We start from the raw sequence: 42,089 nt of genomic DNA on the forward strand, positions 1-42,089 counted from the left end.
TTTCATTAAACAATTTAATCAACAATCGATCGATAAATTCGGCTCGAGAGTTAATTAGATTTCTAACGGGTTGCTTGGCAAATTGATTGCTTAACCATTTGTAGAAAAAAGCAAGACAATCACGGTAATCGGTAAGTTCTTGTGCTTCGTCAAGAAGCGTCTTCACTTTGTTCGGTAATGCCACTTAGGATCCTGTGTCATGCGCGCAAAAACAGTAGAGTCCTGTTTTACACTAAATAAATAAGAATTGCGAGTGACGAGGAGGTGAAGGGTCAAGGATTGGACAACTATCATCGTGTGTAACTGATATCTAAACCAAGGGGGGCTGTAATCGCTGTTGTGTGAGTTTTGCAATAAAAAAGCCAGCAATCTGGCTGGCTTTGATAAATGCTTTTTGCAATTAAGCTGAATGCGTAATAACGCGGTCTATCGTTTCGTCATTGCGCAGCGTTAAGATCTCAACGCCATTATCTGTGACAAGCAGCGTGTGTTCCCACTGCGCCGAAAGACTACGGTCTTTGGTAACGACAGTCCAATCATCTTTTAGTAGCTTACATTGGCGCTTACCGGCGTTAACCATAGGCTCGATAGTCAAACACATGCCAGCTTTGAGCACTTCGCCAGTACCTGGTTTGCCGTAGTGCATTACTTGTGGCTCTTCATGGAATTCTTTACCAATACCGTGACCACAATATTCACGCACGATAGAGTAGTTAAAGCCTTCTGCATACTTTTGAATTGCAGCGCCAATATCACCCAAACGCACGCCCGGTTTTACCATTTTTATCGCAAGGTATAGGCTTTCTTGCGTGATCTCGCTTAAGCGCTTACCTTGGATCGTTGGTGTACCGACGTAAAACATTTTTGACGTATCACCATGATACCCATCTTTGATCACAGTGATGTCGATATTGATAATGTCGCCTTCTTTTAGCGGTTTATCGTTCGGGATTCCGTGACAGATAACGTGGTTAACTGAGGTACAAATAGACTTCGGAAAGCCGTGATAATTTAGCGGTGCAGGAATGGCACCTTGCTCATCAACAATGTAGTTGTGACAAATGGTGTTTAATTCGTCGGTGGTCACCCCTGGCTTAACATACGGCTCGATCATTTCCAGTACTTCCGCGGCTAAACGCCCGGCAACACGCATTTTTTCGATTTCTTCAGGGGTTTTGATCACAGCACTCATTTAGACTCCAAGTCAATTTAGATGAACATTTATTATGCACAAATTTTACGCATAAGATTGAGTTAATTCTTTATATATGGTATAAAGCGCGCCGTCTTTTTACAAATAATTCTTCCTCACACGATGAGAATGAATGTTTGTAGTTAAGACAACACACTTATTAATATTAACACACACACATATCGACACATACACTTGGGTGCATGCAGTTATAAAAACTTCGTGTTGGTGCTATGGGATATGTGGAGGCCTAACCCTAACTTTTAGAGGAAATATACAATGGCAAACGTTTCAATGCGCGATATGCTTCAAGCTGGTGTTCACTTCGGTCACCAAGCACGTTACTGGAACCCTAAGATGAAGCCGTTCATCTTCGGTGCACGTAACCGCGTTCATATCATCAACCTAGAAAAAACTGTTCCTATGTTCAACGATGCTCTTAAGTTCTTACAGAACGTAGCATCTAACAAAGGCAAAATCCTTTTCGTAGGTACTAAGCGCGCTGCAAGCGAAGCAGTTAAAGAAGCGGCTATCCAAAGTGAGCAGTTCTACGTAAATCACCGTTGGTTAGGTGGTATGTTGACTAACTGGAAAACAGTTCGTCAATCAATCAAGCGTCTTAAAGAGCTTGAGACTCAAAGCCAAGACGGTACTTTCGAGAAGCTTACTAAGAAAGAAGCGCTAATGCTTACTCGTGAAATGCAAAAGCTTGAAAAAGGCCTTGGCGGTATCAAAGATATGGGCGGTCTTCCTGACGCTATCTTCGTTATCGACGCTGACCACGAGCACATCGCTATCCGTGAAGCTAACAACCTAGGTATCCCAGTAGTATCTGTTGTTGATACTAACTCTAACCCAGATGGTGTTGATTTCATCATCCCTGGTAACGACGACGCTATCCGTGCAATCCAGCTATACACTGGTGCAGTAGCGACTGCTATCACTGAAGGTCGTGAAAGCAACATCGTTGCTCAAGCAGAAAACGACGACTTCGTTGAAGCTGAGTAATTACCTGATTAGGTATTAGCTGTCATCAAGTCTTCATCAAATTATTGATGAAGACTTGATATTCTTTATAAGCGATTAACTGCTTATCCCGTTGTTTGCCAAGCAGACCTTGAAAGATAACGGATTTTTATCAAATTGAGGCGAGCTGTACTTGATTTGATATTCAGCCAACCTAAGGTTGGTTTTATCAAGAACTGAATTCAGATTTGAGGATATTCTAATGGCTGTAACTGCTGCCCTAGTAAAAGAACTTCGTGACCGCACTGGCGCTGGTATGATGGATTGTAAAAAAGCACTGACAGAAACTGGCGGTGATATCGATCAAGCAATCGAAAACATGCGCAAAAGTGGTGCTGCTAAAGCTGCTAAAAAAGCAGGCAACATCGCTGCTGAAGGTACAATCATCATCAAGCAAGGCGAAGGTTTTGCTGCACTAGTAGAAGTTAACTGTCAAACTGACTTCGTAGCAAAAGATGCAAGCTTCCTTGCATTTGCTAACGAAATTGCTGACGCAGCTGTAGCTGAGCAACTAACTATCGAAGACTTACAAGCTAAGTTTGAAGAGACTCGTGTTGCACTAGTAGCTAAAATCGGTGAGAACATGAACATCCGTCGTGTTTCTTACATCCAAGGTGACAAGCTAGTTGCTTACCGTCACGGCGAGCGTATCGGTGTTGTTGTAGCTGGTGATGCTGACGAAGAAACACTTAAGCACGTTGCAATGCACGTTGCTGCTTCTAAGCCAGACTACCTAAACCCAGAAGACGTACCTGCTGAAGTAGTTGAAAAAGAAAAAGCGGTTCAAGTTGAAATCGCAATGAACGAAGGTAAGCCAGCTGAAATCGCTGAGAAAATGGTTGTTGGTCGTATGAAGAAGTTCACTGGTGAGATCTCTCTTACTGGTCAAGCTTTCATCATGGAACCTAAGAAATCAGTGGGTGACTACCTTAAAGAGAAGAATGCATCTGTTTCTTCATTCGTTCGCCTAGAGGTAGGTGAAGGTATCGAGAAGAAAGAAGAAGATTTCGCAGCAGAAGTTGCAGCACAAATCGCTGCAGCAAAAGGCCAGTAATCACTTATTGTGATGCCTAATGACGTAAAAGCTGACATTAGCTTTGCGTCATTGCTGAAAATTCTCTAAAATAACCGCGCATTTATGTCTAGCATAAGCGCGGTTATTTTTTACCTCACTTTTAATTGGCCCGGATATTATGACTATCAATAAAAAACCTGTTTTTAGACGCGTTCTTTTAAAGCTTAGTGGTGAAGCTTTAATGGGAGATGAAGGCTTTGGTATCGATCCAAAAGTATTGGATCGTATGGCACAAGAAATCAAAGAGTTAGTAGAGCTCGACGTAGAAGTGGGTTTGGTTATCGGTGGCGGTAACTTCTTACGTGGTGGTTCACTTGCAGAAGCGGGCATGAACCGAGTGGTGGGCGACCACATGGGCATGCTGGCGACCGTCATGAATGGCCTTGCGATGCGTGATGCGCTGCACCGTGCTTTTGTAAACGCACGTTTGATGTCTGCTATCCCGCTAAATGGTGTGTGTGATGCGTACAATTGGGCAGAAGCAATTAGCCTATTAAAATCTGGCCGTGTTGTTATTTTCTCAGCAGGTACGGGCAATCCTTTCTTTACTACAGACTCAGCAGCATGTTTGCGCGGTATAGAGATTGAAGCGGATACCGTGATTAAAGCCACTAAGGTTGAAGGGGTATTTAGTGACGATCCGGTGAAAAACCCAGATGCTACGCTATACCGCACGTTGACTTACAACGAAGTGATCGATAAAGAATTGAAAGTGATGGATTTAGCTGCATTTACATTGGCACGTGACCACAATATGCCAATCAGCGTATTCAACATGAATAAACCGGGTGCATTGAAAAATGTCATCATGGGTGAAGAGGAAGGTACCCTTATCTCTTCTCAAGCAGCAGAATAATCTGACGACTATTTCAGCAACTCGCAGTTAAGTAGCGAATCTCTAAATTGCGAGTATAATCTGGCATAACAAGAACAGACTAGGAAAGTATTGTGATCGAAGATATTAAAAAAGACGCTCAAGAGCGCATGAAAAAAAGTGTGGCGGCACTTGGAAGCCAGCTTTCTAAAATCCGCACAGGTCGTGCACACCCAGCACTACTAGATGGTATCTCTGTTTCATACTACGGTGCAGATACACCGCTAAACCAAGTAGCAAACGTAACGACGGAAGACTCTCGTACGCTGGCTATCAGCGTATTCGACAAGTCACTTGCACAAGCGGTAGAAAAAGCAATCATGTCTTCTGACTTAGGTCTAAACCCAATGTCAGCAGGTACCGTGATCCGTGTTCCACTTCCTCCACTAACTGAAGAGCGTCGTAAAGATCTCATCAAGATCGTACGTGGTGAGGTTGAAGGTGGTCGTGTTGCAGTACGTAACATTCGCCGTGATGCAAACGGTGATATTAAATCATTGCTAAAAGACAAAGAAATTTCTGAAGACGAAGCGCGTCAAGCTGAAGATGATATCCAAAAACTGACTGACAAGTTCATCAAAGAAATGGATACTCAACTAAGCGCGAAAGAAGCAGAGTTGATGGAAATCTAAATGTCTTTATCCTAGCGTTTATATTTACGCACTGTTTACGTATTGCAGAAAATTCTGCTTTGTTTCTGAGCAGTTAGGTTTTTTTGGGCTAGGTACACTGACAAATTTATTAGGTTTGAAGCGCCGCCTAAGGTATACTAGGCGGCGTTTTTTTTCACTTAAATTGGAATTATGGTTTTAAAAGCAGAGGTTATTTCGCAGCAATCATTGCCAAAACATGTTGCGATAATAATGGATGGCAACGGTCGTTGGGCTCAAGCTCGCAGGCGTCCACGCGCCTTCGGACACAAGAAGGGCGTAGATTCTGTTCGTAGTGCTGTACAATTCTGTTCCAAGTTAGGTATAGAGTCTCTGACGCTATTTGCCTTTAGTAGTGAAAACTGGCGTAGGCCAGAAGATGAAGTCAGCACGTTAATGGAATTATTTATTTATGTGCTGACTAAAGAAGTTAAAAAATTACATAAGAACAACGTAAAGCTAACCATTATTGGCGAACTTTCTCGTTTTCCTGACAGCCTCCAAAAGCGTGTTCATGAAGCTCAAACATTGACCCAGGACAATACAGGGCTTAACTTAAACATTGCAGCAAATTACGGTGGACGTTGGGATATCACACAGGCAGCACAACACCTCGCAAAACAAGTTGCAGCGGGTGAATTGCAACCAAGTGATATAACCGAAGATGCCTTGACAGAGCAGATGACGATGGCCGATCAAGCGAATCTCGACTTGCTGATCAGAACGGGAGGCGACTTCCGCATCAGTAACTTCTTGCTATGGCAAGCTGCGTATGCCGAACTCTATTTTACCGACACGCTTTGGCCTGATTTTGACGAGCAAGCATTCTCTGAAGCCATTGCTTGTTACGTGTCTAGAGAGCGACGCTTCGGATGCACAGGAGAGCAGATAAAGCAGCTCCTCGCAGAGAAAGACGCAACAAGTTAAGGGTTCAAATTTGTTAAAACAACGTATTCTAACGTCAGCGGTGCTTGCACCTCTGGCTCTACTTTTGGTGTTTTATACACCGCTGGCAATGTTTAGTACGATTGCCGCACTAATCGTTTTGCTTGGTGCATGGGAGTGGTCGGCGCTTGCGGGCCTATGTCAAAAGCGTCAGCGTTTTACTTTCGTTGGCGTCATGGCGGTGTTAATTCTATTGCTTAACACCCACTGGCCAATACAGGATTTATGGCAGCAAGGGCGCTTAGTCGCTGATGCTAATTATGTATTTACGCTCGCTTTTGCGTGGTGGCTGGTTGCTACTTTCTTGGTAGTTAAATATCCACGGGCAGCTCGTGCTTGGAATGAAGGGATCATGATGCGCTCCATCGCTGGTGTACTGACACTAGTACCGCTGTGGCTTGCGTTAAACGTGATGCGTAGTGCCGGATACGAAGATGGCGAACACATAGGTTCGGTTCTTATCATGGTGGTATTGGGTATAGTGTGGAGCGCAGACATTGGCGCCTACTTCGCTGGAAAGAATTTAGGTAAGCACAAGCTCATGCCTAAAGTGAGCCCTAATAAAACGATTGAAGGCCTAGTTGGTGGTGTGATCACCGCGGTTGTTTTTGTTTTGGTGTTTTGTCACTTCGCTGCGATTGATCTCAACATGTGGCCAATTTACGCTGCAATGACCATTATTATCGCGCTATTTTCCGCCGTTGGTGATTTGCTTGAAAGTATGTTTAAACGCGAAGTAGGCCTTAAAGATTCAGGCCGTTGTTTGCCAGGTCACGGCGGTATCCTAGATCGCATTGATAGCTTAACGGCTGCAGCACCCATTTTTGCTTTTTGCTACGCTTGGACGGTAGTGCTATGAGCGAGCAAAACTTGGTAGTACTGGGGGCGACAGGCTCAATTGGACTATCAACCTTAGACGTCGTCAGCCGCAATACAGAACAATATCGTGTATTTGCCTTAGTCGCAGGGCAAAACGCGGAAAAGATGGCTGAGCTTTGTTTACATCATCAACCCAAATACGCGGTTATGAGCTCTGAGCACGCAGCTCAGCAACTTTCTCAACGTTTGACGGACACTACCACCGAAGTACTCCATGGCGTTGAAGCAATGGCTGAGATGGCTCGCCACGTGGATGTGGATATCGTGATGTCTGCAATCGTTGGTGCAGCTGGGTTGTTACCGACTTTAGCGGCAGTCGAAGCGGGTAAAAAAGTGTTGCTGGCGAACAAAGAGTCGTTAGTAATGAGTGGCCAGCTGTTTATGGATAAAGTAAAAGCGCATGGTGCGACTTTACTCCCTATCGACAGTGAGCATAATGCCATTTATCAGTGCCTACCAACGACTATACAAACGGGACAATCTTCAAATCTAAGCCACAGCGGTGTTAGTAAGATTTTATTAACCGGTTCAGGTGGACCTTTCTTGCAGCGTTCATTGGCTACCTTAGCTTCAGTAACGGTAGAAGAAGCGGTTGCACATCCTAATTGGTCTATGGGCAGAAAAATCTCTGTCGACTCTGCGACCATGATGAATAAAGGGCTAGAGTTTATTGAAGCTAAGTGGTTATTTAACTGTTCAGCTGACGATATTGAAGTGGTGATACACCCACAAAGTATGATCCACTCTATGGTGCAGTATCGCGATGGCTCGGTGCTGGCACAAATGGGGCAACCAGACATGCGAACGCCGATTGCATATGGGCTTGCCTATCCTGACAGAATTGACGCGGGCGTCAAGCCATTAGATTTTTCTCAGATTGTCGATTTCACTTTTACCAAACCAGATTTTAACCGTTATCCCAACCTCAAATTAGCGATTGACGCATGTCGTAGTGGTCAGGCCGCAACAACAACAGTGAATGCTGCAAATGAAATTGCCGTTGCGGCATTTTTAGAGGGTAAGATAGGGTTTTGTGATATCTATCGAGTCAATGCCTTAACGCTTGAGCACAGTGAGCTAAGCGTATTAGAATCCGTTGAGTCTATTATGGAAACAGACCGAACGGCACGCCACCGAGCGCAGCAAATTATCGCCACATTGAGGTAACCATGTTTGAATTTTTCTGGCACTTAGGCTCATTTATTCTTGCTTTAGGGATTTTAGTTACCGTTCATGAATATGGCCATTTTTGGGTTGCCAGAAAAGCCGGCGTTAAGGTCTTACGTTTTTCTATCGGTTTTGGTAAGTCTTTAGTTAAGTGGTATGACAAACACCAAACCGAATACGTTATCGCCGCAATTCCACTTGGTGGTTATGTCAAAATGCTCGATGAACGTGTCGACGATGTGCCAGAGCAGGAGCGCCACCTTGCCTTCAATAATAAGCCAGTACTTTCTCGTATCGCTGTGGTAGCTGCAGGCCCCATTGCGAACTTTTTGTTTGCCATTGTCACGTTAGCGGCAATGTATATGGTAGGGGTTCAATCAGTAAAACCCGTCGTTGGAGCTGTGACACCAACCAGTATCGCGGCGGATGCAGGGTTTCAATCAGGCGACCACATCATTGCACTGAATGATGAGTTAGTGCACTCATGGCAAGACGTTACGTTTGAATTGATGGCGCATTTAGGTGAACCATCACTGGTTGCCAAAGTACAAGATGAAAAGGGTAGCTTAGCAATTCGCACGCTACGTTTGAGTGAATGGAAGCTGGAAAAGCAGGACGAAGCGCCGCTGACCTCAGTCGGCATTACGCCATATAGGCCGCCGCTGACGCTGCAGCTCGGTTATATTGAAGAAGGTGCGGCTGCCGACAAAGGTGGCTTACAAGTAGAAGACACGCTAGTTGCGATAAATGGTGACAAATTGGCGTCGTGGCAACAGCTGGTGAGCCGAGTTCAAAAATCTGCAAATCAAGCCATAAGCATTGATATTCTGCGCGATGGTAAGCCACAAACCCTAACGGTAACCCCTCGGGCAAAAACGTCATCAGAAGGTGTCGTACAAGGCTACTTGGGCGTTGTGCCTGTGATGGAAAAATGGCCAAATGGTTATATTGAAACTAGACAATATGGCATCCTAGATAGTATGGTGCTTGGCATTCGTAAAACTTACGACTTGATTGCCTTAAGTTTCGACATGATCGGCAACTTAATCACGGGCCAAGTCTCGGTAAAAAACTTAAGCGGGCCTGTGGGGATCGCGGTTAGTGCCGGAAATAGCGTTAGTTACGGGTTAGTTGCATTTTTAGGCTTCTTAGCGCTTATCAGCGTGAATTTAGGAGTTTTTAACTTATTACCGCTCCCTGTCCTAGATGGTGGGCATTTAATGTATTACTTAATTGAACTAATTCGCAGAAAACCAGTCTCTGAAAAGACACAAGAGTTTGGGTTTAAGATTGGAGCAGCGCTTCTTCTTGCCTTAACGTTTTTTGCACTATTTAATGATGTTTCTCGGCTTTAAGCCGTGCGGTGCTAAAAAGCGCACATTATATGCAGTTTAAATGTTTGCATTTTTGTTCAAGCATACAACGGATAACATAATACAAAAGCTGTAACGTTTGAATGTTGTGATGTAGTGGGCCTTAGCGTATCGCGCCAAAATTGTTGTAAAGGATAAAGATAATAAAATGCCTATAAAAAAACACATTGCAGTAACCAGTTTACTGGGCGCTAGTTTTGCTGCCTTAGGGCAAAACTCCTTTATCGTAGAAGATTTAAAAGTAGAAGGGCTGCAGCGAGTTGCACTAGGTGCTGCATTGACACATATTCCGATCAACGTTGGTGACAATGTCGATCAGTTTACTATTTCACGCACAATCAAGGCGTTGTATAAGTCTGGCCACTTTGACAACATTGCGGTATTCCGTGATGGTAATCAGATTATTTTTAAGGTTAAAGAACGTCCAACTATCAGCTCAATCGAATTTGATGGCAACAAAGACATCAAAGACGAGCAGCTAAATGAGAGTTTAGAACAGCAAAATATTCGCCAAGGTGAGCCGTTAGACAGAACGGTACTCGATAGTATCGAAAAAGGCTTAACGGAATTCTTCCACAGTATTGGTAAATACAATGCTAAGGTTGAGGTGAGCATTGTAGAATTGCCACGTAACCGTGTGAAGTTGATGCTGAAGTTTGAAGAGGGTGATGCTGCTTCTGTACGTCAAATTAACCTTGTTGGTAATGAACTGTTCTCGGACGAAGAACTTCTTAACCTAATTGAATCTCAGCAGGACTTGCCGTGGTGGCGCTTCCTATCTAATGACCGTTATCAAAAACAAACCATTGAAGGCGATTTAGAAAAGATCCGCAGTTTTTACCTAGACCGTGGTTATTTACGTTTTAACATCGATTCAACGCAAGTTTCAGTAAGCCCAGAACGTGAATCAGTTTATGTTACGGCAAACATCACCGAAGGTGAAAAGTATACCGTTAAAGGATTTGATTTCATTGGTGACTTACTAGGCCGTGAAGACTTAATTAAAGGTATTGTGCCACTTCGCGCTGGTGAGCTTTACAACGGCTCAGTTGTAACGGCGACGGAAGACTTCATTAAGAGTTATTTGGCGCGTTTTGGATATGCCAACGCTGAAGTGCGAACAGTCCCTGAAATTGATGACGAAAATAAAGAAGTACAACTAACGCTATCGGTAGACCCTGGTAAGCGTGTGTATGTGCGTCGAATCGTAGTGAATGGTAACCAGAATACAGCGGATGAAGTGTTACGTCGCGAAATGACGCAGCTTGAAGGTGCATGGTTGTCTAACCAAAACTTAGAGCGTTCTAAGCTTCAAATTCAACGTTTGCCATATATGGAATCGGTAGAGTTTGAAGTCAAGCCAATTCCAGGGGTTGAAGATCAGGTTGATGTTGACTTTAAAGTAAAAGAACAGCCTGCAGGCAGTTTCCAAGCGGGTGTTGCTTATGGTTCATATGCGGGCCTTCAGTTTAACATCGGTGTCAGTGAGTCTAACTTCCTTGGTTCTGGTAACCAAGTTGCTTTCAATATTAACACTTCGCGTGGTTCAGAGCGTTATAGTGTATCTTATACCGATCCGTACTTTACACCTGATGGTGTGTCGCAAGGCAGCAGTATCTTCTATAGTAAGTTCGATGCAAGTGAGTTTGGGATTGTAGATTATAAATCGACGAGCTACGGTATCGGCACTAACTTTGGTTTCCCAATCAATGCGATTAACCGTGTTAACTTTGGTATTCGTTGGATTGAAGAAAGCCTTTCGCAAATTTCAGACTTTGAGCAAACACGCGTACTTCGTGAGAGCTTCTTAAACGAAAGCGATCCAAACGCAGATTACGACTTTACCAAATATGAGTTAAGCGCAGGTTGGTCACGTGTAACGGTTAACCGTGGTATGTTCCCAACCGCAGGTTCTCGTCAAAGCTTGAACTTAAGTATTACTACACCAAACTCAGATCTTAATTTCTTCAAGATTAATTACGATTCACGTTTTTACTGGCCAATCAGTAACGACCATCGTTGGGTATTCTCAGCGAGAGCGGGCTTAGGTTATGGTAACGGTTATGGCGAGACCAATGGCTTTGAGCAAGTATTGCCATTCCAAGAGTTCTTCCGTATTTCAGAGCAAGAGCTGCGAGGCTTTGACCGAAACACGATCCTACCTCGAGCGGTACAGCGTGCGCCTAAGTGTATTCCGGGTACACCTAAACCAGATGGTACATCAGGTAGCTGTATTGGCGGCGATCAGCAATTTGATACGCTAAACCTAGGTGGCCGTATCGGTGGTAACGCAAAAGCACTAGCAGGTTTAGAGCTTATTGTACCAACGCCATTCCTAGACGAAGATAATACCAGTTCTGTAAGAACCAGCTTCTTCGTTGATGCGGCAAACGTTTGGGATACCGAGTTTGATGTAGATCGCTATAACAACTTGACGGAAGATCAATACAATCTACTTTCTGATTTCTCTGATCCATCAAGGTTCAGAGTATCAACGGGTTTATCGATTCAGTGGATCTCGCCAATGGGTCCAATGCTGATCAGTTTCGCTTACCCACTCAAAAAAGAAGAAGAAGACGATACGAAGACGATCAGCTTCAATATCAGTAATACATTCTAAGGAGTTTTATTGTGAAAAAATTTATTAAATCATCAACACTAGCCATGACAGCAGCACTAATGATGGGTGCTTCAGGTAGTGCGCTTGCACACAAAGTCGGCATCGTAGACATGCAGGAAGTGTATAAGCAAATTCCACAAATGGCGAAAATTGAACAAACGCTACAAGCTGAGTTTGCTGAGCGTCGTCAAGAGCTTGAAAAAATTCAAGGTGACATTCGTTTCGAAGCTGAAAAATTTAAGCGCGAAGCGACGACTATGAGTGAAGAGCAAAAAGAAGCGCTTCGTGAAAAAATCCAAGGAATGCAAAAGACACTTGCTGAAAAAGGTCGTCCACTAGAGCAAGAAATTAAAGTTCGTCAAAACCAAGAGCTTGCTAAAGTACAAAAGCTAATCGTAGATGCGATTGAGTCTGTTGCTAAAAAAGGTAAGTTTGATGAAGTTAAAGTAAAAGATACGACAATTTACTTCAATCCTGATAAAGTAGCCGACCTTTCTGAAGAAGTGGTAAAAGCGGTTAGCAATAAGTAATGACAAAACTTCACACCTTATCTCAACTTGCTGAGTTTCTAGGTGCTCAGCTGCAAGGTGATGGCGATAAATCAATTCGAAATATCGCCACTCTCGCACAGGCAAAAGACGACCAAATCGCGTTTTTAGCCAACAGCAAATACCGTGGTCAGCTTGAAAGCACGACTGCGGGGGCCGTGATCTTGAGTGAAAAAGACGCGGATTATTTTGCGGGTAATAAACTCATTATCGCAGATCCCTATGTAGCCTATGCAAAACTTGCACAGAAGCTAGACTCAACACCTAGCGCAGCATCAGGAGTTCATCGTACAGCAGTTATCTCTGATACCGCGACGCTTGGCGAAAATGTCAGTGTGGGTGCGAATGCTGTAATTGAAGATGGCGCTGTGATTGGTGATGATGTTGAGATAGGGCCTGGCTGTTTCATTGGAAAACATGCCAAAATAGGCGCAAAGACTAAACTCTGGGCAAACGTGACTATCTATCATGAAGTACAGATAGGCGAGCAATGTCTATTCCAGTCTGGTGCCGTAATAGGAAGTGATGGTTTTGGCTACGCCAACGAGAAAGGCGAGTGGGTTAAAATCCCTCAAGTTGGCACCGTAATTATTGGCGACCGTGTCGAAGTTGGCGCGAGTACCTCTATTGATAGAGGTGCGCTAGAAGACACCATTATTCATAGCAACGTCATTTTAGATAACCAGATCCAAATTGCCCATAACGTCGAAGTTGGTTACGGTACAGCCATCGCAGGCTGCACGGTATTAGCGGGCAGTGTTAAGATCGGCAAGTACTGCCAAATTGGCGGCATGACAGCAATCAATGGTCACAACGAAATTTGTGATGGGGTTGTCATTACTGGTATGAGCATGGTTACTAAAGGAATTACTGAGCCAGGGATCTATTCTTCTGGTTTACCTCACCAAACGAATAAAGAGTGGCGTAAGTCTATTGCACACTTACGCAATTTATCTGACTTTAAGTCGCGCCTGAAGGCACTTGAGCTGCTGACAGCACAGCTTAAAGATACTGATGTAGAATAAGGAAGCTATTTTGGCTAACGAATTAAACAGCTTTGATATCCAAGAGATTTTAAAACTTCTTCCGCACCGCTACCCAATGTTGCTTGTTGACAAAGTGGTAGACTTTAAGCCTGGCGAATATCTTCACGCGATTAAAAACGTGACGATTAATGAGCCTATTTTCACGGGTCACTTCCCAGAGCAACCTATTTTCCCAGGAGTGTTGATCCTAGAAGCGATGGCACAGGCAACTGGTTTACTTGGTTTTAAAACGGTCGAGAATCGCAGCGAGAATGAACTATACTTATTTGCAGCGATTGACAATGCACGTTTCAAACAACCTGTTCTACCGGGTGACACGATGCATTTGCACGTTAAGTTCGAAAAAGAACGCCGTAATATCTGGAAATTCAGTGCTGAAGCTAAAGTAGAAGGCAAAACTGTGTGTTCAGCTGAAATTATGTGTGCTAGAAGAGAGTTTTAATGGCTATTCATCCTACCGCAATTATCGAATCAGGCGCGCGTCTAGGCGAGAATGTTTCTGTAGGCCCTTATAGTTATATTGGCAATGACGTAGTCATTGGTGATAACTGTAAGATTGAATCACATGTAGTGATCAAAGGCCCATCTGAGATTGGTTCAGGCAATCACATTTTCCAATTCGCGTCAGTAGGAGAAGCCTGCCAAGATAAAAAGTACAAGGATGAACCAACTAAGCTAATTATTGGTGATAACAACGTTATTCGTGAGTGTGCGACTATCCATCGTGGCACAATTCAAGACGAAGGGATCACGCGAATTGGTAGCAACAACTTATTTATGGCTTACACCCATGTAGCACACGACGCAGTCATTGGCAGCAATGTGATTTTCGCTAACAATGCGAGTGTAGCCGGACACGTACATATTGGTGACTGGGTTATCCTTGCGGGTAATTCTGGTGTACATCAATTTTGTAAAGTGGGTTCACATGCCTTTATTGGTATGTACTCGGGTGTGAACCAAGACGTGCCGCCATTTGTTACAACGACTGGCACGCCAGCGAGACCCGTTGCAATTAATACTGAAGGCTTAAAGCGTCGCGGCTTTGAGTCTGATGAAATCATGGCAACAAGACGCGCATACAAAACGTTGTTCCGTAAGGGGCTGCGTTTAGAAGATGCGTTAGAAGCGCTAAAAGAAGAGGCTTCTGAGTTCGCAGCAGTTCAACAAATGATTGATTTTATTGCGACTTCTAATCGTGGTTTGATCCGCTAAACTTGAACCGCAATACAGGTTATACTTACGCCATACATTTTGTATGGCGTTTTTTTATACTGAAAAATAACAATGGCTAACGAAAAAAATATCACCATTGGCGTGGTCGCAGGAGAGTTATCGGGCGATATACTCGGAGCAGGCCTCATAAATGCGCTAAAACTGCATTACCCCAATGCTAATTTTGTCGGGATCGGTGGTCCTAAAATGCAACAAGCGGGTTGTAAAAGCCTGTTTGACATGGATGAACTGGCTGTTATGGGACTAGTCGAAGTGCTTGGTCGCTTACCTCGCTTGCTAAAAATTAAAAAGCAGTTGGTGAACTACTTTATTGATAATCCACCTGATGTATTCATCGGTATTGATGCGCCGGATTTTAATTTGCGTGTTGAAAAACCGTTGAAAGCGGCAGGAATTAAAACCATTCAGTATGTAAGCCCGAGTGTGTGGGCGTGGCGTCAAAAGCGTATCCATAAGATTGCTGAAGCGACTAACCTAGTGCTGTCTTTGCTGCCGTTCGAAAAAGCCTTTTATGATAAACATGAAGTGCCTTGTACATTTGTGGGTCATACGCTGGCGGATGAAATTCCACTTGAACCGGATACCGCAGGTGCGCGTGCACAGCTGAACTTAAGTCAAGATGATACGGTTTTAGCACTGCTTCCTGGTAGTCGGGGCTCTGAAGTTGGCTTATTGAGCCGCACTTACCTCGCCACCGCAAAAAAATTAGTCGATAAAATTCCTAACTTAAAAATAGTCGTGCCTTTGGTAAACGAAAAGCGCAGAGCACAGTTTTTGGAAGCCTTGAAAGAAGTCGCGCCGGAATTGAACCCAATTATGCTTGACGGCCAGTCAGCACTGGCAATGCAAGCTGCGGATAGCGTTTTACTGGCCTCGGGTACAGCCACACTTGAGGCGATGCTATATAAAAAGCCAATGGTGGTAGGGTATAAGCTAAATCCTAAGAGTTATTGGATTTTTAATACCTTTTTTACCTTTAACATCAAATACTTTGCCTTGCCGAATTTATTGGCTGACGCACCACTTGTGCCTGAGTTTTTACAGGCAGAGTGTAATCCTGACGCACTCGCTGAAGCACTTTTCCCGATGTTAAAAGGTAATAATAGTAAGCTTGTGAGAAAGTTTTACGAGATACATGAGAACATTCGCCTAAATGCCAGCAAACAAGCGGCTCAGGCTGTAATGGAGTTAATAGATGCAAATTGAACGTCCTGATGTGCAGTATATTGCAGGCGTTGACGAGGTAGGACGTGGCCCGTTGGTGGGTGACGTTGTAACCGCTGCCGTCATTTTAGACCCAACTAAACCAATAGTAGGGTTAACCGACTCAAAAAAACTGTCAGAGAAAAAGCGCATTGCATTGGCAGAAGAGATAAAAGAAAAGGCATTATGTTACTGCATTGCGAGAGCGTCAGTTGCAGAAATTGACGATTTGAATATTCTTCACGCAACGATGTTGGCGATGACACGCGCAGTTGAAGGATTGGAAGTTAAACCAAATCATGTATTTGTTGATGGAAATCGTTTACCTAAGCTAAGTGTTGCGGCAACCGCAGTTGTAAAAGGGGATAGCCTAGTTGCCGAGATAAGTGCGGCATCCATATTGGCGAAAGTCACCCGAGACAATGAGATGTTAGCACTCGATGCGGAATATCCTGAGTTTGGTTTTGCAGGCCACAAAGGTTATCCAACCAAAGTCCACTTTGCCGCGCTCGAAGCACATGGTGTTACTCCGCATCACCGTACAAGCTTTAAGCCTGTGCAACGAATTTTGGCCGAGAAGGAGTAAGCATGCCAGCCCCGCAGTTTGTCCATTTGCGTGTACACAGTGACTTCTCAATGGTGGATGGTCTAGCGAAGACCAAACCAATTGTGGCAAGGGCCGAAGAGCTTGCAATGCCTGCGCTTGCCATCACCGATCAAATGAACTTATGTGGTTTGGTGCGTTTTTATGGTGGCGCACACGGGGCAGGGATCAAGCCAATAATTGGTGCGGATTTTTGGCTAAAGTCAGATCAGTTTCCTGATGAACCAAGCCGAATTCTCGTTCTCGCTAAGAACAATCAAGGCTATAAAAACCTCACCTTGTTGATCTCCGATGCCTATCTTCGTGGTCATGTATTCCATCGCCCTGTAATTGATAAAGAGTGGCTTGCGAAATACAAAGAAGGGCTGATCCTTATCTCCGGCGCGAAAGATGGCGATTTAGGTAAAGCTATCTTAAAAGGCAATCCTAAGCTAATTGAAGAAACGCTGGCGTTTTACGAGCAGCATTTTAGCGACCATTTTTATATTGAGCTGCAACGCACAGCACGTGCACAAGAAGAAGAATATCTCCATGGTGCTGTGGAGGTCGCGGCTGCGCGTAATATACCCGTTGTGGCGACGAATGAAGTGGTGTTTTTACACGAAAAAGACTTTGATGCCCACGAAATTCGCGTCGCTATTCACGATGGTTATACATTAGAAGATAAAAATCGACCAAAGCGCTTTTCTAAAGAGCAATATTTAAAGACTTCAGAGCAAATGCAAGCGCTCTTTAGTGACATTCCAGAAGCTTTGGAAAACACCGTAGAAATCGCTAAGCGCTGTAACGTGACGGTACAGCTTGGCACTTACTTCCTACCAGATTATCCAACGGGCGATCTGGCGATTGAAGATTTCTTGGTCAAAGTGTCGAAAGATGGTCTAGAAGAACGGTTGCAGTTCTTATTCCCTGATGAAAATGACCGCAAAGAAAAGCGTGGTGAATATGACGACCGTCTGCAGGTTGAACTTGACGTTATTAACCAAATGGGATTTCCAGGTTACTTCTTAATCGTAATGGAGTTCATTCAGTGGAGTAAGGATAACGGCATCCCTGTCGGTCCTGGTCGTGGTTCCGGTGCCGGCTCTTTGGTGGCATATGCGCTTAAGATCACAGATCTTGACCCACTTGAATTCGATCTCCTATTCGAACGATTCCTTAACCCCGAGCGGGTTTCGATGCCAGACTTTGACGTCGACTTCTGTATGGATAGACGAGACGAGGTAATTGACCACGTTGCTAAACTGTATGGTCGAGACGCCGTGTCTCAGATCATCACCTTTGGTACGATGGCGGCAAAAGCGGTAATTCGAGACGTAGGTCGTGTGCTTGGTCACCCTTATGGCTTTGTAGATAGGATCTCCAAGCTTGTACCTGGCGACCCTGGTATGACACTTGCCAAAGCGTTTGATGTTGAGCCTCGCTTGCCAGAAGCTTACGACAGTGATGAAGAAGTACGTGAACTGATCGATAAATGTCGCATTCTTGAAGGCTGTACACGTAACGCGGGTAAACACGCCGGTGGTGTTGTTATCTCGCCTACTACCATTACCGACTTTGCAGCACTGTATTGCGACGAAGAAGGTAAGTTCCCAGTTACCCAGTTTGACAAGAACGACGTAGAAACCGCAGGTCTGGTTAAGTTTGACTTCCTTGGTCTAAGAACGCTAACCATTTTGCAATGGGCGCTCGACATGGCGAACGAACGCCTTGGCAGAGAAAGTCGTGAGCCGATTGATATCGCTGCGATCCCATTGGATGACCCTGCAAGTTTTAAAGTGTTACTAGACGCACAAACAACTGCGGTATTCCAGCTGGAATCTCGTGGTATGAAAGACTTGATCCGTCGCTTGAAGCCAGACTGTTTCGAAGACATGATCGCACTGGTTGCGCTATTCCGTCCGGGTCCATTGCAATCGGGCATGGTAGATAACTTTATCGACCGTAAGCATGGTCGTGAAGAAGTATCGTATCCAGATGCACAATACCAGCATGAAAGTCTACAACCTATACTGGAGCCGACCTACGGGATCATCCTTTACCAAGAACAGGTAATGCAGATAGCGCAGGTGCTTGCAGGTTATAGCCTAGGTGGCGCTGACTTGCTTCGTCGTGCGATGGGTAAGAAAAAGCCTGAAGAAATGGCGAAGCAACGTGCAACGTTCGAAGATGGTGCCAAAGATAATGGCGTCGAAGGCGAACTTGCCATGAAAATCTTCGACTTGGTAGAAAAGTTCGCGGGTTACGGCTTTAACAAATCACACTCCGCAGCCTACGCGTTAGTGTCGTACCAAACGCTATGGATGAAGACCCATTTCCCTGCCGAGTTTATGGCGGCGGTAATGTCAGCGGATATGGATAACACCGACAAAATCGTAACCTTGGTAGATGAATGCGAAAACATGAAGTTGACGCTGCTACCACCAGACGTGAATGCCGGTGTCTACAAATTTGCTGTAAATCTTCAAGGTGAGATCGTCTATGGTATAGGAGCGATTAAAGGCGTAGGTGAAGGTCCAGTTGAAGCGATCCTTGAAGCGCGAGCCCAAGGGGGAGAATTTAAAGATTTATTCGACTTCTGTGCGCGAGTTGATTTAAAGCGTCTAAATAAACGCGTGATTGAAAAGCTAATATACGCAGGAGCGCTTGATAAGCTTGGTCCTGACAGAGATCAGCCAGGGCGCGCGACATTACTAGCAAGCTTAAAGGATGCCATGAAGTCGGCAGAGCAGCATCACAAAGCCGAATCACTTGGACAGAGCGACTTATTTGGTTTACTTGCGGTTGAGCCTGAGGAGGTTGAACAAGCCTTTATCAAAGCCACGCCGCTTAGCGATAAAGAATGGTTAAATGGAGAAAAAGAAACCTTAGGTCTCTACCTAACTGGCCACCCAATTAATCAATATCGCAAAGAATTAAAATATTATACCTCTGGCAAGTTAGTTGACTTACAACCCGGTAATCGTGATACGGTAGCAACCGCGGCGGGACTGGTTATCAATGCTCGTACCTTGATAAACAAAAAAGGAGCGCGTTGGGGACTTATCACTTTAGATGACAAAAGTGCCCGAATTGATGTACGCTTATTTCCTGAACAGTTTGAAATGTACCAAGAAATGCTGCAAATTAACCAAATCTTGGTAATATCTGGACAGGTCAGCTTTGATAACTTCTCTGGTGGCATTACAATGACCGCAAGAGAAATCTCTACCATTGCTCAGGCGCGAGAAAAGCGTATTAGTGCAATAAAAATGACGCTAAATATGGCTCAAATTGACGTGAACTTCTTTGATAATTTCAAAAAAGTGCTAGAACCATACAAATTTGGAACGTGTCCGGTAAAAATTAAATATCAGCGTCCTGATGCATTAGCAGAGTTAACATTAGGAACACAATGGTGTGTGACGCCAAGTGATGAGCTTTTAACTCGTTTATCACTGTTGGCGGCGCAGGAATTAGAATTAGAATTTAACTAAACAGGTAGTTTAGAGCATGAGCCTCAATTATCTTGAATTTGAACTTCCAATCGCTGAATTGGAAGCAAAAATCAAAGAATTACAAAACGTAAGCCGCTCTGGCGATTTAGATCTTAGCCTTGAAGAAGAGATAAGCCGCTTAAAAGACAAAAATGTTGAGCTAACCAAGAAAATTTTCGATGGTTTAGGTACTTGGCAAGTGTCTCAATTAGCGCGTCATCCGCTTCGTCCATATACTCGCGATTATATTGAACGCATTTTTACCGAGTTTGACGAGTTCGCAGGCGACCGTACTTTTGCTAACGATCCGGCTATTCTTGGTGGTGTTGCACGTCTTGACGACAAGCCAGTAATGATTATCGGTCAGCAAAAAGGTCGTGATACGGCTGAAAAAATCAAACGTAATTTTGGTATGCCAAAGCCAGAAGGTTACCGTAAAGCATTACGCTTAATGGAAATGGCTGAACGCTTTAAGATGCCAATCATTACCTTTATCGACACTCCGGGAGCTTACCCGGGTGTAGGTGCTGAAGAGCGCGGTCAAAGTGAAGCGATTGCACGTAACCTTAAGGTGATGGCAGCGCTCAAAGTGCCAACCATTTGTACTGTGATCGGTGAAGGCGGCTCTGGTGGCGCATTGGCTATTGGGGTAGGTGACAGAGTAAACATGCTGCAATACAGCACGTATTCGGTAATTTCACCTGAAGGTTGTGCTTCTATTCTTTGGAAGAGTGCAGACAAAGCTTCACTTGCAGCAGAAGCAATGGGTGTATCAGCTTCTCGCGTAAAAGAGTTAGACCTTATCAATAACATCATCGAAGAGCCGCTAGGTGGCGCACACCGCAATTACGATGCGATGGCGAAAAACCTGAAAGTGCAGCTTAAACGTGACTTGGCTGATCTTGAAGCGCTAAGCACCGAAGAGATGTTAGATCAGCGTTATAAGCGTCTGATGTCATTTGGTTATTGTTAATACGGGTTCTGCTCGTATTGATATCAATGCTAATTTAAGTTAAAAAGCCGCTATTGAGCGGCTTTTTTTATTGATTGTAGAAAACATGATTAATAGTCGGGTTTACCAACAAGTAGAGTCAAGTTTAAAGGTATTGAGTTCCAGCCTCGACGCCAAAGGGTTGTGTATTGCTTTATCTGGTGGTGTGGATTCGGTTGTGTTGCTCCATCTTTGTCGAGAATATGCAAACAAGCATAACGTTATACTCCAAGCGGTTTATGTTAATCATGGCTTATCACAGCACGCTACGCAGTGGCAGCAGTTTTGTAAATCGCTTTGTGAAACACTCAATGTTCCCTTTGTTGCAAAACAGGTTGCTATTACTCGGAAAACCCGTACTAGCCTTGAAGCGCAAGCACGCGAAGCTCGCTATCAAGCTTTAGATGACGCGGCCAAAGCCGGTTTTGCAATCGTACTTGGGCAACATGCCGATGACCAAGTAGAAACTTTCTTACTGAGATTAAAGCGCGGCTCTGGATTACTCGGGCTTGGAGCGATGAGAGCGACTACTCAGCTGCCATCTGGGCGCTATTGTATTCGTCCGTTACTTGCCGTTAGTCGCAGTGACATTGAAGCATTTGCACAGCAGTTTGGCCTTGAGCATATTACTGATGAGTCCAACGCCGACGATGTGTTTGACCGTAACTTTTTACGCAATCAGGTGATCCCGCTACTTACCTCTCGATTCAAAGGTTTTGTAGGTAACACACTGCGCAGTATTGATATTTTACAGCGCCAACAAGCCATAATTGATGAGGTGAGTGAAGAAGACTTGCAAAAGTGTCGTTGTCGGATGGCGCTAAATATCACGGCTTTACAACGGCTCTCTTATGCAAGAAGAGATAATGTTATCAGACTGTGGCTATCAAAGCAGGGCATAGAGATGCCGAGTCACAAACAGCTAGATGAAATCGTACAACAGGCGTTTTTATCGCGCCAGGACAGTCAACTTGAAATTCGTTTTAAGCAAGGCGCAGTGAGGCGCTATCGTGACGCACTTTATTGGGTAACGAAAACTAGCCAAAAGCATGACATTGAGACCGTTAACTTCAACGAACTCAGCGGGCAAAGTACACCTGTGGCTTTACAAACTGGCAAGGGGATCCGCAAACCTTTCACGGACGAAATCGTTAGCATTCGCTACGGCAGACTTAAAGATAAAATCAAACCACAGAGCAAACCTGGCTCTAATACCTTGAAACATTGGCTAAAAGATTTACACATTCCAAGCTGGGAGCGTGATTCTATTGCGGTTGTTTATTACAATGATACACCGGTTGCGGTGAACGGACTGTTTGTGAGTGCCGATCACGCAGAAGACAAAGGCATTATTTGGGTAGTAAAAGATGACTGAAAGTAAAAAGATTGGCCAACAGTTAGCGCAAAAGGCACCTTATGCGGTGGTGTTCACTGCGGTGGTGTTTATCGTACTTTTTATGTCGAGTGAAGTGGTGTGGCTAAATCAAATATTTGCTTCCGCGTCAGGCATTATCAGTATCGTGTTTTTACTTCTGTATTGGCATGGTAAGGGTGGAATGTATTTTATTCTTGGCTTACTTGCGCCAATGCTTGCAGTGATGTTTTCAGTGTTACCCGATTTCCTTGCGCTTGCATGGGTAATAAATGGATTTTTTAACGGCGCGGCACTTGCCCTGATGGCCTACCTATACTTAGGAAAAGGTGCTCAGCGTTAACGCATAACACTGAGCAAAAGGGGAAGTGGTTTTTTTATACTGCGCGAGCGCAGTTTCGTCCGGCTGCTTTGGCGCGGTATAAGCCGCTATCCGAACGAGCAAATATGTTGTCGGCAGTATCATGGCTCGATGCCAGCGTAAAGCCAATGCTCGTGGTCACCGTATATTTAGCCAACATGCTCGACTTTCTTACGGCTTCCATAATTCTTTCTGCAATTACCTTGTTGGTGGTAAACGCAGGATCGTCAATTAAAATGGCGAACTCATCACCACCGAATCTAAATACCGAATCAGTTGCGCGCGTTGAGGTTTGCAAAATACGTGAAAACTCAACCAACACTTCATCACCGGCTTTATGACCATGAACATCATTCACCTGCTTAAAGTTGTCTAAATCTAAAAGCATTAGGCTAAAATTACGATGTTGACGACGGCAACGCTCGAGTTTCTCTTCTAAATTGTCAGTAAATTGACTGCGATTATAAAGTCCTGTTAGAGAGTCCTTAGTTGCTAATTGCAATACACGGTTGTACATCAAGGCATTACGCATTGGGTAAATTAAACAGGCGTGTAATTTTGACAATTTTGCCTTGATCGCTTCACTAAATGGAAACTCACTGAAATACACCAGCTGTCCTAAGTGCTCTTTTTCTAGCTCAAGATCAAACGTACTAGCCGGAAATTGGCTATCGCTGTCCTTCATCTGAAAGACACCAAGGCTACAATGGAACTGGAGCCCCGAAATTTTTGAAATTCTTGCCACATGCTCCGCGTAAATAGTCAACAGCTCTTCAATGTTGAGTGTTGTCTGAAGTTTGTCGACTAATCGCGCGTAGTGTTCACCGCCTTGCGTACTATACTGTTCAGAATTGAACGGCAAGTAATCGCCTCTGGTCGGCAATCTCTGTGTCAAAATATGGACATTTTCCATATTTCTTCCCCTTAAATACAACAATACATGATTAATATGCGAACTTTGTGCCAAAAATTTAAACTGGCTTAAAAACAAACGCTTGCTATATTTAAGAGAAAGAAAAAGAAATCCACCTTTATTCCCCGTCAATTTTTTCGCTCAGGAGGCAGATTGCAAAGTATCTTCGCGCAGGTTTTTGCCTTGCTGTTATGTGCAGTGATTTTAGTCTGGTCCTTTAAGCGGATTGGCTTGCCGCCTATTCTGGCTTATTTGCTCACTGGAGTCATTGCAGGCAGTCACGGCATTGGATGGATGAGTGACAGCCAAGAAATCCACTTTATGGCCGAGCTTGGGATCGTGTTTTTACTGTTCAGTTTAGGGCTTGAATTTTCCGTGCCAAAATTAATGGCAATGCGAAACGTAGTATTCGGTTTAGGGAGTTTGCAGGTCATCGTTACCACGATCATTGGTATGTTTGTGTTGCGTTTTATGCAATATGAGTGGGTGGGTGCATTTGTGATTGCAAGCCTCATTGCACTTTCTTCTACGGCGGTTGTGGTTAAGCTGTTAAAAGAGCTGGGGATGCTCAACACACGTCATGGTCAGCTCGGTATTGGCATGTTGTTATTCCAAGATATTGCCGTTGTGCCGCTGCTCATCGCGTTTCCGCTTATTTCCTCTGCGAGTAATTCAGAGCTGGCGTCAGCGCTACTTTTTGCATTTGCTAAGGGTGCGGTTGTGTGTCTGGTTTTATGGGCAGTAGGTAAGTGGTTACTACCTAAAATATTTAACGAAATCGCATTAGTAAGAACAGATGAGCTCTTTGTTTTATCTACTTTAGTTGTTGCCCTGTGCGCGGGTTCGCTCACTTATGCATTCGGACTTTCAATGGCGCTCGGCGCATTTTTAGCGGGCATGATGTTAGGGGAAAGCCAATATCGGCATCAGCTTGAGGCAGAAATTAGACCGTTTCGAGATATTCTAATGGGACTCTTTTTTGTCACAGTGGGTATGCAACTAGATATTCCTTATGTGCTCGACCAGTTTATTTATATTGTTGCAGCACTTGGCGCTGTGCTTGTGATCAAAGTGTTGATCATCGTTGGCGTTGCGCAGTTAATGGGAGAGCGTAAAAAAGACGCTTGGGGCGCTGGTATTTTGATCTGGCAAATGGGGGAATTTGGCTTTGTATTGGTTGCTCTTGCCAGTAAACATCAATTATTAGACAAGAATGAAGTGTCCTTCTTGATCACGCTTGGCGTGTTGTCTATGGCGTTAACGCCTTATCTTATTAGTAAAACCGCGCATATTCTCAATATCTTGGGAATAGAAAAAGACTGGCAACCCGAAGCGCCAAGTGGTTATAACGCGGCTGATTTAAAAAATCATGTTGTGATTTTTGGCTACGCGCGTGTTGGTCAAACTATCGCACGATTTTTACGTCCAGAGGCTATTCCATATATTGCGGTAGAGCGTAACCCGCAAATTGTACAAGACGCACAAATTGCGGGTGAGCCCGTGTTATTTGGTCATGCGGCACAAAAAACGCTGTTAAAGTCAGCAAATATTGATAAAGCGCGCTTGGTTATCATTACCTTTGATGACTTTGAACAGACGCAGGTGGTTGTTGACGCCATTCGTCGGCGTACCCACGAAGTGAAGATCTTGGTACGCATGAAAGATGACAGTTACATGGAGCAATTAAAAGCCATGGGCGTCGCAGAAGTTGTGCCAGAAACTTTAGAAGCAAGTTTGATGCTGGTTTCTCATGTGTTGTACATGTCTGGTGTGCCAATGCGCAGAATTTTTCGTCGTGTCAGTAAAGAGCGAGAAAATCGTTATCCGTATTTACATGGCTTTTTTGCTGGAGACAGCAGTGATCTGCATGAAGTCACTGGCGAGCGGTTAGAATATCTGCATGCCATTGCTTTGCCTGACCATGCATTTGCTGTTAACAAGTCAATTGCTGAGCTTGAGCTCAACGTTAAGCGCGTTGATATTACTGCGTTAAGGCGTGACGGCGAAGAAATTGCTCAACCAGATGAGCAAACCATTTTACGCGTTAATGATGTTTTGCTGTTAAAGGGGAAACCCCGCCGCGTTGAACGTGCGGAGCAGTTTTTACTCGATGGCCTACCGTAATAACGTTTCTTAAATTTATGCTTTTTTAACAGATCGCCGCGTAAAGCGTCTCCTACGACATGGAGTAGGAGCAGGTTCATTCTGCGATTTTGAGTGTTGTTATGTGGCTACTGCTCGCCGCGTAAAGCGTCTCCTACAACACGGAGTAGGCCTGCGTTCTTGCTCTATCTATGTGCCTTGATCATCAGGTGTATTAAATGACACGATATGCTTTTGCATCAAATGCATTTGAGTAAACAAAAAGGTTTCACCGTTAAAATCTGCCAAGTAACGGCTATTACTGGGTACCTCTGCAAGGCGTTGATATATCCCTGTACTGAGATGATAAGACCATAGCTGGTTGTCGTTGTTTACGCCGTACAATATACCATCTTTATAAACGGCAAATGGCTGCGCTAACTGAGCGCGTAACGCATGGATCTCAGTCGGTGTAGGAGCAGTGTTTGTGTTAACAAGCCAAAAACGCTGACTCATATCTTGATAAAGAAAATGCCCACTATCTACTTGTGCGGCCCAAACTACATTTTCAGAAACAATGAGTGAAGCTTCTTGGGTATCTTTGTTTATAATGTAAAGCCCCGCGTTTCCATTCTCTCTTGCTGTGACCAACAACGTTTTCGGCGTTAGCCACTGCAGGACAGAATCAATGGCAAGCGAATTAGCAATGAGGGTTTTCTCACCATTTAAAGACCAAATAGTGAGTCCTTGTTGTGTTGTGCCCGCTATCTCATTACCCGCAGGAGACCACACAATTCGTTTGCTGATATTGTCTTGCTGTGAATCGGTAAGCTGTGCAACACCTTGGTCATTGTAAAGCCATAATTGCCTTGAACCAGTACGTGTAGACGTAAAAGCAATATGATCACCATAAGGTTGAAACTGAGGGTTGTCTTCCTTCATTGTTGTTCTGGCTATCTTTGCTGCCGCAGTGGTTTGGTGATTTCGTATTTGAGCAAGACTTAATGTAAAAATATCGGTATCGGCATTTATCTGTGTCGCTAAAATCTGTTTTCCATCAGCTGAAAAAGAAGCCTCCCTTAGATTCTTTCTACCCCCAGTATCAAGTGCAACCATTCTCCCGTTGGTTTCCAGTTTATAAAGTCCATTAGTCGTCGATGCGAGCAAATACTCGCCGCTTGGATGATAACTGACTTCAATTGGCTGTAATGGTGACAATTCGTGCGGTAGTAATATCTTTGCCGTGATCGTTGGTGTCTTATCGGGATTGTAAATATTCAGGTGATGAGTGTTGTGCTCATCAATGCTTACCATTGCGAAAACATTTTTATCTGCAATATAGTCAAGAGTGTAGTTTTCAAAGTTTGGCATATACTCGGTAGTGCGGCTTTTTTTTGTCTTTAAATCAAAAAGGTAGGGCACTGCTTGTTTGGGACGTAAATGAGATAAGTAACTGATCTCGCCATTTTTCATCCAATTTGGACGCCATATGGGCTTTTCTTGGCAAGCAATAACGGCATGTGGATTTTGTGGTGAGTTGATTGCAGTATCGAGATTTAGTGTGTTTAAAGACCAGCAAAAGGGAGACGTCTCTTGAGCCTTGCAATGACTCCGTTCGGTAAAAGTTAGTTGCTTTGCGTCGTGTGACCAACTGGGTTTTCCGTATACGCCCTGGCGAGCGGTTAAACGAGAGGTTTTGTGCGAGGCTAGATTTTTTACCCAAAGCTGACTATGGCAATTATCGCTAAAGCGCTGAAAAACAATCCATTGTCCATTGGGTGAGTAGCTGGCATTTGCATCCCATGCGTCACTTGTGGTCATTGGAGTAAAAGTAGGTTGAATCGGTACTCTGGGGTTGATTTTTGGTTGAATTATAACCGTAAAGAGATAAGCCGTGATAACTGTCGCTAGTGCCGCTACCCCAAATTTTGCAGCGCGTGGGCGAGATTTTTGAGTCGCTTTATGCGCGCTCGGCTTATTGCTTGTTGACGTAACGGATGCCTCTAAACTATAGCCTTTTTTGCTGTGCGTTTTTATAAACTCTAACTCACTATCTGCATTTTTGAATACTTGGCGAATTTGGAAAATGCAGCGCTGCAATGTATTTGGAGAAACAACTCTGCCGTGCCAAACGGTGTTAAGTAGTTGCTCAAAGCTCACCACTTCTCTTGGTTGTTTTGCCAATTCACAAAGCACCGCTATTGCTTTAGGGGGGAGCGCATAAGTTTGTTGGTCGATAACAATATGATTGCGGTTTACATCCACAAGGTGCCCCGCAATCAAAAACTGCTTTAATTCCATTTTAAAATTCTTTTTTCAGCGAATTATCAGCGAAAAATCAGCAAACTTTGCTGTTTTATCGCTCTGTTTTTTTCTAATGTAACACACTGATAAAAATAAACTAAAAAGGAAAGTCATGCGTTTTATTATTTTGCTATTGTTAATGCTACTTGCAGCATTGGGCAAGGTGTATGGGCAAACATTAGAACAACAAGCCATCACGATTGGGTCTAAAATAACTTTTGCATCTAAGATATTAAGTGAGAATAGGGAGGTCATGGTTTATACGCCAAATGATTATGACCCTAAGAAACAATATCAAGTGTTGTACTTACTCGATGCAGAATTCTTTTTTACCCAAACCGTGGGCATTGTGGAATCTTTGGTTAGTACTGGAAAAATACCAGCTACCATCGTTGTTGGGTTGAAAACCACGGTGAGAACTAGAGACTACTTACCGCCAATTAACGGTGAGGCTCAAAGTGATAGACAGCGCTGGATTAAAGAGAAGTTTCCTCAATTTGGCAAGACAACCGAGTTTACAGCCTTCTTAACTCAAGAGTTATTTCCTTTCATTGAGTCACAATATTTACTCAAACCTAATCGTACGTTAGTAGGGTATTCCAATGGTGGGATCTACGGACTACACACCTTTCTAAATAAGCCAGAGATATTTACTAATTATCTGCTTATTAGCCCGCCAGGTTGGTGGGGTGAGGAAGAGCTCGATCAGCAGTTTAAAGCACTTAGCAACTCAGCTCATGATTTACGTCGCAATCTGTATATTAGTATCGCTGGGGAAGGTGGCGACTTTTACACCAACGGTATGCGAGTTGCGTCAAACCTGAAAGCACTTCGATCAAAAGAAGTAAATTGGCAATTTAGCCTCAAAGAATTGGAAACGCATCAAACTACGTTTTACCCAAGTCTCTATGAAGGATTAACGAAACTTTTTGATGATTTTTACTTTGAGCTTAATGAAGAAGCAGGAAAATATGCGCATATCCCTGATATTGAAGATTATTATCTAAAGCTCTCTAAGCGCTATGAGTTTGATGTGTTAGTGCCAGAGTCTATATACAGAGCACTTGCTGACGCGCAAACCAGCCATAAACGTCTAGACGCTGCACTTGCGACTTTAAATGCATTTGTCACGCGTTATCCCGACTCGTCTTATGCGCATGCAAGCCTAGGCCATGGATATTTAGAGAATAAAGCGTATAACAAGGCGCTGAAAAGCTTTAATCACGCCTTGCAACTTGCGAAAGCACAGCAAGTCGACGATCCATCAGTATATGATTATTTTGAAAGTATGATAGCTCAAGCAAAAAGTAAAATTGTGCAGTAAGCTATACAGATCGCCGCGTAAAGCGTCTCCTACAACACGGAGTAGGAGCAGGTTCACCCTGCGATCTTTTATGCTTTTACTACCTATCTGTCGAGCTTGCTCAATAAATGCTGCTTAACGGTGGGCCATTCTGAGGCGATAATTGAATACACAACGGTGTCTCTTAGCTCACCGTTTCTACCGATCTGGTGGCTGCGCAAGATACCATCGAGCTTGGCGCCAAGCCGCTCAATGGCATTGCGAGAGGCATGATTAAAAAAGTGGGTTCTAAATTCAACGGCAATGGCGTCAAAATCTTCAAAAAGTTGCTGTAACAGCAAAAACTTACACTCCGTGTTAACCGCTGTTCGACGTACTTTATCGCTGTACCATGTATAGCCTAGCATGGCACGGCGATTGGCTATATCTGCATTGTAATAGCGGGTGGTTCCCACAATTTCGTTGCTGCTATTTAGCCTTACCACATACGCAAGGTTGCCTTCAGATGCTTGGCTTATCGCAGTGTTAACATAGCGTTCCATATCGTCTGGATTGGGCACATTGGCATACCAAAGCTTCCAAGCTTCACCATCTTTTACTGCTTGTTGCAGCGCATTAACATGGGTTGTTGATAATGGTTCAAGGGTGACATGGTGTCCTATCAGTGGTTTATTAGTTGGCCACATGCGTTACTACTTCCTTATTTTGAGTATTTTGATGGTATCTTGTTTTGCAAGAGATACAGCTAAGTGATTTGGGTCAGTTACAAAAGCCAAGGCCGATATATTGGCTAAGGGATTGGTCAAATCATCAAAAGTTGCGATATGTGTGAGCTTGCCTGTTGCGGTAACGCTAAACTCTGCAATACCAGAGCTACTCTCAGAGGCTGCGAACAACCTTTTGCCATCAGCAGCAAGTAACAAGGAGGAGACACCGTTAAGTGGCTTGCCAACTTGGTTTGCATCAATGGTCTGGAGCAAATGATATTGGCCGTTTTGTTGACGCTCAAAGGCTAAAATGCTGTTACTGCCCGCCGCAGCAACATAAAAAACAGTGAAATCTGAGCTTGCAACCAAGGCTTGTGGTTTACTGAGTGCGAGCAGGTTAGTGTCGTCTTTAACGATGCGCTGCTTAACAGTATAAGTACCTTTTGTCTGTTGCCACAGCGTAATGACATCGCCTTCATAACCTGCAACGATAAGCGCGTTAGCCTCTTTACTTACTAGCACATCCACAGGCCCACCCATATCAGTTTGCTCAGCGCTATCAATAGGGCCGAGCCACGTCACGCTGTTTGTAGGCGTGATCCTAAAAGCAGTGATGGTATTGCTATTATAACTTGGGATAAATGCATAGCGCTTGTCGCCACTTAAACTAATTTTCCAAGGTGCAAACAAGCCAAGGGTGTCATGAGCTGAGGCATTTTTGGTTGGATCAAACACCACTTTGTAAGACACTTCGTCAGAAAAGGTTTGCACAAGGTTAAACTTACCCGCTTTATCTTTTGCAAACACATTTAATGCACCATCGTAAAAGCTAGTGTTAAGAATGAGATTGCTATTTACGAATACCGCATCGGATGCGCCAGTAAGTAAAAGCGGGTGCGCACCGCTCGATTGAAAGAGTTGATCTTGGACTAGCTGTTTATTTGCATTAAGCGAAAATGTAACCACTGCGTTATCGTCGCCACTTACTGCAACGGCCTGCGTACCTAGGTGATTAAAACGCAGCCGCCTTGGATTATCTAAGCCGCTAAACCCTGCGGTGTTATTTTGGATGGTTTGAACAACGTCGAACGTTTGGCTGTGTGCGCTAAATGAAATTGACCCAAGTGCGATAAGCATAAGTGCACTTATAGTAGGTTTATACATCTTTTTCACTACCTATTTTTATTATTGTAAATCTTATTTGAGTTCCAAAAACTCTCTCATTTCGTCCAAGCGGTTCATGCCGTCTTCAAATCCAAGCTCAATGAGTTTTTGTGTATAAGTACGCTCAAACAGCAAGTAACTCGTTAAACTCGACGGAGAATGCTTTTTAACCCCCATGGTTCTGAGTAACAGCTTGATTGCCAATGGCATATCTTCGTAATAATGATCTGCGACTTCATTAAAATTAACCGTTGGCTTGATGAGCATATGATCTACTCGTCTAAGCTCTTTGTGCTTTTCTCTGGCCGGTAGCAAGCTTACCGTACGGTTGACGCGGTCGAGCCGTTCGATGTCTGAATTTAAGGTATCGCTAAACACACTGTCTAGTAGGTGACCGGCGACCACAGACATTCCTGGAAAATGCGGCTCATAACCGAGCGGCTGTGGTAGTTTAGGCTGCTCAACACCAATCACAAAGATTTTATCCGCACCTAAGTGAATGGCAGGGCTAAGTGGGGAGAGCTGGTGGATAGAGCCATCACCATAGTAATGATGCTTAACGCGCACGCTTGGAAACACCATAGGTATAGCCGAACTTGCCATGAGTAAGTCGAGCGAAATTGTGCCCGGAACACCTTCGCGCTTTGAGCGCTGCCAAGGCTCAGCATTGTTCGCCTGATAAAACGCCACTGATTTACCAGTAGAATAGCTCGAAACCGTAATCGCGATGGCATCAAGATAATGGCGGTGTAGATTATGATCGATGCGATTTAAATCAAGCACATTGGCCAGCAGCTTTCGAAGCGGCGAGTTATTTAACAAGCTGGCTGGTGGCTGATTAAGGTATTGCGCTTGAAAGCTGCGCATCATATTGGCAAATAAATGGCCGTATGCACCGGTAAACGAGCTTTTGTACACCATATCGGTGCTAAAGTTCTTCCAAATATATTCCACTTTTTTCACCGCAAGGTGAAAGCAAGATGCGTAACAGGCAATTCCCGCCGAGTTAATTGCGCCGGCAGAGGTACCAGTAATGATTTCAAAAGGGAGGGGAGAAGTACGAGGCATACTTTGCGCAAGCGCCTTTAATACCCCAACTTGATAAGCGGCCCTTGCACCACCTCCAGTCAGTAGTAAGGCAATTTTTTTATCACTCGTTCTATGCTTTCTCAAAAGAGGCCATCCTGCAGTTAAATTTGCTTAATTTAAATTTGGTCTTTTTATGCGCTATTTATCTTTGTTGATGTTGCAATGCTTTAGGTGCAAAGAGTTGATAACTCCAGTAAATGCGTTATTTTTAGTAGTAAAGTGCCACTTTGCCCTTAAGCCGCTTATAGGTTGTATTATTTATTCTAGTTGAACCTAGCTAAAACCCAAGTTGTCTGAGTGCACATACCCGCGCAACATATCAGGCTATTATTTTGAAATTTAAGCACTAAAGCGCTATGGTGGCACAAACAAATTTTAACAAACTAGCGGTTTAATTTAGTCGCTAATTGGCGCGATTTTGTATTTAATAAAGTGGCAATTTAGCTTAACTTCAATGTACTGAACTTAAGTTCGGTGCTCAAGTATTTTTATTAAGATCAAATGTTTGAACAAGGTGTAGCCAGAGTTTGCACCACAACGCATTTTTTTAGGGTTTCAGCGCGCATTAAGTTATTAGTCAAGTATTTGGTGATAGTTTTACATTAACGCGTATCAACAATGACGAAGAGGGAGTCCCCATGTCAGAGAACCATCAAGAAGGTAATAAAAGGCCTTCTAACAGCCAGTTGTTATTTGCCGCAGTAGTTGTACTAGCGTTGATTATTGTGGCTGTGTTTGTGCTAGCACAAAAAGACACTCCATCGACGGAAAACCAAAAGGTAAAACAAGATATTGTTGTGCCTGAACAAACAGAAACGCCACTGGTCAATACCGCAAGAGAAACACCACCTGAGCAAGTGGTTGAACCTGAAGTAACCTTGCCACCGCAACGAGAGCAAATCGAGCCAGAGCAAGTAGAACCGGTAGAACCTGAAGTAACACTACCACCGCTTTCACAAAGTGATACCGAAATTAAAGAAGCGGTATCGAATTATCTTTCTAATCAAGCGGTAAAATTGCTGGCAGACGATGACGTGATCCGCCGCACGGTAGTTTATGTAGATAACCTAGCAAAGGGTAAAGTGGCAGAAAACCACGCACCAGTGGTGAAGCCGCAAGATGGCTTTAGCGTAATTGATGACGACATTATTATTACCGATCCTAACAGCTACGAGCGTTACACACCTTATGTCGCCATGTTCGACACCATGAGTACCGCGCAAGTGGTTAGACTATATGACCAATACAAACCATTATTTGAAGAAGCATACGAAGAAATAGGCTACGAAGGAGATGAATTCAACGGCACGTTAACTGATGCAATCGACGAGTTGTTGGCAACACCCATTCCAGACACTGCACTGCCTTTGGTAAAAGACTCAGTTACCTATAAATATGCTTATGCAGAATGGGAGCAACTTTCTCCGGCGCAAAAACAGTTCTTAAGAATGGGCCCTGAAAACATGAAGAAAGTGAAAAAGCGCCTAGAAGAAATCAAAATTGTGTTGAACAAATAAGCACACAGCCTCATAAAATCCACAAAAGCTTGGCAAACTGTTTAAACATCACCCAGTTAGCCAAGCTTTTTGACTTTTCCCTTGCATCCCCCTGCAATCTTCGAGATAATTCTTCCCGCGCCAAACAAGGCCCTCAATGGTAGTCTTATTGGTCCTCTCGCAACAATAGTACGTGAATCTGGTCAGGTCGGGAACGAAGCAGCCACAGCGTATGACTTGTGTGCCGGGATGTGGCTGGTAAGACTGCCACCCAAACCTCTATATGTGTTGTTTGAAGTGTAAGTCACTACAAACCCCACCAAGTGTGTTGTTTGTAGTGTAAGTCTTATTAATAGCATTCAAAAGTATACTAAAACATACTAATTCCTATCTTTCTAAATTTAAAAACTAAATCAAATAAAACACTTATTCTTCGTTCGTTAGATCAACAACACTTTATTAGCGTGTTCCCATAGGTTGGAAAAGTCGTAGGCGCTTTCCAACTGAGTTATGAAAAAAGTGTAACTGCTGTGCAAAAGGTTTGTCGGATGGCGGCGTTGCACGCTTTATTCGACCTACAAATCAACAAAGTAAGTCATAATAATAAATACTTTGTCGCAATCCGCTTCCTCAAGTTTGGCTACTTGTAAACCTAAAGACGGATCTGTGGTCGAAACTCGCGCATACCCAATCTTATTCACGGCAGTTGTTCGTTTAGAAAAGAACATGAAGGCAAAAAGCAAGATCTGACCCTAATAATTACTACAAGATTGACCCTCTGCCTTAAGGTGTTTACCCATATGGCATCAGCGTCGAATACCTAACGTCAAGCCCTAATAGAATATAACGTCGATGCTTCATTTGCCTAAGCTATCAAATTGACTATTCTATAGAGTTTCTTTTCATAAGCACTTCTAACGCTTGCGAGAGTGCTTTGGGTGCGTTATCTGTATCGCCATTCACTGCCGCAAAATAAGCGCTATTTTGACTAGGATAAAGCAGGCTACTGACCGAAAATGCGCCCGTAAAGCCGTCATGACCAAAAGCCGTTTTATCTGACTTGACAAACCAGCCCATCGCATACTCAGAATGGCTGTCTTGAATTTTACTATAAGGCGAGAGCAACATTTTGTAACTCTCTTTACTCACAATATTGTCACCTCCCTGCATTCCCTCTAATACCGAAGAAAAATAAACAGCAAGGTCAGGTAAACTTATATTCACCGTACCGGCAGGACCATATACTTTTGGAGCAAGCTTTTTTTCTTCAGTTACCCCATGCCAGTGACCATTTTCGTAAATATGCCCTTTAGGCTGCTTTGCGCTCTCAAAGCTCGGTTCACCAAAACCATAATTAGTGATGCCTAATTGCCCAAAGACTTCTTCGCCAATAAGCCACTCCCAAGTCTGATTGCTGACTCGCTCTAACATATGTCCTGCTATCACGTAACCAACATTACTATACCAAAACTCACTTCGGGTTTTCACTGCAGCGGTATTAAGCACCTCTTTTGTTAGCTCATATCTTAATTCGGTTAAAGGCTTGGTATTGTCGTACCACTGCTGATTTTTTACATCTATGTCCTTTTTTAATCCGGATGTCATGCTCAACAGATTCTGTAAAGTAATTGTCTCATGTTCTGGTCGAATTTGGCCTTTAAGTTCAGGAAATATATCTATGACGGTAGTGTCAAAAGTAATGAGGCCTTGTTCAACTATACGAGCGGCGAGCAAAGCGGTCATAGATTTTGCGACAGAGCCGATCGCCCAACGATCATTATCGCTTACAGGCTCAAGGCTTTGTATATCACGATAGCCTGTGCTGGCAATTTCGTACACTAAGCCATCTTTTACTGTCATAGCTGTAATTGCAGGTACATTATATGCCTGTCGAATACTTTCTAAATGCTGTTTTAATGCACCATCTTGTGCAATACCTACTTCTTTAGGGAGCTCAGTTTCATCAATTAAGGGCGAAGTTTGAGTTATATCCGAACCACACGCGCTTAATAGTAAGGTTAATAACGCTAAATGAGCGAATTTAAATGATGATTGTAAGTTTGTTATAAGCAAAGCAAAATCCTTTATGTTGGTTGTTAATGCTCCACTGTAGACTCAAATATTATTGAATTACTCAAAATTAATTTGTTTAAAAATGTATAGTTAGCTAATTTGTGTGGCTTTACTAATCCTACCGTTCACTCCTTGGAAAGAGAATTTAAATAATTTTTAAAACTAATATTTAGGCAAAACACTCAAGGTTTTAGCATGAGGAGGCCAGCAGTCAAGTCGTGTCTTTTTCTAAAAGAAAATAACAAAATAACTGACACCCATCGTTATTAATATCCAAGCCGAGGAAGTGAAGTAAAAAGTATAAAAATACTTCAATCACTGGGTACAAAAGCGTTTTCTGATAGACCAATTTTTAGCACTCAAGCGTATCTATTCACTAAAACCGGGATATCGCGCATGACAACGCGCTGCAAATGCAACAGTAAGAAATTCGAGAATTGAGAATGTGAGTTTTGCTAAGCCAACAAGCGCTCGCAGTTTGTTAAATTCGTGCGCCGTCGTTTTTGCAGTGTTTCGCAGTAAGCGGTTATTGTCCGTTCTTGGCCCACTGCACCGTGAAATACCCGAGAAAATTGCGTGGTCAGCTTTATACAGTTCTCTGGTTCGATACTTAATCGAGTAAGGATGAGTTGAGACTCAAAGATATAGCCTCGCTTGTCGGCGCGAATACATTGGCCTGTGAGTTCAACCAATTCGACATAAGACTTGAGTTCAAAAGGTAGGCCTTTAGGCATGTGTTTTCGTAGGCAGCCAGCAAACCGTAGTAGGCTTCTTGGTTGTTTACCTAATTTCGCATGGTCGATTCGTTTTTTGATGTTGGTGTAGTCTGAGGTCTCAGGCGTTGCGGCGATGTTGGTTCTAATTGGGTTTAGGTCTACATAAGCGAGACAAGCAGGCAGTTCTGCTTCATTCAGTAATGCTTGGGATTTGAATCGTCCTTCCCAAAACCGACCGGTACAATTATCTTCTTTATTTGCTTGGCGGGCGATATCTTAGGAAGGTGCAAATTAGTGGTGGGTGTCAGCGATTTGAGCGAGTCTTTAAAAGCGGTTACAAGTGTTGTTTTCTTTTCTCCTTGAGAAAATCAACGCAAATGTTAATGTTTTCTACATTAGACATTTACCACTATCAAGGACTGAAACAGTGAACACCAATTCACCACTAGTTAACTCGCAGGTCAATTTAGCCAGTAACTTAATCGCTAAAAAGGAGGCTAAGGCGCATAACATCGAACCTCAAGCACCAGAGATGGAGATGAACGCTGCGGCATTGTCAGCCGAAAATACGCCAGTATTAACTGAAGAAGAAATCCAAAAATTAAAACAAGAAACTTTTGAGATTAGTAAACAAAATTATAAAGTGATGGGAGAGACGCAAGAGGCGTTTGCAACCACCTGAAGCGAGTTTGAAAAATTTAAAAAAGAACAAAGTAGTTAAATCCAGGAATTGATTTGAGCTCTTTAGATTTATCGCAAGAGGAAGATGGCACACTAAAGCTCGTTGGTGGAAGTGTAGACGGTAAATTGCGTGAGGATCTTGAGTCTATAATTAACGAAAACAATAAGCTAAAAAATGCCTATGAACAGGTGCATGAAGGACTTGCACAAATTGTTCGATTCTCTGGTGCAGATCGGCAAGGCATCGAAGCAAAGGACCTTTATGGCAATATTAGGTTGAATGAGTTAAGTAAAAGCTTCGAAAACCAATTCCATGATACGGGCTTTGGTCAGGATTATCATACACTTGAGGACAAAGTGAATAGCCACCCAATGCTGTTTGCAATGAAAATGAACGAGGCAATATATCCTAGAATTAACATAAATGTGTAATTGAGTATCGATAGCTAGGGCAAGTCTCACATTTTGTATGACGCTCAAGAGTTAAAGATAGTGATGAACGGGCGCAACTACAATACTCCAGAGTCTAAAATATTAGAGACTGCTTGTGTAAAGCCAATCGGCAAAAATTCGTTAAAATGAAATTCACTTATAAACTATGACGTTAATAAACTTTGTAGCAGAATCTAAAGCTCTATAACCATGCTTTTGCGCAGCACTAAACTTGGTTTTCTTATCAGTTTTAAGGAGATGCCAAACACCGTCATAAAAAACTTCAAGTTGACCTTCTAGAACATGAACAAGCTCTTCTGCAACATTATCATGCGGCTCTCTTAAGTGTTCATCATTTGGAATGAGAGAAATGACAAACACCTCGGTATTTTTGCTCCCGTTAGATGAATAAACAGGAGCAAATATAGAGCCTTCTTGGTTGATAGAGTTATTCGAATTCTGCGGGTCGCTCGGATCAAGTAACATTGTGTACTCTATGCCAATACCCTGCGCCAACTTCCACAATAATTCAACTGTTGGACTAGACTCAAACCTTTCAATTTGTCCTAACATCGCCTTGGAGATGCCGGTCATGTTGGCCAATTTATCTAGGCTTAGGCCTCTCTCTTTTCTGATGTCTTTTAATCTAACACCTAGGTTTTTGGAAATTTCCGATTTAACTTTCATTATGTTGTGCGTTATTGCGTACAGTGATATTGTGTGCACTATAACGCACAATGCAGCACTTATCTATTCAGAAGGGAATTACATGCCTAGTAAAACTTTTGTTTGCTTCGTTTATTTACTTTGTTTCATCAGCTCTGTCAGTGTAGCGTCAGAATATACGCCTTTAGACAACTTTATCGTTAAAGCCAAATCCGTGACCAAGTCGGCTTCAGGCACATCCGTTGTATTGATTAAGGATGGTAAAATTACTCACGAAGTTCACGTTGGTATGGCGAATGTTGAAAAGCAGATCCCTGTCGATACAAATTCGGTTTACTACTTCGCTTCGACAACTAAAGCGATAATGGGGCTGGCGACATTACAGGCTGAAAAAGAAGGTTTGCTTTCTAAGGACTCTACCTTGAGGCAGCTATTTCCAAACGTTAAGTTTTCTTATATCAATCCTGACAACTACTCAGTCAGAGACTTATTGTCTCATCGCTCTGGATTAACCAATGACGCGATGACATGGACTTTTTCTTACACTGGAAACCATGATAAAAAGCAACGAATTCATTTTGTTTCCTCGCTAAAACAGCACCCGAAAATTAAAAAAGATGAGTTTGGTTACACAAACCTTGGGTACAATCTTTTAGCAATATGGTTTGATGAGAACTATGAAGGGGGATGGACAAATGCGATTAAAGATCTAGTGCTTTCACCTGCAGGAATGAAAAATTCAACAGCAGATGTTGATCAAGCAAGATTGCAAAATTGGCCTATTCCAAGCCCATATTCATATAAATTCCGAAGTGGTCAATCTGAGATTTATATGAATAAAAACAATGCGACTTTGTATTCAGTGGGTATTTTTGCCAGACCAAATGATTGGGGTAAGTTGATAACCCACTTGTTACCAATAAATGCAGAGCGCTCAGCGTTTCCCAAGTCGGTTGTAAGAGCGTCTCAACAACTACTGGTTAGTGATATTGATAGCTATTTTTCCGGCTATGGATGGGGATGGATGCACTCAAAAGTGGCTGGTGAAAGTGTGTTAATGCACACTGGAGGGTTTGATGGCGCTTCTGTTCAAGTATCTTACGCTCCCGAAAAAAACCTTGGTGTCGTTGTTGTTCATAACGAAAGTGGGCTCATTGCAAATGAGTTAAATGGCAGAATAACTGAAATCGCTTATAAAATGTTAACTAATCAAGATGTGAGTAAGCTTATTGAATTCCATCAAGAGGAGATGACTGATCTTGCTGTTTATGTCGAGAAAGCAAAGGCAGAAATTGCCGCTAAAAGAGAAGACTTGTCAAAACGCCGGAGCATATCACCTTCGCTTAAGTCATTACTTGAAGGTGTATACGAAAACACGGATGTTGGACGGTTGACTATTAAACAGAGAGACAGCGATTTACATCTTGCTTGGGGGGATTTACAGAGCAAGATTTACAGTGGACAAGCAGATAATGAATTTATAGTAGAACTTAGACCGGGTAAGTTCTACGAACTAATCGCTGATAAAAGCATGTCCGTTATCAAATTAAAGGATTGGCAATTCCAAAAAGTTAGGTAATTCAGAGGCAAGGTTAGTTGCAATCTAGATGCAAATTAGTGTGACAACGCCAAAGTTGTGTAGCGGATATGCCGACAGCCCCTTTTGGAGCTCACATTAGCGTAACAGCAGCTCCAATTCCAACCCCAAAGCTTGTATAGAACTAGTGTATATAGTCATCAATTAGCTTGCGCCAAGCATCGGGCTTACCGTAATAGGCAGTATGCGGAAGCTTTACGAACGTCTCATGCTTTTCAAGGATAAGGGTGGGGTAGCCAGTAACTTGAAGCTTTTGCATTAATAGACGGCTTTGCACGATTTTTGTTTGCTCAGCACCTTGATTTGCCAGCATAGTTCGTTGCCAGTGGTTTTTATCTAGCCCAAGCTCAACGGCTAGCTCCTCTATAGCCTCAGCCCGGTTAACCTGTTTGCCCTCTACATAGTGTGCGTGCTGAATAGTTTTAAGCATGTTAAGAGGCGCTATGCCCAATTGCTCAGCGGTTATGATGGCACGAGCGGTGATGTATGAGTCAAGGAGCATCGGATCGTTACTCTTCACCCTTTGGATGTAACCTTTGCCAAACTGCGCGCCTGTTATGCTGGCTATACGCGCATCACTAGTGAGAATGTGGTTGCGGAACGCTTTCTCTATAGATTGGTTGGCAATCATACCTCCAGGATGCAGTTCAAGCTTGAGGTCACTGTTGGCTGCAATTGCATCCAGCAGTGCAGCCGCACCATAACACCAGCCACACATGGGGTCGAAGAAGTAGTGCACTTTTACCATTTCATCTCTCCCATATGTACCTTAGCACCAATACCCAACGCCATCGGTAATCCTGCATCAGGGTAGCGTGCAGACATACTATCAATCAGTTCAGCGCTATTTTTGCTGCTGCTTTTTGCCTGACTAAAGTCGCTTAAATACTGCTGCGAGTAGCTTATGGTACTTGAATCAAGTTTGGTGCCTGCTTTCATGTGACCAGGTATTACAATCTCTGGCTTCAGTGTTTTTAACTCTTTTAATTGGCGGCTCCACGCTTGTTGACTGCGTTGGGATTGCGCATCGGCCATCCATAAGTGCACATTACCGTAGACTGCAACATTGCCCAGAATCGCTTTACTTGACGGGATCCATAAGTAGGGGCGGTGTGCCAGCTCAGATTGCGTGCCGTGGATCTCTATTTTGTGCCCATCTACAAAGAGTGTATTTCCCTCTACAACTGTTGGGATGTATGGCTTAACAGGTGCATTTTCCCCCATTTTTGGTGTCCAGAATGCTAATTTACCCGCGAGTTTTTCTTCAATCACTGCTTTTACGGCCGCTGTGGTTAGGATCTTAGCTTCAGGGAATAAAGTGTGTAGCACTTCCGCGCCAAAATAATAGTCCGGATCAGCTTGGCTGATAAAAATCGTTTTTAGGGTTTTGCCGCTGTCGAGCACTTTGGCAGCTATGCGTAGTGCATCCGCTTTGGTAAAACCCGTATCTACGACCATCACTTCACTCTCACCAATCACCAGTGTTGAGTTAACGTGGAAGCTGTTTTTGTCAGCGTTATAAACATCCAGTGTAAGTGGGGCGGTGTTTGCTGCCATCGCATTGCTTGCGAATAAAATCGATGCTGCTATCAACGTTAGGTGTTTCATATCTTTTGCCTCAATAGGTTTAGTACGGAGCAGATGATATGAAATTGATAAGTTCAGAAAAACATGCCAAACTAAACATCATTGTTTCATAAATCGATCAAATGAATGGATAGACTCATCGCTGCTAAGGTCTTTGCCGACGTTGCAATCACGGGTAGCTTTACCGCGACGGCTGACAGGCTAGATATGTCTCGCCCTATGGTAACTCGGTACATTGAAGCGATGGAAAGCTGGCTAAACATTCGTTTATTACATCGCACCACGAGAAAAGTGTCTTTAACGACAGCAGGGGAGTCCTGCTTGGAAGAAGTAAGACAGTGGCTGAGGCAAGCTGACACCATAACCGGCTTGGCGAATACTAGCGGAAAACTGTCTGGTACGGTTCGACTAGCAACCAGTATGTCTTTTGGCTTTTCTCAACTTGTGCCCGCTATTCAACAGTTTATGTCAGCACATCCTGATGTGAATATTGATATTGATTTGCAAGATTCTGTTGTAACTCCACCCAATTTAGTACAGCTATTTCGTAGAATTCTATGCAGCCTCAAGGTAACCAACCGGTGTCATATCACCAAGTGAATCATGAGGTCGCTCATAATTATAAATATCTAACCACTCAT

General features: G+C 43.4%; 37 protein-coding genes, 1 other RNA gene and 1 pseudogene (1 of these 39 only partly in view). 27 read left to right on the forward strand and 12 right to left on the reverse strand.

The features are described 5' to 3' along the window. On the reverse strand, positions 1-184 hold the start of the coding sequence (gene glnD, locus L1271_RS02675; RefSeq protein ID WP_102057114.1) for a [protein-PII] uridylyltransferase. The gene continues 2,435 nt to the left of window position 1, outside the view; only the first 184 of its 2,619 coding nucleotides appear in the window; the start codon lies at positions 182-184; the stop codon falls past the left edge of the window. A gap of 216 nt (positions 185-400) precedes the next feature. Next, positions 401-1,192: a type I methionyl aminopeptidase gene (map, locus tag L1271_RS02680; protein ID WP_010606768.1), complete on the reverse strand. Its 792-nt coding sequence runs from the start codon at positions 1,190-1,192 to the stop codon at positions 401-403. Between the two features lie 279 nt (positions 1,193-1,471). On the opposite strand from map, the gene rpsB reads away from it, so the two are divergent. From rpsB to L1271_RS02775, 19 genes are all read left to right on the forward strand, one after another. Further along, on the forward strand, positions 1,472-2,200 hold the full coding sequence (gene rpsB / locus L1271_RS02685; RefSeq protein WP_010371318.1) for a 30S ribosomal protein S2: 729 nt from the start codon (positions 1,472-1,474) through the stop codon (positions 2,198-2,200). A gap of 220 nt (positions 2,201-2,420) precedes the next feature. After that, a complete protein-coding gene (gene tsf, locus L1271_RS02690; RefSeq protein ID WP_102057110.1) occupies positions 2,421-3,272 on the forward strand; it encodes a translation elongation factor Ts in 852 nt (283 codons plus the stop codon). 139 nt (positions 3,273-3,411) lie between these two features. After that, a complete protein-coding gene (pyrH, locus tag L1271_RS02695) occupies positions 3,412-4,149 on the forward strand; it encodes a UMP kinase (protein ID WP_010371324.1) in 738 nt (245 codons plus the stop codon). A gap of 92 nt (positions 4,150-4,241) precedes the next feature. After that, entirely contained in the window at positions 4,242-4,799 is a 558-nt protein-coding gene (frr, locus tag L1271_RS02700) for a ribosome recycling factor (protein WP_010371327.1), read from the forward strand. A gap of 171 nt (positions 4,800-4,970) precedes the next feature. Continuing rightward, complete coding sequence (locus tag L1271_RS02705; RefSeq protein WP_010606771.1) at positions 4,971-5,744, forward strand: isoprenyl transferase; 774 nt, start codon at positions 4,971-4,973, stop codon at positions 5,742-5,744. Between the two features lie 10 nt (positions 5,745-5,754). Beyond that, positions 5,755-6,621, forward strand: coding sequence for a phosphatidate cytidylyltransferase (locus L1271_RS02710; protein ID WP_017216091.1), 867 nt, complete (start codon positions 5,755-5,757; stop codon positions 6,619-6,621). After that, the gene (gene ispC, locus L1271_RS02715) at positions 6,618-7,808 is read left to right on the forward strand and encodes a 1-deoxy-D-xylulose-5-phosphate reductoisomerase (protein ID WP_235366683.1); all 1,191 of its coding nucleotides are present in this window, start codon (positions 6,618-6,620) and stop codon (positions 7,806-7,808) included. The genes L1271_RS02710 and ispC overlap by 4 nt, the downstream gene beginning before the upstream one ends. A gap of 2 nt (positions 7,809-7,810) precedes the next feature. Next, positions 7,811-9,163: a sigma E protease regulator RseP gene (gene rseP, locus L1271_RS02720; RefSeq protein ID WP_235366684.1), complete on the forward strand. Its 1,353-nt coding sequence runs from the start codon at positions 7,811-7,813 to the stop codon at positions 9,161-9,163. Positions 9,164-9,329: 166 nt separating this feature from the next. Then, positions 9,330-11,801, forward strand: a complete 2,472-nt coding sequence (gene bamA / locus L1271_RS02725; protein WP_010606775.1) for an outer membrane protein assembly factor BamA — start codon at positions 9,330-9,332, stop codon at positions 11,799-11,801. An 11-nt stretch (positions 11,802-11,812) separates the two neighbouring features. Next, positions 11,813-12,331: an OmpH family outer membrane protein gene (locus L1271_RS02730; protein ID WP_102057107.1), complete on the forward strand. Its 519-nt coding sequence runs from the start codon at positions 11,813-11,815 to the stop codon at positions 12,329-12,331. Further along, complete coding sequence (lpxD, locus tag L1271_RS02735; protein WP_102057106.1) at positions 12,331-13,374, forward strand: UDP-3-O-(3-hydroxymyristoyl)glucosamine N-acyltransferase; 1,044 nt, start codon at positions 12,331-12,333, stop codon at positions 13,372-13,374. The genes L1271_RS02730 and lpxD overlap by 1 nt, the downstream gene beginning before the upstream one ends. Before the next feature lie 10 nt (positions 13,375-13,384). Beyond that, positions 13,385-13,837 (forward strand): 3-hydroxyacyl-ACP dehydratase FabZ, encoded by a 453-nt coding sequence (fabZ, locus tag L1271_RS02740; RefSeq protein ID WP_010371351.1) that lies wholly within the window; start codon positions 13,385-13,387, stop codon positions 13,835-13,837. Beyond that, the gene (gene lpxA / locus L1271_RS02745) at positions 13,837-14,610 is read left to right on the forward strand and encodes an acyl-ACP--UDP-N-acetylglucosamine O-acyltransferase (protein ID WP_088530226.1); all 774 of its coding nucleotides are present in this window, start codon (positions 13,837-13,839) and stop codon (positions 14,608-14,610) included. The genes fabZ and lpxA overlap by 1 nt, the downstream gene beginning before the upstream one ends. Before the next feature lie 72 nt (positions 14,611-14,682). Continuing rightward, a complete protein-coding gene (gene lpxB, locus L1271_RS02750; RefSeq protein ID WP_235366685.1) occupies positions 14,683-15,837 on the forward strand; it encodes a lipid-A-disaccharide synthase in 1,155 nt (384 codons plus the stop codon). Beyond that, a complete protein-coding gene (rnhB, locus tag L1271_RS02755; protein ID WP_235366686.1) occupies positions 15,827-16,420 on the forward strand; it encodes a ribonuclease HII in 594 nt (197 codons plus the stop codon). The genes lpxB and rnhB overlap by 11 nt, the downstream gene beginning before the upstream one ends. Before the next feature lie 2 nt (positions 16,421-16,422). Continuing rightward, a complete protein-coding gene (gene dnaE, locus L1271_RS02760; RefSeq protein WP_235366687.1) occupies positions 16,423-19,914 on the forward strand; it encodes a DNA polymerase III subunit alpha in 3,492 nt (1,163 codons plus the stop codon). Between the two features lie 16 nt (positions 19,915-19,930). After that, positions 19,931-20,887 carry an acetyl-CoA carboxylase carboxyl transferase subunit alpha gene (gene accA, locus L1271_RS02765; RefSeq protein WP_010606782.1) on the forward strand — a complete coding sequence of 319 codons (957 nt, stop codon included), beginning with the start codon at positions 19,931-19,933 and terminating at the stop codon, positions 20,885-20,887. Positions 20,888-20,972: 85 nt separating this feature from the next. Continuing rightward, positions 20,973-22,280, forward strand: a complete 1,308-nt coding sequence (gene tilS, locus L1271_RS02770; RefSeq protein ID WP_235366688.1) for a tRNA lysidine(34) synthetase TilS — start codon at positions 20,973-20,975, stop codon at positions 22,278-22,280. Further along, a complete protein-coding gene (locus L1271_RS02775) occupies positions 22,273-22,620 on the forward strand; it encodes a hypothetical protein (RefSeq protein WP_206471036.1) in 348 nt (115 codons plus the stop codon). The genes tilS and L1271_RS02775 overlap by 8 nt, the downstream gene beginning before the upstream one ends. A 34-nt stretch (positions 22,621-22,654) precedes the next feature. Here the strand turns inward: L1271_RS02775 and L1271_RS02780 are convergent, their stop codons facing one another. Further along, positions 22,655-23,551 (reverse strand): GGDEF domain-containing protein, encoded by an 897-nt coding sequence (locus tag L1271_RS02780; RefSeq protein WP_102057103.1) that lies wholly within the window; start codon positions 23,549-23,551, stop codon positions 22,655-22,657. A 153-nt stretch (positions 23,552-23,704) separates the two neighbouring features. On the opposite strand from L1271_RS02780, the gene L1271_RS02785 reads away from it, so the two are divergent. Beyond that, positions 23,705-25,675: a monovalent cation:proton antiporter-2 (CPA2) family protein gene (locus L1271_RS02785; RefSeq protein ID WP_235366689.1), complete on the forward strand. Its 1,971-nt coding sequence runs from the start codon at positions 23,705-23,707 to the stop codon at positions 25,673-25,675. Between the two features lie 168 nt (positions 25,676-25,843). Here L1271_RS02785 and L1271_RS02790 read toward each other — a convergent pair whose 3' ends face one another. After that, on the reverse strand, positions 25,844-27,934 hold the full coding sequence (locus L1271_RS02790) for a winged helix-turn-helix domain-containing protein (protein WP_235366690.1): 2,091 nt from the start codon (positions 27,932-27,934) through the stop codon (positions 25,844-25,846). A 115-nt stretch (positions 27,935-28,049) separates the two neighbouring features. On the opposite strand from L1271_RS02790, the gene L1271_RS02795 reads away from it, so the two are divergent. After that, positions 28,050-29,261, forward strand: a complete 1,212-nt coding sequence (locus tag L1271_RS02795; protein ID WP_102057100.1) for an alpha/beta hydrolase-fold protein — start codon at positions 28,050-28,052, stop codon at positions 29,259-29,261. A gap of 83 nt (positions 29,262-29,344) precedes the next feature. On the opposite strand, the gene L1271_RS02800 is transcribed toward L1271_RS02795, so the two are convergent. The 3 genes from L1271_RS02800 to L1271_RS02810 are packed head-to-tail and all read right to left on the reverse strand — an operon-like array spanning position 29,345 to position 32,284. Then, entirely contained in the window at positions 29,345-29,926 is a 582-nt protein-coding gene (locus L1271_RS02800) for a GNAT family N-acetyltransferase (RefSeq protein ID WP_235366691.1), read from the reverse strand. A 6-nt stretch (positions 29,927-29,932) separates the two neighbouring features. Next, positions 29,933-31,111: a beta-propeller fold lactonase family protein gene (locus tag L1271_RS02805; RefSeq protein WP_235366692.1), complete on the reverse strand. Its 1,179-nt coding sequence runs from the start codon at positions 31,109-31,111 to the stop codon at positions 29,933-29,935. A 33-nt stretch (positions 31,112-31,144) separates the two neighbouring features. Continuing rightward, on the reverse strand, positions 31,145-32,284 hold the full coding sequence (locus L1271_RS02810; RefSeq protein WP_045964207.1) for a patatin-like phospholipase family protein: 1,140 nt from the start codon (positions 32,282-32,284) through the stop codon (positions 31,145-31,147). A gap of 554 nt (positions 32,285-32,838) precedes the next feature. Here L1271_RS02810 and L1271_RS02815 point away from each other — a divergent pair. Further along, positions 32,839-33,717, forward strand: coding sequence for a DUF3014 domain-containing protein (locus L1271_RS02815; protein WP_235366693.1), 879 nt, complete (start codon positions 32,839-32,841; stop codon positions 33,715-33,717). Positions 33,718-33,863: 146 nt separating this feature from the next. Further along, positions 33,864-33,960, forward strand: an RNA gene (gene ffs, locus L1271_RS02820) — signal recognition particle sRNA small type. A gap of 618 nt (positions 33,961-34,578) precedes the next feature. On the opposite strand, the gene L1271_RS02825 is transcribed toward ffs, so the two are convergent. Next, positions 34,579-35,769, reverse strand: a complete 1,191-nt coding sequence (locus L1271_RS02825; RefSeq protein ID WP_235366694.1) for a serine hydrolase domain-containing protein — start codon at positions 35,767-35,769, stop codon at positions 34,579-34,581. 455 nt (positions 35,770-36,224) lie between these two features. Beyond that, positions 36,225-36,761, reverse strand: a pseudogene (locus L1271_RS02830) (transposase); the annotation flags it as partial. Between the two features lie 151 nt (positions 36,762-36,912). Here L1271_RS02830 and L1271_RS02835 point away from each other — a divergent pair. Both L1271_RS02835 and L1271_RS02840 read left to right on the forward strand, forming a co-directional pair. Continuing rightward, positions 36,913-37,167, forward strand: coding sequence for a hypothetical protein (locus L1271_RS02835; protein WP_235366695.1), 255 nt, complete (start codon positions 36,913-36,915; stop codon positions 37,165-37,167). 53 nt (positions 37,168-37,220) lie between these two features. Next, positions 37,221-37,598: a hypothetical protein gene (locus L1271_RS02840; protein WP_235366696.1), complete on the forward strand. Its 378-nt coding sequence runs from the start codon at positions 37,221-37,223 to the stop codon at positions 37,596-37,598. A 153-nt stretch (positions 37,599-37,751) separates the two neighbouring features. On the opposite strand, the gene L1271_RS02845 is transcribed toward L1271_RS02840, so the two are convergent. Next, positions 37,752-38,285, reverse strand: coding sequence for a helix-turn-helix domain-containing protein (locus L1271_RS02845; RefSeq protein ID WP_235366697.1), 534 nt, complete (start codon positions 38,283-38,285; stop codon positions 37,752-37,754). An 82-nt stretch (positions 38,286-38,367) separates the two neighbouring features. Here L1271_RS02845 and L1271_RS02850 point away from each other — a divergent pair, with 82 nt between their 5' ends. Then, the gene (locus L1271_RS02850) at positions 38,368-39,843 is read left to right on the forward strand and encodes a serine hydrolase domain-containing protein (RefSeq protein ID WP_235366698.1); all 1,476 of its coding nucleotides are present in this window, start codon (positions 38,368-38,370) and stop codon (positions 39,841-39,843) included. A gap of 142 nt (positions 39,844-39,985) precedes the next feature. On the opposite strand, the gene L1271_RS02855 is transcribed toward L1271_RS02850, so the two are convergent. Further along, on the reverse strand, positions 39,986-40,609 hold the full coding sequence (locus tag L1271_RS02855; RefSeq protein ID WP_235366699.1) for a DsbA family protein: 624 nt from the start codon (positions 40,607-40,609) through the stop codon (positions 39,986-39,988). Further along, the gene (locus tag L1271_RS02860) at positions 40,603-41,469 is read right to left on the reverse strand and encodes an MBL fold metallo-hydrolase (protein WP_235366700.1); all 867 of its coding nucleotides are present in this window, start codon (positions 41,467-41,469) and stop codon (positions 40,603-40,605) included. The genes L1271_RS02855 and L1271_RS02860 overlap by 7 nt, the downstream gene beginning before the upstream one ends. Positions 41,470-41,574: 105 nt before the next feature. Here L1271_RS02860 and L1271_RS02865 point away from each other — a divergent pair, with 105 nt between their 5' ends. Beyond that, the gene (locus tag L1271_RS02865; protein ID WP_235366701.1) at positions 41,575-42,048 is read left to right on the forward strand and encodes a LysR family transcriptional regulator; all 474 of its coding nucleotides are present in this window, start codon (positions 41,575-41,577) and stop codon (positions 42,046-42,048) included. The last annotated feature ends 41 nt before the right edge of the window (positions 42,049-42,089 follow it).

The organism is Pseudoalteromonas sp. OF5H-5, assembly GCF_021530695.1.
Classification (GTDB): domain Bacteria; phylum Pseudomonadota; class Gammaproteobacteria; order Enterobacterales; family Alteromonadaceae; genus Pseudoalteromonas.

Bases quoted from the DNA above. Each gene is read 5' to 3' on its own strand.
- map (WP_010606768.1), bottom strand. From the start codon at position 1,192: ATGAGTGCTGTGATCAAAACCCCTGAAGAAATCGAAAAAATGCGTGTT.
- rpsB (WP_010371318.1), top strand. From the start codon at position 1,472: ATGGCAAACGTTTCAATGCGCGATATGCTTCAAGCTGGTGTTCACTTC.
- tsf (WP_102057110.1), top strand. From the start codon at position 2,421: ATGGCTGTAACTGCTGCCCTAGTAAAAGAACTTCGTGACCGCACTGGC.
- pyrH (WP_010371324.1), top strand. From the start codon at position 3,412: ATGACTATCAATAAAAAACCTGTTTTTAGACGCGTTCTTTTAAAGCTT.
- L1271_RS02705 (WP_010606771.1), top strand. From the start codon at position 4,971: ATGGTTTTAAAAGCAGAGGTTATTTCGCAGCAATCATTGCCAAAACAT.
- ispC (WP_235366683.1), top strand. From the start codon at position 6,618: ATGAGCGAGCAAAACTTGGTAGTACTGGGGGCGACAGGCTCAATTGGA.
- rseP (WP_235366684.1), top strand. From the start codon at position 7,811: ATGTTTGAATTTTTCTGGCACTTAGGCTCATTTATTCTTGCTTTAGGG.
- bamA (WP_010606775.1), top strand. From the start codon at position 9,330: ATGCCTATAAAAAAACACATTGCAGTAACCAGTTTACTGGGCGCTAGT.
- lpxD (WP_102057106.1), top strand. From the start codon at position 12,331: ATGACAAAACTTCACACCTTATCTCAACTTGCTGAGTTTCTAGGTGCT.
- lpxA (WP_088530226.1), top strand. From the start codon at position 13,837: ATGGCTATTCATCCTACCGCAATTATCGAATCAGGCGCGCGTCTAGGC.
- lpxB (WP_235366685.1), top strand. From the start codon at position 14,683: ATGGCTAACGAAAAAAATATCACCATTGGCGTGGTCGCAGGAGAGTTA.
- rnhB (WP_235366686.1), top strand. From the start codon at position 15,827: ATGCAAATTGAACGTCCTGATGTGCAGTATATTGCAGGCGTTGACGAG.
- dnaE (WP_235366687.1), top strand. From the start codon at position 16,423: ATGCCAGCCCCGCAGTTTGTCCATTTGCGTGTACACAGTGACTTCTCA.
- accA (WP_010606782.1), top strand. From the start codon at position 19,931: ATGAGCCTCAATTATCTTGAATTTGAACTTCCAATCGCTGAATTGGAA.
- tilS (WP_235366688.1), top strand. From the start codon at position 20,973: ATGATTAATAGTCGGGTTTACCAACAAGTAGAGTCAAGTTTAAAGGTA.
- L1271_RS02775 (WP_206471036.1), top strand. From the start codon at position 22,273: ATGACTGAAAGTAAAAAGATTGGCCAACAGTTAGCGCAAAAGGCACCT.
- L1271_RS02780 (WP_102057103.1), bottom strand. From the start codon at position 23,551: ATGGAAAATGTCCATATTTTGACACAGAGATTGCCGACCAGAGGCGAT.
- L1271_RS02790 (WP_235366690.1), bottom strand. From the start codon at position 27,934: ATGGAATTAAAGCAGTTTTTGATTGCGGGGCACCTTGTGGATGTAAAC.
- L1271_RS02795 (WP_102057100.1), top strand. From the start codon at position 28,050: ATGCGTTTTATTATTTTGCTATTGTTAATGCTACTTGCAGCATTGGGC.
- L1271_RS02800 (WP_235366691.1), bottom strand. From the start codon at position 29,926: ATGTGGCCAACTAATAAACCACTGATAGGACACCATGTCACCCTTGAA.
- L1271_RS02805 (WP_235366692.1), bottom strand. From the start codon at position 31,111: ATGTATAAACCTACTATAAGTGCACTTATGCTTATCGCACTTGGGTCA.
- L1271_RS02815 (WP_235366693.1), top strand. From the start codon at position 32,839: ATGTCAGAGAACCATCAAGAAGGTAATAAAAGGCCTTCTAACAGCCAG.
- L1271_RS02845 (WP_235366697.1), bottom strand. From the start codon at position 38,285: ATGAAAGTTAAATCGGAAATTTCCAAAAACCTAGGTGTTAGATTAAAA.
- L1271_RS02850 (WP_235366698.1), top strand. From the start codon at position 38,368: ATGCCTAGTAAAACTTTTGTTTGCTTCGTTTATTTACTTTGTTTCATC.
- L1271_RS02855 (WP_235366699.1), bottom strand. From the start codon at position 40,609: ATGGTAAAAGTGCACTACTTCTTCGACCCCATGTGTGGCTGGTGTTAT.
- L1271_RS02860 (WP_235366700.1), bottom strand. From the start codon at position 41,469: ATGAAACACCTAACGTTGATAGCAGCATCGATTTTATTCGCAAGCAAT.
- L1271_RS02865 (WP_235366701.1), top strand. From the start codon at position 41,575: ATGGATAGACTCATCGCTGCTAAGGTCTTTGCCGACGTTGCAATCACG.